The 57,671-nt window shown below is 72.8% G+C and carries 51 protein-coding genes, 2 pseudogenes and 1 riboswitch (1 of these 54 cut by a window edge); of the genes and pseudogenes, 38 read left to right on the top strand and 15 right to left on the bottom strand.

Annotated features, from left to right (window positions below; genetic code table 11):
* Positions 1-73: 73 nt before the first annotated feature.
* Positions 74-1,069, bottom strand: a pseudogene (locus tag AC6JBM_RS06360) (chorismate-binding protein); the annotation flags it as partial.
* A gap of 664 nt (positions 1,070-1,733) precedes the next feature.
* Here AC6JBM_RS06360 and AC6JBM_RS06355 point away from each other — a divergent pair.
* Positions 1,734-1,949, top strand: coding sequence for a DUF5999 family protein (locus AC6JBM_RS06355; protein WP_433076258.1), 216 nt, complete (start codon positions 1,734-1,736; stop codon positions 1,947-1,949).
* 21 nt (positions 1,950-1,970) lie between these two features.
* Here the strand turns inward: AC6JBM_RS06355 and gcvP are convergent, their stop codons facing one another.
* Positions 1,971-4,796 carry an aminomethyl-transferring glycine dehydrogenase gene (gcvP, locus tag AC6JBM_RS06350; RefSeq protein ID WP_497982664.1) on the bottom strand — a complete coding sequence of 942 codons (2,826 nt, stop codon included), beginning with the start codon at positions 4,794-4,796 and terminating at the stop codon, positions 1,971-1,973.
* Between the two features lie 79 nt (positions 4,797-4,875).
* Positions 4,876-4,970, bottom strand: a riboswitch (glycine riboswitch).
* Between the two features lie 33 nt (positions 4,971-5,003).
* Here gcvP and AC6JBM_RS06345 point away from each other — a divergent pair.
* The 3 genes and pseudogenes from AC6JBM_RS06345 to AC6JBM_RS06335 form a co-directional block, all read left to right on the top strand.
* Positions 5,004-5,657: pseudogene (locus AC6JBM_RS06345) on the top strand (nucleotidyltransferase domain-containing protein); the annotation flags it as partial.
* Positions 5,658-5,717: 60 nt separating this feature from the next.
* Positions 5,718-6,452, top strand: coding sequence for a nucleotidyltransferase domain-containing protein (locus tag AC6JBM_RS06340; RefSeq protein WP_497986425.1), 735 nt, complete (start codon positions 5,718-5,720; stop codon positions 6,450-6,452).
* A complete protein-coding gene (locus tag AC6JBM_RS06335) occupies positions 6,449-7,105 on the top strand; it encodes a methyltransferase domain-containing protein (protein ID WP_497982663.1) in 657 nt (218 codons plus the stop codon). The genes AC6JBM_RS06340 and AC6JBM_RS06335 overlap by 4 nt, the downstream gene beginning before the upstream one ends.
* A 14-nt stretch (positions 7,106-7,119) precedes the next feature.
* On the opposite strand, the gene AC6JBM_RS06330 is transcribed toward AC6JBM_RS06335, so the two are convergent.
* Positions 7,120-8,139, bottom strand: a complete 1,020-nt coding sequence (locus AC6JBM_RS06330) for a hypothetical protein (RefSeq protein ID WP_497982662.1) — start codon at positions 8,137-8,139, stop codon at positions 7,120-7,122.
* A gap of 63 nt (positions 8,140-8,202) precedes the next feature.
* Between AC6JBM_RS06330 and clsA the strand changes: the two genes are divergently transcribed.
* From clsA to AC6JBM_RS06270, 12 genes are all read left to right on the top strand, one after another.
* A complete protein-coding gene (clsA, locus tag AC6JBM_RS06325) occupies positions 8,203-8,817 on the top strand; it encodes a cardiolipin synthase ClsA (protein ID WP_497986424.1) in 615 nt (204 codons plus the stop codon).
* Positions 8,814-9,662, top strand: coding sequence for a DUF881 domain-containing protein (locus AC6JBM_RS06320; RefSeq protein WP_497982661.1), 849 nt, complete (start codon positions 8,814-8,816; stop codon positions 9,660-9,662). The genes clsA and AC6JBM_RS06320 overlap by 4 nt, the downstream gene beginning before the upstream one ends.
* Complete coding sequence (locus tag AC6JBM_RS06315) at positions 9,659-9,991, top strand: small basic family protein (protein ID WP_350613529.1); 333 nt, start codon at positions 9,659-9,661, stop codon at positions 9,989-9,991. The genes AC6JBM_RS06320 and AC6JBM_RS06315 overlap by 4 nt, the downstream gene beginning before the upstream one ends.
* Before the next feature lie 2 nt (positions 9,992-9,993).
* A complete protein-coding gene (locus tag AC6JBM_RS06310; RefSeq protein WP_497982660.1) occupies positions 9,994-10,689 on the top strand; it encodes a DUF881 domain-containing protein in 696 nt (231 codons plus the stop codon).
* A gap of 29 nt (positions 10,690-10,718) precedes the next feature.
* Positions 10,719-11,099, top strand: a complete 381-nt coding sequence (gene gcvH, locus AC6JBM_RS06305) for a glycine cleavage system protein GcvH (RefSeq protein WP_497982659.1) — start codon at positions 10,719-10,721, stop codon at positions 11,097-11,099.
* A gap of 157 nt (positions 11,100-11,256) precedes the next feature.
* A complete protein-coding gene (gene odhI / locus AC6JBM_RS06300; RefSeq protein WP_350613525.1) occupies positions 11,257-11,697 on the top strand; it encodes an oxoglutarate dehydrogenase inhibitor Odhl in 441 nt (146 codons plus the stop codon).
* Positions 11,698-11,770: 73 nt separating this feature from the next.
* On the top strand, positions 11,771-12,418 hold the full coding sequence (ftsR, locus tag AC6JBM_RS06295; protein WP_497986423.1) for a transcriptional regulator FtsR: 648 nt from the start codon (positions 11,771-11,773) through the stop codon (positions 12,416-12,418).
* 228 nt (positions 12,419-12,646) lie between these two features.
* Positions 12,647-13,111, top strand: coding sequence for a bifunctional nuclease family protein (locus AC6JBM_RS06290; RefSeq protein ID WP_223093836.1), 465 nt, complete (start codon positions 12,647-12,649; stop codon positions 13,109-13,111).
* A gap of 1,315 nt (positions 13,112-14,426) precedes the next feature.
* Entirely contained in the window at positions 14,427-14,981 is a 555-nt protein-coding gene (locus AC6JBM_RS06285; protein ID WP_497986422.1) for a MerR family transcriptional regulator, read from the top strand.
* A gap of 144 nt (positions 14,982-15,125) precedes the next feature.
* Positions 15,126-15,515 (top strand): helix-turn-helix domain-containing protein, encoded by a 390-nt coding sequence (locus AC6JBM_RS06280; protein ID WP_497982658.1) that lies wholly within the window; start codon positions 15,126-15,128, stop codon positions 15,513-15,515.
* On the top strand, positions 15,516-16,154 hold the full coding sequence (locus tag AC6JBM_RS06275) for a DJ-1/PfpI family protein (protein WP_497982657.1): 639 nt from the start codon (positions 15,516-15,518) through the stop codon (positions 16,152-16,154). It begins immediately after the preceding gene.
* Between the two features lie 10 nt (positions 16,155-16,164).
* Positions 16,165-16,782, top strand: coding sequence for a DUF2461 domain-containing protein (locus AC6JBM_RS06270; protein ID WP_497982656.1), 618 nt, complete (start codon positions 16,165-16,167; stop codon positions 16,780-16,782).
* 93 nt (positions 16,783-16,875) lie between these two features.
* Here AC6JBM_RS06270 and AC6JBM_RS06265 read toward each other — a convergent pair whose 3' ends face one another.
* The gene (locus tag AC6JBM_RS06265) at positions 16,876-18,339 is read right to left on the bottom strand and encodes a glycosyltransferase family 4 protein (RefSeq protein WP_497982655.1); all 1,464 of its coding nucleotides are present in this window, start codon (positions 18,337-18,339) and stop codon (positions 16,876-16,878) included.
* Positions 18,340-18,364: 25 nt separating this feature from the next.
* Positions 18,365-20,362, bottom strand: coding sequence for an amylo-alpha-1,6-glucosidase (locus tag AC6JBM_RS06260; protein WP_497982654.1), 1,998 nt, complete (start codon positions 20,360-20,362; stop codon positions 18,365-18,367).
* A gap of 242 nt (positions 20,363-20,604) precedes the next feature.
* Between AC6JBM_RS06260 and glgX the strand changes: the two genes are divergently transcribed.
* The 5 genes from glgX (at position 20,605) to AC6JBM_RS06235 (ending at position 27,845) form a co-directional block, all read left to right on the top strand.
* The gene (glgX, locus tag AC6JBM_RS06255; RefSeq protein ID WP_497982653.1) at positions 20,605-22,710 is read left to right on the top strand and encodes a glycogen debranching protein GlgX; all 2,106 of its coding nucleotides are present in this window, start codon (positions 20,605-20,607) and stop codon (positions 22,708-22,710) included.
* Positions 22,707-24,896, top strand: a complete 2,190-nt coding sequence (locus tag AC6JBM_RS06250) for a malto-oligosyltrehalose synthase (protein ID WP_497982652.1) — start codon at positions 22,707-22,709, stop codon at positions 24,894-24,896. Before glgX ends, AC6JBM_RS06250 begins: the two co-directional genes overlap by 4 nt.
* Positions 24,897-24,900: 4 nt before the next feature.
* Positions 24,901-26,601, top strand: a complete 1,701-nt coding sequence (gene treZ / locus AC6JBM_RS06245) for a malto-oligosyltrehalose trehalohydrolase (protein ID WP_497982651.1) — start codon at positions 24,901-24,903, stop codon at positions 26,599-26,601.
* Between the two features lie 87 nt (positions 26,602-26,688).
* The gene (locus AC6JBM_RS06240) at positions 26,689-27,162 is read left to right on the top strand and encodes a hypothetical protein (protein WP_497982650.1); all 474 of its coding nucleotides are present in this window, start codon (positions 26,689-26,691) and stop codon (positions 27,160-27,162) included.
* Positions 27,163-27,233: 71 nt separating this feature from the next.
* Positions 27,234-27,845 carry a hypothetical protein gene (locus tag AC6JBM_RS06235; protein WP_497982649.1) on the top strand — a complete coding sequence of 204 codons (612 nt, stop codon included), beginning with the start codon at positions 27,234-27,236 and terminating at the stop codon, positions 27,843-27,845.
* On the opposite strand, the gene AC6JBM_RS06230 is transcribed toward AC6JBM_RS06235, so the two are convergent.
* A complete protein-coding gene (locus tag AC6JBM_RS06230) occupies positions 27,830-28,738 on the bottom strand; it encodes a WD40 repeat domain-containing protein (RefSeq protein ID WP_497982648.1) in 909 nt (302 codons plus the stop codon). The genes AC6JBM_RS06235 and AC6JBM_RS06230 overlap by 16 nt on opposite strands.
* Positions 28,739-28,817: 79 nt before the next feature.
* On the opposite strand from AC6JBM_RS06230, the gene AC6JBM_RS06225 reads away from it, so the two are divergent.
* Together AC6JBM_RS06225 and AC6JBM_RS06220 are read left to right on the top strand one after the other, a co-directional pair.
* Positions 28,818-29,168, top strand: a complete 351-nt coding sequence (locus AC6JBM_RS06225) for an ArsR/SmtB family transcription factor (protein WP_350613505.1) — start codon at positions 28,818-28,820, stop codon at positions 29,166-29,168.
* Entirely contained in the window at positions 29,158-30,060 is a 903-nt protein-coding gene (locus AC6JBM_RS06220; protein WP_497982647.1) for an SRPBCC domain-containing protein, read from the top strand. The genes AC6JBM_RS06225 and AC6JBM_RS06220 overlap by 11 nt, the downstream gene beginning before the upstream one ends.
* Here the strand turns inward: AC6JBM_RS06220 and AC6JBM_RS06215 are convergent.
* Positions 29,958-32,303, bottom strand: coding sequence for a GH116 family glycosyl hydrolase (locus tag AC6JBM_RS06215; RefSeq protein ID WP_497982646.1), 2,346 nt, complete (start codon positions 32,301-32,303; stop codon positions 29,958-29,960). The genes AC6JBM_RS06220 and AC6JBM_RS06215 overlap by 103 nt on opposite strands.
* Positions 32,304-32,438: 135 nt before the next feature.
* On the opposite strand from AC6JBM_RS06215, the gene AC6JBM_RS06210 reads away from it, so the two are divergent.
* From AC6JBM_RS06210 to AC6JBM_RS06170, 9 genes are all read left to right on the top strand, one after another.
* Positions 32,439-33,404, top strand: a complete 966-nt coding sequence (locus AC6JBM_RS06210; protein ID WP_497982645.1) for a LacI family DNA-binding transcriptional regulator — start codon at positions 32,439-32,441, stop codon at positions 33,402-33,404.
* A gap of 149 nt (positions 33,405-33,553) precedes the next feature.
* Positions 33,554-34,873, top strand: coding sequence for an ABC transporter substrate-binding protein (locus AC6JBM_RS06205; protein ID WP_350613499.1), 1,320 nt, complete (start codon positions 33,554-33,556; stop codon positions 34,871-34,873).
* 13 nt (positions 34,874-34,886) lie between these two features.
* Complete coding sequence (locus AC6JBM_RS06200) at positions 34,887-35,825, top strand: carbohydrate ABC transporter permease (RefSeq protein ID WP_497982644.1); 939 nt, start codon at positions 34,887-34,889, stop codon at positions 35,823-35,825.
* Positions 35,822-36,649, top strand: coding sequence for a carbohydrate ABC transporter permease (locus tag AC6JBM_RS06195; RefSeq protein ID WP_350613496.1), 828 nt, complete (start codon positions 35,822-35,824; stop codon positions 36,647-36,649). The genes AC6JBM_RS06200 and AC6JBM_RS06195 overlap by 4 nt, the downstream gene beginning before the upstream one ends.
* Positions 36,649-37,239, top strand: coding sequence for a hypothetical protein (locus AC6JBM_RS06190; RefSeq protein ID WP_497982643.1), 591 nt, complete (start codon positions 36,649-36,651; stop codon positions 37,237-37,239). The genes AC6JBM_RS06195 and AC6JBM_RS06190 overlap by 1 nt, the downstream gene beginning before the upstream one ends.
* Positions 37,236-38,087 carry an alpha/beta hydrolase gene (locus tag AC6JBM_RS06185; RefSeq protein WP_497982642.1) on the top strand — a complete coding sequence of 284 codons (852 nt, stop codon included), beginning with the start codon at positions 37,236-37,238 and terminating at the stop codon, positions 38,085-38,087. Before AC6JBM_RS06190 ends, AC6JBM_RS06185 begins: the two co-directional genes overlap by 4 nt.
* A complete protein-coding gene (locus AC6JBM_RS06180; protein ID WP_497982641.1) occupies positions 38,081-39,052 on the top strand; it encodes a LacI family DNA-binding transcriptional regulator in 972 nt (323 codons plus the stop codon). Before AC6JBM_RS06185 ends, AC6JBM_RS06180 begins: the two co-directional genes overlap by 7 nt.
* Positions 39,049-40,506 (top strand): FGGY-family carbohydrate kinase, encoded by a 1,458-nt coding sequence (locus AC6JBM_RS06175; protein ID WP_497982640.1) that lies wholly within the window; start codon positions 39,049-39,051, stop codon positions 40,504-40,506. The genes AC6JBM_RS06180 and AC6JBM_RS06175 overlap by 4 nt, the downstream gene beginning before the upstream one ends.
* Positions 40,507-40,525: 19 nt before the next feature.
* Positions 40,526-42,163: a fucose isomerase gene (locus tag AC6JBM_RS06170; RefSeq protein ID WP_497982639.1), complete on the top strand. Its 1,638-nt coding sequence runs from the start codon at positions 40,526-40,528 to the stop codon at positions 42,161-42,163.
* 35 nt (positions 42,164-42,198) lie between these two features.
* Here the strand turns inward: AC6JBM_RS06170 and AC6JBM_RS06165 are convergent, their stop codons facing one another.
* From AC6JBM_RS06165 to AC6JBM_RS06155, 3 genes are all read right to left on the bottom strand, one after another.
* Positions 42,199-42,429 carry a hypothetical protein gene (locus AC6JBM_RS06165; RefSeq protein ID WP_497982638.1) on the bottom strand — a complete coding sequence of 77 codons (231 nt, stop codon included), beginning with the start codon at positions 42,427-42,429 and terminating at the stop codon, positions 42,199-42,201.
* Positions 42,430-42,682: 253 nt separating this feature from the next.
* Positions 42,683-43,111, bottom strand: coding sequence for a hypothetical protein (locus AC6JBM_RS06160; RefSeq protein WP_497982637.1), 429 nt, complete (start codon positions 43,109-43,111; stop codon positions 42,683-42,685).
* A 237-nt stretch (positions 43,112-43,348) separates the two neighbouring features.
* Positions 43,349-44,992, bottom strand: a complete 1,644-nt coding sequence (locus tag AC6JBM_RS06155) for a hypothetical protein (RefSeq protein ID WP_497982636.1) — start codon at positions 44,990-44,992, stop codon at positions 43,349-43,351.
* A 230-nt stretch (positions 44,993-45,222) separates the two neighbouring features.
* Here AC6JBM_RS06155 and AC6JBM_RS06150 point away from each other — a divergent pair, with 230 nt between their 5' ends.
* The 5 genes from AC6JBM_RS06150 (at position 45,223) to malQ (ending at position 51,688) form a co-directional block, all read left to right on the top strand.
* Positions 45,223-46,278 carry a hypothetical protein gene (locus AC6JBM_RS06150; RefSeq protein WP_497982635.1) on the top strand — a complete coding sequence of 352 codons (1,056 nt, stop codon included), beginning with the start codon at positions 45,223-45,225 and terminating at the stop codon, positions 46,276-46,278.
* A 62-nt stretch (positions 46,279-46,340) separates the two neighbouring features.
* On the top strand, positions 46,341-47,948 hold the full coding sequence (locus AC6JBM_RS06145) for a vWA domain-containing protein (protein WP_497982634.1): 1,608 nt from the start codon (positions 46,341-46,343) through the stop codon (positions 47,946-47,948).
* Positions 47,949-48,017: 69 nt separating this feature from the next.
* Positions 48,018-48,905, top strand: a complete 888-nt coding sequence (gene ppk2, locus AC6JBM_RS06140; protein WP_497982633.1) for a polyphosphate kinase 2 — start codon at positions 48,018-48,020, stop codon at positions 48,903-48,905.
* Between the two features lie 149 nt (positions 48,906-49,054).
* Complete coding sequence (locus AC6JBM_RS06135) at positions 49,055-49,873, top strand: MEDS domain-containing protein (protein ID WP_497982632.1); 819 nt, start codon at positions 49,055-49,057, stop codon at positions 49,871-49,873.
* A 99-nt stretch (positions 49,874-49,972) separates the two neighbouring features.
* Positions 49,973-51,688, top strand: a complete 1,716-nt coding sequence (gene malQ, locus AC6JBM_RS06130) for a 4-alpha-glucanotransferase (protein WP_497982631.1) — start codon at positions 49,973-49,975, stop codon at positions 51,686-51,688.
* A gap of 10 nt (positions 51,689-51,698) precedes the next feature.
* On the opposite strand, the gene AC6JBM_RS06125 is transcribed toward malQ, so the two are convergent.
* The 5 genes from AC6JBM_RS06125 to AC6JBM_RS06105 all read right to left on the bottom strand — a co-directional run bounded on the left by AC6JBM_RS06125 (position 51,699) and on the right by AC6JBM_RS06105 (position 57,530).
* Positions 51,699-53,138 carry a M1 family metallopeptidase gene (locus tag AC6JBM_RS06125; protein WP_497982630.1) on the bottom strand — a complete coding sequence of 480 codons (1,440 nt, stop codon included), beginning with the start codon at positions 53,136-53,138 and terminating at the stop codon, positions 51,699-51,701.
* 10 nt (positions 53,139-53,148) lie between these two features.
* A complete protein-coding gene (locus AC6JBM_RS06120) occupies positions 53,149-54,003 on the bottom strand; it encodes a metal ABC transporter substrate-binding protein (protein ID WP_497982629.1) in 855 nt (284 codons plus the stop codon).
* A gap of 629 nt (positions 54,004-54,632) precedes the next feature.
* A complete protein-coding gene (locus AC6JBM_RS06115) occupies positions 54,633-55,220 on the bottom strand; it encodes a TMEM165/GDT1 family protein (protein ID WP_497982628.1) in 588 nt (195 codons plus the stop codon).
* Between the two features lie 267 nt (positions 55,221-55,487).
* Positions 55,488-56,780 (bottom strand): serine--tRNA ligase, encoded by a 1,293-nt coding sequence (serS, locus tag AC6JBM_RS06110; RefSeq protein WP_350613472.1) that lies wholly within the window; start codon positions 56,778-56,780, stop codon positions 55,488-55,490.
* A 45-nt stretch (positions 56,781-56,825) separates the two neighbouring features.
* On the bottom strand, positions 56,826-57,530 hold the full coding sequence (locus AC6JBM_RS06105) for a TetR/AcrR family transcriptional regulator (protein WP_497982627.1): 705 nt from the start codon (positions 57,528-57,530) through the stop codon (positions 56,826-56,828).
* Positions 57,531-57,614: 84 nt separating this feature from the next.
* Here AC6JBM_RS06105 and AC6JBM_RS06100 point away from each other — a divergent pair, with 84 nt between their 5' ends.
* A protein-coding gene (locus AC6JBM_RS06100) for a DHA2 family efflux MFS transporter permease subunit (protein ID WP_497982626.1) crosses the window boundary here: on the top strand, positions 57,615-57,671 show its start. 1,362 nt of this gene lie beyond the right edge of the window; only the first 57 of its 1,419 coding nucleotides appear in the window; its start codon is at positions 57,615-57,617; the stop codon falls past the right edge of the window.

Raw genomic sequence — 57,671 nt, 5'->3', positions numbered from 1 at the left:
CGGAGGGTAAGATTAGGTTTAGAAAGATGAGCCCGGCCGACCGACCCGTGCGCATTCGCGAGGCCGCGGCTCACTAACCACGCAGCGCCCGCTTGATCGGGGCCGTCTTCGCCGCGGCCTCGGCCACCTCGGCCGCCGGGTCGCTGTCCCAGACGATCCCGCCGCCGGCCCACAGGTGCGCCCGGCCGTCCGCGACCGCCACCGTGCGAATCGTGAGGCCGAGGTCGATTTCGACGCGGCCGTGCGGCGCCCCGGGGCCCGGCGCCCCGTGCCCGATCCACCCGCAGGCGCCCATGCTCGGGCCGCGGCCGACGGGCTCGAGGCGCGTGGCCACGTCGATCGCGGCGAGCTTCGGCGCGCCCGTCACCGAGCCGCCCGGCCAGACCGCGGCGAGCAGCTCGGCCAGGCCCACGCCCGGCGCGAGCCGCGCGCTGACCGTCGACTCGGCCTGCCACAGCCCGGACCACCGGCGCAGCGCGAACAGCTCGTCGACGCGCACCGAGCCGACCTCGGCCACCCGGCCCAGGTCGTTGCGCTCGAGGTCGACGATCATCACGTGCTCGGCGCGCTCCTTCGCCGAGGCCAGCAGCTCGGCGCGGCCCTGCGCCGTCGCCGGGCGGGTGCCCTTGATCGGGCGGGTGACGGCCCGGCCGCCGGCCACCGCCACCAGGGTCTCCGGCGACGCCGAGGCGACCCACCAGCGCTCGCCGCGCAGCACGCCGCCGTAGCGGGCGCCCGGGAGGGCCGCGACGCGCGCGAGTGCGGGCCCGGGGCCGAGGCCGAGGCCCGAGCCGGAGGCGGGGCCGGAGCCCGAGCCGAGGCCGGAGCCCGAGCCGAGGCCAGAGCCCGAGCCAAGGCCAGAGCCCGAGCCAAGGCCAGAGCCCGAGCCGGAGCCGGGGCCGGAGCTAGAGACGGAGCCGGGGCCGGAGCCGGAGACGGAGCCGAACGGGGCGCTGGCGTGCCCGACGAGGTTGACGACGTACACGTCGCCGCGCGCGATCGCCGCCCGCACGCCGTCGACCGCCGCCGCGTGCTCGGCCTCGGTCCAGCTCGGCGTCCACGGGCCGACAGCGGACACACCCCCCGGTGAACCAGCCGAAAAATCGGATATTTCCGAAATGCTCGGGGAATCGGCAGCACGGGGCGAGGCCGATTCGCGCCATGTGAGTGAAGAGGCAAATCGCCCCGAATCCGGAGAATCCGCAACCGGTGCCGGTGCAACGTTCACGGTTCCGGGTGACGAATAGGCGACAGTTGTCCCGGGCGCGGGTGACCGGCGCGGGCCGTGCGAGTACGCCACCGCCACCAGATCCGGCACGGAGGGTGCCGGCGACGGAGTCACGGAGGGTGGCGCCAGGAGGACCGAAATCCCACAGGTGAACGCGTCAGTGACGGTGGGTGACGCCGAGATGTCCGCGAGATGCACGCCCTGCGACGCGGCGAACTCGATCAGTAATTGAAGAGGGTCTCCGCCGTCCCGGGAATACCATTCGAAGCGGGAGCGCTCCCAGATGCGGGCTCTACACGCGCCGGGTAACCCGGGCGGGTGAAGATCCACAGTCCCGGGCCCGTACCCGACAACCGGTCCTAGTGTGCTCATACGAAGGGTGGATTATCCCTAAGTTGTGCCGTCACATGTTCGGAATAGTGTCGTTGGCCGTAGTAGCGTGCATCACTGGTCATGTGAAGAACCCCACAGACCTCAATTGAATCTCTCAAATCGGAGACCCCCGATGCTCTGCCAGCACCAGCCCCCCTGTCCCACCGCCGAAGACACCGACCGCGAAGCCGCCCGCGTTTCCGCGAGCCACCCCGAGCAGGGGTGGAGCCTGCTCTGCAACGGCGTGATCGTCTTCGAGGACACCGGCGAGCTTCTGCCCGATTGCTCCGTGATCGAGCCTCACCGCGGGTGGGCGCCGCACACGCTGGTGGGCGCCGCACCGCGGTAACACTCCGTAGCTACGGGGAAGTCACTCTTCGTAAGCGGAGGCCGGAGGACACGAGCACACCAGGTTCCGGTCTCCGTAGCTGTCATCGATGCGGCGCACCGGCGGCCAGTACTTCGCCTCGCGCGAGGCCGCCGACGGGAAGGCCGCCACCGACCGCGGGTAGGCGTGCTCCCACGAGTCGGCCGTCACCACCGCCGCCGTGTGCGGCGCGTTCACGAGCGGGTTGTCGCCGGCCGGCCATGCACCCGACGCCACCCGATCGATCTCCGCCTTGATCGCGATCATGGCGTCGCAGAAGCGGTCCAGCTCGCCCAGGTCCTCACTCTCGGTCGGCTCGACCATGAGCGTCCCGGACACCGGGAACGACATCGTCGGGGCGTGGAAGCCGTAGTCGATGAGCCGCTTCGCCACGTCGGCGACGGTCACGCCGCTGGCCTTGGTGATCCCCCGCAGGTCCAGGATGCACTCGTGCGCGACGAGGTGCTCCGCGCCGCTGTAGAGCACCGGGTAGTGCTCACGCAGCCGGGCCGCCACGTAGTTGGCCGCCAGCACCGCGGTCGCCGTCGCCTTCGCGAGGCCGTCGGGGCCCATCAGCCGCAGGTACGCCCACGGGATCGGCAGGATGCCGGCCGAGCCGAACGGCGCCGCCGAGACCGGGCCGACCGGCGCGTCCGCGGCGAGGAACGGGTGCGAGGGCAGGAAGCGCGCGAGGTGGGCGCGGACCGCGACCGGCCCGACGCCGGGGCCGCCGCCGCCGTGCGGGATGCAGAAGGTCTTGTGCAGGTTGAGGTGCGACACGTCGGCGCCGAACTGCCCGGGCTTGGCGAAGCCGAGCAGCGCGTTGAGGTTGGCCCCGTCGACGTAGACCTGCCCGCCGGCGTCGTGGACCTTCCCGCACAGCTCGGCGATGCCGGTCTCGTACACCCCGTGCGTCGACGGATACGTGACCATGATGGCCGCGAGCCGGTCGCGGTGCTGCTCGATCTTCCGGTCGAGGTCGGCGAGGTCGACGTTGCCGAGCTCGTCGCAGGCGACGACGGCGACCCGCATCCCGGCCATGACGGCGCTGGCCGCGTTGGTGCCGTGCGCGCTGGACGGGATCAGGCACAGGTCGCGCTCGGTGTCGCCGCGGTCGTGGTGGTAGGCCCGGATCGCCAGCAGCCCCGCGAGCTCGCCCTGCGATCCCGCGTTGGGCTGCAGGCTCACGGCGTCGTAGCCGGTGACCTCGGCGAGCCAGCGCTCGAGATCGGCGATGAGGCGGCGGTACCCCTGGGTCTGCGCGTCGGGCGCGAACGGGTGGACGTTCGCGAACTCGGGCCAGGTGATCGGCTCCATCTCGGTGGTCGCGTTGAGCTTCATGGTGCAGGAGCCCAGCGGGATCATGCCGCGGTCGAGCGCGTAGTCCTTGTCGGAGAGCCGGCGCAGGTACCGCAGCATCGCCGTCTCGGATCGATGACTGCTGAACACCGGGTGCGTGAGGTAGTCCGACGCGCGGCGCAGCTGCGCCGGGACCGTGTCGGCCGTGTCGAGCCCGGTGACGTCGGCGTGGGCGAGGCCGAAGGCGGCGAGCACGTCGCGCAGGTGCCCGAACGTCGTGGTCTCGTCGCAGGCGATGCCGACCCGGTCGGCGTCGACGCGGCGCAGGTTGATCCCGCGCTCCGCGGCGGCCTCGACGATCTCGCCGGCCCGCCCTGGTACGACCGCCGTCACCGTGTCGAAGAAGGCCCGGTGCTCGACGGTGACCCCGCCCGCGCTGAGCCCGGCGGCGAGGCGCACGGCCATGTCGTGGGTCCGCGCGGCGATCTCCCGCAGCCCGTCGGGGCCGTGGTAGACCGCGTACATGCTCGCGACGACGGCGAGCAGCACCTGCGCGGTGCAGATGTTGCTGGTCGCCTTCTCGCGGCGGATGTGCTGCTCGCGGGTCTGCAGCGCGAGGCGGTAGGCGGGGGCGCCGCCAGCGTCCTTGGACACGCCGACGAGCCGGCCGGGCAGGGTGCGCTCGAGGCCCTGGCGGACCGCGATGTATCCGGCGTGCGGGCCGCCGAAGCCCATCGGCACGCCGAAGCGCTGGGCGCTGCCGACGGCGACGTCGGCCCCGATCGCGCCGGGCTCGCGCAGCACGCACAGGGCGAGCAGGTCGGCGGCGACGGTGGCGATCGCGCCCCGCTCATGGGCCAGGGCGATGAGGGCCTCGTGGTCGCGCACGGCCCCGGAGGCGCCCGGATACTGCAGGTGCACCCCGAAGAACGCCTCGGGCAGCTCCTCGACGGCGAGGTCGAGGACGCGCACCTCGATGCCGAGCGGTTCGGCGCGGGTCCGGATGACGGCGAGGGTCTGCGGGAGCACGTCGGCGTCGACGACGTACACCTCGGACTTCACCTTCGACGAGCGCCGGGCGAGGGTCATCGCCTCCGCGGCCGCGGTCGCCTCGTCCAGCAGCGACGCCCCGGAGACCGGCAGCCCGGTGAGGTCGGCGACGACGGTCTGGAAGTTCAGCAGCGCCTCGAGCCGGCCCTGGGAGATCTCCGGCTGGTACGGCGTGTAGGCCGTGTACCACGACGGGTCCTCGAGCACGTTGCGCAGGATCACCGGCGGGGTGTGGGTGCCGTGGTACCCGAGGCCGATCATCGACACCAGGGTCCGGTTCGCCGCGGCGAGGGCACGCAGCTCGGCCAGCACCTCGGCCTCGGACGCGGCGAGCGGCAGGTCCAGCGGCTTGTGCCAGCGGATCGAGCCGGGGATCGCGGCGGTCATGAGGTCCTCGACCGTCTCGTACCCGACGGTCTTGAGCATCCGGGCCTGTTCGTCGGCGCTCGGGCCGATGTGCCGCGCGGCAAAACTGGTCATGGGCCACAACTCTCTGGGCGGATCGCGGGACAGGGGCGAACGTGCGCTCCTCCCCCTCTGTCGCAGACTCCAGAGGTGCCAACCCGCCGCGGTCCTTTTGCCTGAGAGGTTCCGGGGAGGATTTGCCCCTTCGGCGTCGCTGCTCTGCACAGCGATCTCTCCCGCGCGGGTATTGCCGGCAGGACTACCCTACCAACAGTGCAGGACTTGACCATCGTGGCGAAGCACACGATCTACTCCGCGGTCGTCGGCTCCCGCGCCTACGGGCTGGACGGCCCGGACTCCGACACCGACCGCCGGGGCGTGTTCCAGACGCCGAGCGACGCCTTCTGGTCGCTGGACAAGCCGCCCACCCACGTCGAGGGGCCGCTGCCGGAGCAGTTCTCGTGGGAGGTCGAGCGGGCCTGCACCCTGGCCCTCGCGGCGAACCCGACGGTGTGGGAGTGCCTGTCGGCGCCGCTGGTCGAGCACGTCACGGACGCCGGCCGCGCGCTGCTGGAGCTGCGCCCGGCGTTCCTGTCCCGCCGCGCCGCCCGCACCTACGGCGACTACGCCCGCGACCAGCTCGGCAAGCTCACCTCGGTGCGCGCCCGCACGGGCGAGGTCCGCTGGAAGCAGGCGATGCACATGGCCCGCCTGCTGCGCGCCGGCGCCCACGTCCTGCGCACCGGCGAGGTTCTGGTGGACGTGACCCCCTGGCGCGACGAGCTCCTGGCGATCCGCCGTGGCGAGCTGAGCTGGGAGGACTTCCAGTCCCTGGCCGGCGCCCTGACCGCCGGCCTGGCCGCCGCCGAGTCGGCGTCGAAGCTCCGGGAGGAGCCCGATCGGGCCGCGGTGGAGCGCTTCCTGTTCGCCCTGCGAACCACGGCACCTGTACCGCCCGTGCGAGCGACCACCGCCCAGCCCCCGGCCCCGGAGGGCATCCCGGCCTGGGCCGGTGCGGTGGCCGACGAGCACCCGTACCCCCTCGCCTTCGCCACGGTCAGCGGCGCCCACCTCTACGGCTTCGCCTCCGTCGACTCGGACCTGGACCTGCGCGCCTGCCACCTCCTGCCCCTGGACGAGGTGGTGGGCCTGGACACCGGCCCGGACACGGTGGAGGTGGGCGGCGAGCGCGAGGGCATGGAGCTGGACATCGTCAGCCAGGAGCTGGCGAAGTTCGTCCGCCTCCTCCTGCGCCCGAACGGGTACGTCCTGGAGCAGCTGCTCTCCCCGCTGGTGGTGCGCACCGGCCCCCTGCACGACGAGCTCAAGGCCCTGGCCCCGCACTGCCTGACCCCGGAGCACGCCCGGCACTACCTGGGCTTCGCCTCGGGCCAGTGGCTGCTGCACGCGAAGACCGGCGAGCTGAAGCCCGCCCTCTACACCCTGCGGGTGCTGCACACCGGCATCCACCTGATGCGCACCGGCGAGATCGAGTCGGACCTGCGCGTGCTCAACACCCTCCCCTACGTCCCGGACCTGATCGAGGCCAAGAAGGCCGGCGAACACCGCGCCCTGCCCCCGTCGCTGGTCGCACCGGAGGTCCTGGCCGCGGACGTGGCACGGCTGACGGCGGAGCTGGAGTCGGCGCGGGACACCTCACGGCTGCCCGCGACCCCGTCGGCCGCCCCGGCGCTGAACGACCTGCTGATCCGCACCCGGCTGTCCCGATGACCGAGCCGTTGCACGGGCCTTCGCACGAGCCCGTGAACGAGCCTCCGCACGGGCCGCCGGGCCGGGCCGGGACCATCGCCGCCTTCCACGCCGGGCTCGGGCTGGACGGCCCCACGTGGCGGGCGGCCGGCTGGGGCAGCGAGGACCTGCAGCGCATCCGCTTCGAGGCCCTGACCCGCGCCGCCGGCTACGCGGGCGGCACGGTGCTCGACTGGGGCTGCGGCCCCGGCGACCTGTACTTCCACCTCCGCGCCATGCGCCTCCCCCTGCACTACACCGGCGTCGACCTGAACCCGGCCATGGTCGAGCTGGCCACGTCCCGCGGCGTCCCCGGCGTCTCGCTCCTGCCGGTGACCGAGACCCCGGCGGGCCGCCACGACTACGTGTTCCTCAGCGGCGTCTTCCAGTTCGCCGACCCGGACGACCCGCTCTACTACCTCAGCACTTTAGAACACGCGTACGACATTTCCGGGCGAGCCGTGGCCGCGAACTTCCTCAGCGCGAACCGCCCGGCGGCCGCCCGCGCGCACGACGAGCTCTACGCCGACCCGTCGGTCCTGATGCGGTTCGCGGCCGCCCTGACCGACCGGTGGCGCATCGACCACGCCTACCACCCGCAGGGCGCGGACTTCACGATCGCCCTGCTGCGCTAGGCCCCCGGACCCGTTCAGCCGGCGCGGCAGCGGGCGGAGTTGGGGTCGACCATCAGCAGCGAGGAGTCGACGGCCTCGAAGTCGGAGCCCTTCAGCGCCTTGAGCGCGTCGAGCTGGGTGTTGCTCCACTTCGCGTCCTCGGCGCCGGTGAAGTACCACGGGGAGCCGTTGTCGGCCAGGATCGCGCCGTACGTCTTCAGCGCCTGCGCCACCGCCCGCGCCTGCGGCGGGTACTTCGCGATGTCCACCGACGCCTTGAGCCGGAACCGGGCGCCCATCGGCGGCAGCGCGGCGTCGGTGGCATCGGACGCGGCGTGGCGGGCCGGCCAGACGAAGGCTTTGCGGGTCTTCGGCGCGGTGAAGCGGATCGCGTGGTCGATCCGGCCCGCCGCGGCCTCCTCGGCGCGGGGCAGGCCGGGCAGGATCGGCAGGCCCGCGGCGTCGGCCGAGGTCCAGCCGCTCTTGCGCAGGGCGTTGCCGCGCAGGTCGTAGACGGCGCCGGAGCCCGCCTTCCAGGAGCCGTCCGGCTGCGCCGACGCGGCGTAGAGCTCGTACGCCTTGCAGGCCGCGGTGTCCTGGACGATCACGTGCCGGTCGCCGCCGGCGTTCGCGCCGCCCTCGACGCGCGCGTCGCGCGGGATCGGGTACGGGCCGGGGTCGCTCTCCCCGGCGTACTCGAAGGTGACCTTGACCTTGGCCTGACCGGCCGGGACGTTCGTGACCGGGATGCCGAACGTGGTGCCGAAGTCGGGGTGGGCGTGCGCGGCGGCGCCGATGCTCGCCACCCAGGCCGCGGAGTCGCGGCTCACGGGCAGTTTGGACACGTCGGCGTGCCAGACGTTGTCGGCCGGGAAGATCGTGCAGGGACCGGCGGTGGAGGGTGCCGGGGAGGCGGTCCCGAGCCCGCCCTCGGCCCCGGGGATCGCGGGCGACGCGGCCAGGGCCGGCTGCGGCGTGGCCGGGGGCGGCGTCGCGGACGGCGAGCAGCCCTGCAGCAGTACCAATGCCAGCACCACGGCCGTCGTCCGCCTCATGCCGCGCGACGCTACCCGGCGGGCCGCGGCGCCTCCACCAGGTCACCCGTGCGGGCTGTTAGCATTCCCCGCGTGGCAGACCGGCAGGGTCTCGGGCCGGTGCTCACCGTCCCGAACCTCATCAGCTTCATGCGCCTGCTCGGCGTGCCATTGTTCCTGTACCTGTTCCTCGCCACCGACGCCACCGGCTGGGCGGTCGCCGTGCTCGTCATCGGCGGGCTCAGCGACTGGGTCGACGGGTTCGCGGCGCGCCGGCTCAAGCAGGTCAGCCGCCTCGGCGAGCTGCTGGACCCGCTCGCCGACCGGCTGTACATCCTGGCCACCCTGTTCGCGCTGACGTTCAAGGACGTCGTGCCCTGGTGGTTCACGATCGCGCTGCTGGCCCGCGAGGCCGTGATGGTGCTGGTCCTCGTGGTGCTGCGGATCCTCGGCCACGGCCCGCCGCCGGTGCACTACGTGGGCAAGACCGCCACCGCGATCCTGCTCATGGGCTTCCCGATGATGCTGCTGGCGCACTTCGCCGAGTCCGCGCGCTCGTGGGCGCAGCCCAGCGGCTGGGCGCTGCTGTGGTGGGGCATCGTCCTGTACTGGGTCGCGGCCGTGTTCTACGTGATCCAGGCCACCGTGCACGTCCGCGCGGGGCGGGCGGTGCAGTTGAAGGCCTCCAGCTCCTCGTGACCTCGCCCCGCCGCGACGACCTGCTCGGCGAGCTGTTCCGCAACCCGCTCGACCCCGGCTACGCGGCCGCGGCCGCGCGCCGTGGCGGCGCTCCCGCGCCGCGGTCCGGCCGGTGGCTGACCGTCGTGGCGATGCTGGCCATCGGGTTCCTGCTGGCGGTGGCGTACCACCAGGTGGTGCAGGCCGCCCCGGGCACCTCGAAGGCCCGCGACGATCTCGTGGCCGACGTGCGCGCCCGCCAGAAGACCGCCGACGACCTGCAGCGGCGCGCCGCCGAGCTGCGCGCGCAGGTCGACCAGGCCCGCGACGACGCGCTCGCCGACGGCGACAGCGCCGCCCGGCTGCGCGACCTGGCCGCCGGCACCGGCACCGGGAAGGTCACCGGGGACGGGGTGGCGGTCCGCATCGCCGACGCGCCGCCGCAGGTCGATCCGGTCACCGGCCGTACGCAGGACGAGAACCTCGGCGTCGTGCTCGACCGGGACCTGCAGGACATCGCCAACGGGCTGTGGCAGTCCGGCGCCGAGGCGATCGCGGTCAACGGCCAGCGGCTCACCGCGACCGGCACGATCCGGGCCGCCGGCGGGGTCATCCTCGTCGACTTCCGGCCCGTGACCAGCCCCTACGAGGTGACCGCGATCGGGCCGCCGGACCTCGCCGACCGGTTCAACGCCTCCGCGACGGCGAAGCGGTTCAAGCGGTACGTCGACGAGTACCGCATGCAGTTCGGCGTGAAGAAGCGCACGAACCTCGCCCTCGCCGGGGCCGCCGAGCCGCCGCTGCAGTACGCCCGGACTCCCGCCCCGACCCCTTCGTCGACTCCCTCTGGAGGTCCCACGCGATGATCGCCGTGATCGCCCTGGCCATCGGCGTTGCGGCCGGTGTCTTCCTCGAGCCGTCGGTGCCGCTCGGGCTGCAGCCGTACCTGCCGATCGCCGTCGTCGCCGCGCTCGACGCGGTGTTCGGCGCCCTGCGGGCCAAGCTCGACGGCATCTTCGACGACAAGCAGTTCGTCGTCTCGTTCGTGTCGAACGTGCTGGTCGCGGCGCTGATCGTGTACCTCGGGGACAAGCTCGGCGTCGGCGGGCAGCTGTCCACCGGCGTCGTCGTGGTCCTCGGGGTGCGGATCTTCGGCAACGTGGCCGCCATCCGCCGGCACCTGTTCCGGGCGTAGCCGTGGGCAAGCCCGCCAACCTCGTCATCGCCCTGCTGCTGGCCCTGCTCGGCTTCGCCGTCGCGGTCCAGTTCAAGGCCGGCGGTACCGATGCCGAGCTCTCCTCCGCCCGGCCCGAGGACCTCGTGCGAATCCTGTCCGACCTCGACGCCCAGCAGGACCGCCTGCGCGGCGAGATCAGCGACCTCGAGGACACCCAGCGGCAGCTGGACTCGGGCGCGCAGGGGCGCGACGCGGCCCTGGCCGAGGCCCGCAAACGCGCCGACGAGCTGGGGATCCTCGCCGGGACGCTCCCCGCCGAGGGGCCGGGTCTGCAGATCGACCTCACGCAGGGCTCCGAGGCCATAAAATCCGAAACCGTGCTCGACGCCATCGAAGAACTGCGCGGGGCCGGGGCCGAGGCCATGCAGATCGCCGGGGCCGGCGGGCCCGCGGTGCGCATCGTGGCCTCGACGTACTTCGTGGACGCCCCGGACGCGGGACGGCTCGTGGTCGACGGGACGATGATCGCCGCGCCCTATACGATCACGGTCATCGGAGGTCCGGACACCATGCGGACGGCGCTGAACATCCCGGGAGGGGTCGTGGACAGCGTCCGCCAGCACGGCGGTACGGTTTCCGTGCGCGAATTGGATCCCGTGCGCGTCAACGCGTTGCACAATGCCGGTGCGCTGCAGTACGCCAAGCCCGCACAGTAGTACCCCAGCCGAGCGAAGAAGGACTTGACGTGATTCCCGACGATCTGCGGTACACCGCCGAACACGAATGGCTCGCCCCCGCCGGGGAGGGCACGTTCAGGGTCGGCATCACGCACTACGCGCAGGACTCGCTGGGCGACATCGTCTTCGTCCAGCTGCCCGAGGCGGGTGCCGCGTTCGAGACCGGCGGGTCGCTCGGCGAGGTCGAGTCGACCAAGAGCGTCTCGGAGATCTACGCTCCGGTCGCCGGCGAGGTGGTCGCGGTGAACCCGGCCCTGGAGAGCGCGCCGGAGCTCATCAACTCCGATCCGTACGGCGAGGGCTGGCTCGTCGAGCTCAAGGTGAACGACCCGGCGGCCGTCGACGCGCTGCTCGACGCGAAGGCGTACGCCGACCTGACCGCCGGCTGATCTCCCGGGAATTCGCCCGGTATTTCACCGACGCCCTTGCCGCGCGTCCGGTTGACCCGTGATTTCGCGCGTGACTAGGCTCGCTCAGTCAACCGTATGCGTTCCGAGGCTTCCCATGCATCCGGCTGACCCCGACATACGACCGTGAGGTGGTTCGATGACGCGCCCAGACGACGAGTTTCCCCCGCTCGACGTCACGTCCACGCTCAACCTTGGCGCCATTGAGGATGCCATCGAGGGGCCGGACAACGACATGGTGCCCACCCGCATGTCGGGTTCCCTGCCGCCGGGCACGGCGCTGCTCGCCGTCCGCCGCGGCCCGAACGCCGGCGCGCGCTTCCTGCTCGACCACGACGTGACCACGAGCGGCCGGCACCCCGACAGCGACATCTTCCTCGACGACGTGACGGTCTCGCGCCGCCACGCCGAGTTCCACCGCGAGGGCGGCACCTTCACCGTGCGCGACGTCGGCAGCCTCAACGGCACCTACGTCAACCGGGAACGCGTCGAGGCGGCGACGCTGAGCAACGGCGACGAGGTCCAGATCGGCAAATTCCGCCTCGTGTTCGTCGCAGGACCGCGCCCCGACGAGAGCTGAGGCGATGACGGCGTCGGCGGCCGCCTGGAACAATCCCACCCCGGGTGAGGACCTCACCCGGGGCGAGCGTCTCATGAGCATCGGCGAGGTCCTCGCGCACCTGCGCGGCGACTTCCCCGACGTGACCATCTCCAAGCTGCGCTTCCTGGAGACCGAGGGGCTCGTCGAGCCGCGGCGCACCCCGGCCGGGTACCGCAAGTACACGTGGATGGACGTGTCGCGGCTGCGCTACGTGCTCACCGCGCAGCGGGACCAGTACCTCCCCCTGCGCGTGATCCGCGAGCACCTCGCCACCATGCGTGAGCCGCTGACCGAGGTCACGGATTCGGTACCGGCCGAGGCCCCCACCGAGCTCCGCCTCACCCGCGAGGAGCTGCTGAGCAAGGCCGGGCTCACCGAGGCGGCTCTCAAGGCCCTCGAGGACCACGGGCTGCTCAAGTCCCGCCCCGGGGCCGGCTACGACGCCGACGCCCTCGAGGTGGCCACGGCCGCGGCCCGCCTCGGCGAGTTCGGCGTGGAGCCGCGGCACCTGCGCGCCTACCGGGCCGCCGCCGACCGCGAGATCGGGCTGTTCAGCCAGCTCGTGACGCCACTGACCAGGCAGAACGGCCCGGCCGGCCGCGCCCGGGCGGCCGACACGGTCCACGAGCTCGCGGCGCTCACCCAGCGCGTGCACGCCGCCCTGGTGCGCGCCGGCCTGCGCGAGATCCTCGGCAAGTAGCCCCCCGCCACCCGGTCCGTGTCCGGCCCGCGCCCGGCCTTCAGAGGCCGGACGTTCTCCACCTTCCGGGCAAAAACTGGGTGAACGGGACGTTTCGCATCGCGCTCGATCGGCTCCATCCGCAGGCGATCTTCACCACTCGGCACATCAGACGGGCATCGCGAGTGGCACGACTGCGGTGGAGTCCGTGTAACGTGCAGGGAGAGGCAAGTCGACACGGAGGCGGCAGTGCGAGAGCTGAATGTGGTCGGAGTTCGCGTGGAGCTGCCTACCAATCAGCCCATCGTGTTGCTCAAGGAGGTCGACGGAGACCGCTACCTGCCGATCTGGATCGGTGCGGTAGAGGCCACCGCGATCGCTTACGAGCAGCAGGGGGTGAAGCCGGCCCGACCCCTGACCCACGATCTGATGCGCGACATGCTCGCGGCCCTGAAGGCCCCGCTGCACGCCGTCGAGATCGTGGAGATGCGCGACAACATCTTCTACGCCGAGCTCGTCATCGGCGACAACGTCCGCGTGTCGGCCCGCCCGAGCGACTCGATCGCCCTGGCCCTTCGCGTGGGCGCCCCGATCCGCTGCGCCGACCAGGTCCTGACCGAGGCCGCCATCGTCATCCCCGACGAGCAGGAGGACGAGGTCGAGAAGTTCCGGGAGTTCCTGGAGCAGGTTCGCCCGGAGGACTTCGCCGGCTGACCGCCCGGCACATCCGGGGCGCGCCCGATCCGGCCGCCGTGGACTGACAGCAGCTCCCTCCGCAGCGACTCACCCAGTCTCGGGCGACTCCATCACGCCCCGGGCTCCCACCGACCGATCTCACCCCCGGTACCGCCCGGCCGAGGCACGCCGCGCGCTGCAACGGGCGAGCGGCGGGGCGGCGGACCGAAGACGCGGACGGCGGACCGAAGACACGGACGCCAGGCCGCGGCAACGCGGCGCGGCGAGGCCCAAGCGGACAGCGGGCCAGCCGACGGCGCACGACACGCGACGACAACGCGGGCGGCAGGGCGGCGGGCGAGGACCCGGACGGCAGGCGGCGGCAACGCGAGCAGCGATGCGCAGGCGGACAGCGGGCCAGCCGACGGCGGACGACAGGCGGCGGCAACTCGGGCGGCGGGACGAGGCGGGCGGCAGGGCGCAGGCGCGGACCGCGGGCCAGCCGGCGGCAGGCGACAGGCGGCGACCAGGCGGGCGCGGCGAGGCGGGCGCGGCAAGGCGGGCGACAGTGAGCCGGCAGACGGCGGCGACGCGGATGGTGGGACGGCCAAGGGCCAGGCGCGCGGCGTCGCGAACGCGTGGGGACGGTTGCGGCGGCCGAGGTTGGGCGCGGGTGGGTGATCCCGGGCGGGCCCAGGGTGGCGAGCGTGCGACGCGGTTGATAACAAATCGGGCACACGCCCGTGTGACAGGGGCGGAAACGCCTGCGCAGTTCGGTGAAGACGCTTGCCTTCCGGAACACGACAGGTAGCGTCGGTGGTGGGTCAACCGCAGCGTCGGGGTGCCGTCGCCGACGGTCAACCAGCGTCGCGGGTGGACGCGCGCAAGGTTTCACGCACCGGCACGCGGCGTGTCGCGGCGTTACCTCCCCGCAGACCCTCAAGGTGCGCTATAGGGTTGCGGGTGTTGACGCTGGAGGTGGGTCGCAATGCAACAGCCCCCGGATCCCGGGATACCCGGCCATGCCGCTGAGGCCGCTGAGTACGCCCAGGTGAACCCGGCCACGCAGCCCCGCACGGCGGCAGGCGCGCCGAACGGTCACGCACCAGTTGCCGGGCCCGGTACCCAGATCGACCACCGTTCACACATCGGCCCCGGCTCCCCCGCCGGCTTCGCGATGACCGCCGATGCCATGGACACCAGCGACATCGGAGGCGACGTGGACGCCTTTGGGGCGAGTGCAACCGCCGGGGCCGGCTCGAGCCCCGCGAACAGCACCGGATCCGCGAACACCGCGGCGGCCAGCGTCGCCGCCGGGCCGAGCGTCGCCGGGCCGAGCGCCACCGGGCCGAGCATCACCGGGCCGAGCATCGCCGACGCCGACGACGTCGGCTACCGCGGCCCGACCGCCTGCCACGCCGCCGGGATCAGCTACCGCCAGCTCGACTACTGGGCCCGCACCGGGCTCGTCGTGCCCTCCGTGCGCGACGCCAGCGGCTCCGGCAGCCAGCGCCTCTACTCCTTCCGCGACATCGTCGTGCTCAAGGTCGTCAAGCGCCTCCTCGACGCCGGCGTCTCGCTGCAGAACATCCGCAAGGCCATCGACACGCTGCGCTCGCGCGGGGTCGGGGACCTCGCCGGGATCACCCTGATCTCGGACGGGACCACCGTCTACGAGTGCCGCTCGCCCGAGGAGGTCGTCGACCTGCTCCAGGGCGGCCAGGGCGTCTTCGGCATCGCGATCTCCGGGGCGTTCAAGGAGATCGAGGGCACGCTGTCGCACCTGCCGGCCGAGGCGGCCACACCGGGCGAGGAAGTCCCCGCGCCGCCGGCCACCGGCAGCGCCGAGGACACCTACACCGGGGGCGACGAGCTCGCGATGCGCCGCGCCCGCCGTCGCGCCGGCTGACCGAACCCACCACCGCACCTCGCGACCTCCGTTCACCGAGCCGTGCCCCCAGTTTAGAACAGGGGTACGACACAAAAGGGCGTGTCACGAAAGGTGGGCTGCACGTCGTTGCCGACACGCCGGCCCGGCACCAAGATCAGACGCATGCCCCCGCAGCGAGTCGTGATCGTGGTCTTCGACGGCGTCCAGAGCCTCGACGTCACCGGCCCGCTCGAAGTCTTCACAGGAGCCGGCAAGGCGAGCGCCAGGCCGTACGAGCACCCCGGCGCCGACCTGTCCGTCCCGGCGCTGGCCCGGCGCGCGAACCTGTCGCCGCGGCAGTTCAGCCGCGCGTTCGCGGCGGAGGTCGGCACGCCGCCGGGGCGCTACGTCGGCCAGGTGCGCCTCGAGGCCGCCCGGCGGCTGCTCGAGGAGGGCCGCGACGGCGTCGAGGAAGTGGCCCGGACCTGCGGCTACGGCACACCGGAGGCGATGCGCCGCGCCTTCGTCCGCGAGCTGGGCGTGGCCCCGGCCGGCTATCGGGAGCGTTGCTAGATGCGCATTGCCATGGTGTTGTACCGCCGGATGACCGCCCTGGACGTCGTCGGGCCCTACGAGGTGCTGTCGCGCCTGCCCGGCGCGTCGATCACGTTCGTCGGCTCGGGCCCGGGACCGGTGCCGGCGGACACCGGACTGCTGCACCTCGGCGACCGGTCCGGCTTCGCGGAGGCGCCGGAGCCCGACGTGGTCGTCGTCCCGGGCGGGCCCGACGTCGCCGCGCAGGTCGCCGACGCGGAGCTGGGCGAGTGGCTGCGCCGCGTCGACGCGGGCGCGACCTGGATGACGTCGGTGTGCACCGGCTCGCTGATCCTCGCCGCCGCCGGCCTGCTGCGCGGGCGCGCCGCGACCTCCCACTGGCTCGTGACCGAGCGGCTGCGGGAGTACGGCGCGCTGCCGTCCCCCGGACGGGTGGTCATCGACGGGAAGTACGCGACCGCGGCCGGCGTCTCCGCGGGCATCGACCTCGCGCTCACGCTCGCCGGGCGGATCGCCGGGCCGCAGGTCGCGCAGGCCATCCAGCTCGCGATCGAGTACGACCCGCACCCGCCCTTCGCCGCCGGATCCCCCGCGTCGGCCCCGCCGGAGGTCGTCGCGTTCCTGCGCGCCAACCGCCATCTCGTGGTGTCGTCGTAAGCTCCAGGGCGTGACGTTCCGTGGCTGGCCCGCCGAGGCGCTCGAGTTCTACGACGGACTCGAGGCGGACAACTCGAAGACGTACTGGACCGCGCACAAAAGCACCTATGAGGAGCAGGTGCGCGGCCCCATGAGCGAGCTGCTCGCGGAGCTGGAGCCGGAGTTCGGCCCGGCGAAGATCTTCCGCCCCTACCGCGACGTGCGCTTCAGCGCCGACAAGTCGCCGTACAAGACCTCGTGCGCGGCCTCGTTCGAGCGCGGCGGCTACGTCCAGCTGACCGCCGAGGGCCTCGCCGCCGGGGCCGGGGCGTACATGATGGACTCGCCCCGCCTGGCGCGCTACCGCCAGGCGGTCGCCGCCGACGCGTCGGGCCGCGAGCTCGCCGCCATCGTCGCGGACCTGGCCGCCCGCGGCTGGTCGGTGACGTCGCACGAGCAGCTCAAGACCGTGCCGCGCGGCTTCGACAAGGAGCACCCGCGGGCCGGCCTGCTGCGCCACAAGGGCCTCATCGCCTGGCACCAGTTCCCGCTGAAGCCCTGGCTCGGCACCCCCAAGGCACGCGGGCACGTCGAGACGTTCCTGCGCGGCTGCCAGCCCCTCCAGGAGTGGCTCGCCGCACACACCTGAGTCAGCAGCCCGGACCGGCACCGCCAAAAAGCGCACCGGCACCCGAGTCAGCAGCCCGGACCGGCACCGCCAAAAAGCGCACGGACACCTGAGTCAGCGGCGCTCGACCGCCGCCATCAGCACGTCGAACGGTGCCGCCGCCGCGCGTGCCGCCGCGTCGCGGTCCGCGGCCTCGCGCGCCGCCGGCTCCGCCCACAGGCCGCCCTCCAGCGCGAGCGCCGCCCGGGCCGCGTCGGCCCCCGCCTGCCAGGCGGCCTCCTCGGCCGCCGCGCGGACCAGGCTCGCCGGCCGCTCGCCGACCGGCACCTGCGGCGGGTCGGCCAGCAGGTTGCCCGGCGGCACGAACACGACCGGCAGGCCGCTGCCGAGGACGGCGGCCTGGCGCCGGGCCTCGAAGGCCGGCGAGTCGTCGATCGCCGCGCCGTAGACGGCCGCGGTGCGGGCCGCGATCGCGTGCCACGAGTGCCGCTCGCGGGCCATGGCGCGGGCGCGGGTCGCGAGGGTCTGGGCGAACATCGGGTCCTGCAGCAGCGCCGCGACGGCGTCGGCGAGGCCGTCCGGGTCGCCGGCCGGGAAGCGGATGCCCGTGACGCCGTGCTCGACGATCGAGGCCAGGCCGCCGGTCGAGGCCACGACGAGGGCCGCGCCCGAGGCGGCGGCCTCGAGGGCCACGGTGCCGGTCGGCTCGTATCGGCTCGGCATCACGAACGCGTCCGCGGCGGCCAGGACCGCGGCCAGGGTCGGCTGGTCCAGGGTGCCGGGGAAGGAGACGGCGCGGTGCAGCTTGAGGCGGCGGGCCTCCTCGATCAGGGTGCCGCGGTAGGGGCCGTCGCCGGCGACGACCGCGCGGGTGCCGGGGTGGCGCTCGCGGATGGCGGGCATCGCGGCGAGGAGGTCCTGCACGCCCTTCTCGCTGACGAGGCGGCCGGCGTAGGCGATCAGCGGGCCCTCGCCGGCGAAGCGGAGGCGGGCCTGGAGCACGGCGCGGGGCTCGGCGGTCCACACGTCGGGGTCGATGCCGCTGGGGACGACGTCGACGCGCTCGGCGGGGACGTCGAAGAGGTGCTGGACCTCCCAGCGCAGGTATTCGGTCGGCACGATGACGCGGCAGGCCTCGGAGCCCAGCCACCACTCGACGGAGTGCACCGAGCGGCTGGTCTCCCCCTCGAGGTAGCCCTGGCGGCGGCCCGCCTCGGTGGCCTGCAGCGAGGCCACGAACGGGATGCCGAAGTGCTCCTTGAGGGTCACCGCGGCGTGGGTGACGAGCCAGCCGTGGGCGTGGATCACCTCGTAGCCGGCGGCCGGCGCGGTGCGGATGGCGGTCTCGGCCAGCATGTGGTTGACGGCCATGGTGTGGCCGAGGTCGGTGTCGTCGGTGGACGGCACCGCGGCGGCCCGGACCACCCGGACGTCGCCGAGCATCGATGTCGCCGGGGTGCCGGACTCGTGCCGGGTGACGACGGTGACGTCGTGGCCGGCGGTGCCCAGCGCGGCCGCGAGCGCGGCCGTTCGTGCATCACTCGAAGGGAAGTCCCAGGCGATCATCAAGACGCGCATAGCGGATACCTCTCGTCGCCGACTGTCACCGTAGCGCGTTCCGACGCTTCCGCGGACCGGCTTCGCGGGTCAATTTCACTTTTCCCGATGTTGCGGGACGTGCACCTTGCAGCTTGCAGTTTTGCCTGATGACGGTGCGTGCGTGCAGCAGGGCGGCGACCGATCGGGCGGAGAACGGCGCCCCGGTCGGGCGGTACGGCGCGTCACCCTCCGCGATCTCGCTGACCGAGCCGAGTCCGCACTCGCCCAAATGTCCCTCAACGGCGACGGGCAGCGCGTCCACCGGCCGGCCGGCGGCACACATCGCGTCGACGTACGGCCCGAGCCACCACGGCCACACCGTTCCCTGGTGATATGCCGTGTCCCGGGCGACGACTCCGCCCCGGTGCGCACCAAGGTACCCGTATTCACCCGGGCCAAGCGTGCGCAGGCCCAGCGGCGTGAGCAGGCTCTCGCCGACGGCCCGCAGCACGTCGTCGCGCAGGCGGGGCTCGTCGGCGCCGGGGGCGTACGGCAGGCTGAACGCGAGGAGCTGGTTGGGGCGCAGCACCGAGTCGTCGTGGACGCCGGAGCCGCCCTTCGGGTAGGGCGCGGGGCCGGCGTCGACGACGTCGTAGAGCCAGCCGTCGGGCGCGCGGAAGCGCTTCACGAACTGGGCCCGCACGGCGTCGCGGCGGCCGTGCACGACGGAGGCGTCGCGGCCGCAGCGCTCCCGCAGCGCGGCGACGGCGCCGAGCGCGTTCGCCCACAGCGCGTTGAGCTCGACCGGCTTGCCGTCGCGCGGGGTCACCGGGCCGCGCGGCAGGCGGGCGTTCATCCAGGTGAGGCCGGCGTGGTCGGCGTCGAGGACGAGCAGCCCGTCGAGGGGGTCGACGCTCACGCCGTCGCGGGTGCCCTTCGTGTACGCCGCGATGACCCCCTCCACCGCGGGCAGCAGCTCCGCGGCGAGGTCGGCGTCGCCGGTGCGCGCGATGTGCCGGTCGACCGCGTGGACGTACCACAGCGCCCCGTCGGCGTCGCCGAGCTCCTCGGCCCGCAGGCGCGCGCCGAGGCCGGCGTGGGCCCGCAGCAGCTCGCGGCCCTCGGCGGCGCGGCCGGTGTGCAGGAAGAGCCCCTCATAGGCGGTCATGGTGTCGCGCAGGTAGCTGCCGAACCACGGGTACCCGGCGATCACCTCGGGCACGCCGTCGCGGTCGATGATGAAGGCGTCCGCGGCGAGCGTGAGCAGGCGCTCGGCGGCGGTGCGCACGCCGGCCTGGCGCACGAGCCGGCGGGCGCGGCGGCGGGCGGCCTCGACCACGGCGGGGCCGTCGGGCAGCGGCGCGGCGTTGCCGAGGTCGGAGCGGGCGGTGACGGTGAGGGTCTCGCCGGCGCCCAGGTCGGCCGCGAACGTCCCGGCGGCCCAGAGGTCCTCGACCGGGTTGAGGCCGCGGGCGGTCTCCTCGCGGTGGTAGGCGTCGAGGTACCACTCGCCGAGCGGCGTCCAGCCCGGCCCGTCGAGCGCGTACGCGTCCTCGATGTCCAGCGGGCCGTCGGCGCAGAAGCGCTCGCCGTCGGCGTCGCGCCACGTGCACAGGGCGGTGAGGCCGAGGTGGACCCGGGCGCCGGGCGGGGCCGCGACCAGGCGGTGCACCACGGCGACGGCGTTGCGGCCGCGGACCATCGCGACCTCGCGCTCGAGGACGTATTCGCCGAACCGCCAGCGCCAGCGCGGTACACCGTCGAGGATCTCGAAGGATTCGAGGTGGTGGTGGCCCTGGGGGTCGATCGCGCCGGAGCCCCACTCGTGCACCGCCAGGCGGTGCTCGGCGCCGCCGGGCAGCCGCAGCACCGGGTCCAGCGCGGCGAGCGCGACGCGGCGCTGCGGGGTGACGAGCAGCGCGTGGTACCGGCGCGTGCGCAGACCGGCGACCGTGCCGGTCGCGTATCCCCCGAGGCCGTCGGTGACCAGCCATTCCGCTTCGAATCCCGCCGGGGTGGCGCAGGCATGCGGGCCGAAGGTCATCACCGATCCGGGGGGCATGTGCCCAACTATGATCCGAACCCCCTCGTTTCAAACGCGCGCCACGGCTGAATTCGCCGGAGATTCATCCTGGAACCGTGTCGGGAATCCGACGCACCGCCGATCACGATTCATTATTGAAGGAGTGGGGCATATGGCAGCCAGCTTCGCGCGTACCCGCGCGTGAACTTTCGACGCACGTAACACTGTGGCAACGGGGGCACCGTTGGACAGCGGTGCCGAGCAATGGAGCGGGAGCGAACATGCAGGTCTGGCCGGGCAACCGGTACCCGTTGGGCGCGACCTACGACGGGCAGGGCACCAACTTCGCGATTTTCAGCGAGGTGGCCGAGTCCGTCGAGCTGTGCCTCTTCGACGACCACGACGCCGAGGAGCGCATCAAGCTGGTCGAGGTCGACGCGTTCGTCTGGCACGCCTACCTGCCGGGGGTCGAGCCGGGGCAGCGGTACGGCTTCCGCGTCAGCGGCCCCTACGAGCCGCAGCGGGGCCTGCGCTGCAACCCGCACAAGCTGCTGCTGGACCCGTACGCGAAGGCCATCGACGGCGACATCGCCTGGGATCCGGCGGTGTACGGCTACGACTTCAACGACCCCGAGCGGATGTCGGAGGCCGACTCGGCCCCGTTCATGCCCAAGGCGGTCGTGGTGAACCCGTACTTCGACTGGGGCAACGACTCGGCCCCGCGGGTGCCGTACCACCACACGGTCGTCTACGAGGCGCACGTCCGCGGCCTGACCATGCGCCACCCGGACGTGCCCAAGGAGCTGCGCGGCACCTACGCCGGCATCGGCCACCCCGCGGTCGTCGAGCACCTCAAGCGGCTGGGCATCACCGCCGTCGAGCTGCTGCCCGTGCACCACTTCGTGCACGACCAGCGCCTCGTCGAGCTGGGCCTGTCCAATTACTGGGGCTACAACACGATCGGCTTCTTCGCCCCGTACCACGGCTACGCCCACCGGCACCGCGGCCAGCAGGTCCAGGAGTTCCGCGGGATGGTCAAGGCGCTGCACGCGGCCGGCATCGAGGTCATCCTCGACGTCGTCTACAACCACACCGCCGAGGGCAACCACCTCGGCCCGACGCTGAGCTTCCGCGGCATCGACAACGGGCACTACTACAAGCTCGAGGACGAGGACAACCGGTACTACACCGACTACACGGGCACCGGCAACAGCTTCAACGTGCGCAACCCGCACTCGCTGCAGCTCGTGATGGACTCCCTGCGCTACTGGGTGACGGAGATGCGCGTCGACGGCTTCCGCTTCGATCTCGCCTCGACCCTGGCCCGCGAGTTCTACGACGTCGACCGCCTCTCGACGTTCTTCGAAGTCGTGCAGCAGGACCCGGTGGTCAACCAGGTGAAGCTCATCGCCGAGCCGTGGGACGTCGGGCCGGGCGGCTACCAGGTCGGCAACTTCCCGCCGCTGTGGACGGAGTGGAACGGCCGGTTCCGTGACACCGTGCGCGACTTCTGGCGCGGCGAGCCGGCGACGCTGGGTGAGTTCGCGTCGCGGATCACCGGCTCGGCCGACCTCTACCAGGACGACGGGCGGCGGCCCTTCGCCAGCATCAACTTCGTCACCTGCCACGACGGCTTCACGCTCAACGACCTCGTCTCCTACAACGAGAAGCACAACGAGGCCAACACCGAGGACAACCGCGACGGCGAGAGCCACAACCGCTCGTGGAACTGCGGCGTCGAGGGCCCGACCGACGACCCGGCGGTCGCCGCGCTGCGGGCCAAGCAGCGCCGCAACTTCCTCACCACGCTCATGCTCAGCCAGGGCGTGCCGATGATCTGCGCGGGCGACGAGCTCGGGCGCACCCAGGGCGGCAACAACAACGCGTACTGCCAGGACAACGAGATCAGCTGGGTCGACTGGGAGAACGTCGACGAGCAGCTGCTGGCGTTCACGCGCGGCCTGGCGCTGTTCCGGGAGCGCCACCGGGTGTTCCGCCGCCGCCGCTTCTTCACCGGCCGGCCGGTCGCCCGCGCCGAGGGCACCCCGATCGCGGACGTCGCCTGGTTCGCCACGGACGGGCGGGCGATGACCGAGGAGGACTGGGACAACCACTTCGGCAAGGCGCTCATGCTCTTCGTCAACGGCGAGAGCATCACCGAGCGCGGCTCGCACGGGGAGCGGCACGTCGACGACTCGTTCCTGCTGTGCTTCAACGCACACTACGAGCCGCTCGACTTCGTCATACCGACGCAGGAGTACGGCAAGGAGTGGGAGCTGGTGATCGCGACAGCGACCGGGCCGGCCCGCGACGGCGTCAGCTACACCGCGGGCGGCACGATCACGGTGCCGGACCGCTCCCTCGTCGTGCTGGACCGCACGGTATGAGGGTGCCGACGGGGACGTACCGCGTGCAGGTGCGCCCGGACTTCGGGCTGGACGCGACCGCCGGCCTCGCCGGGTACCTCCGCGCGCTCGGGGCCTCCCACCTGTACTCCGCGCCGCTGCTCACCGCGACCCCGGGCTCGCCGCACGGGTACGACGTCGTCGACCCGCGCACGGTGAACCCGCAGCTCGGCGGGGCGCCCGCCCTGGACCGGCTGGTGGCGGCGCTGCGGCAGCAGGGGCTCGGGCTCGTGGTCGACATCGTGCCCAACCACATGGGCCTGTTCCAGCCCGCGGCCAACCCGATGTGGTGGGACGTCCTGGCGAGGGGGCGGGCCAGCGTGTACGCGGACTGGTTCGACATCGACTGGGACGCCGGCCCGGTCGTGGTGCCGGTGCTCGGCTCGCCGGCCCTGGACGACCTGCGCGTCGAGGACGGCGAGCTGCGCTACTACGAGCACCGCTTCCCGATCGCCGCCGGCACCGGGGACGGGACCGCGCAGGAGGTGCACGCGCGGCAGCACTACCGGCTCGTGTACTGGCGCGAGGGCAACGAGCGGCTCAACTACCGCCGGTTCTTCGCCGTCACCGAGCTCGCCGGGGTGCGCGTCGAGGACCCCGCGGTGTTCGAGGCCACGCACGCGGAGATCCTGCGCTGGGTCCGCGAGGGCCTCGCCGACGGCATCCGCGTCGACCACCCCGACGGCCTGCGCGACCCCGGCGAGTACCTGACCCGTCTGCGCGAGCGGGCCCCGGACACGTGGCTGCTCGTCGAGAAGATCCTCGAACGCGGCGAGCCGATGCCCCCGTGGCCCGTCGACGGCACCACGGGCTACGACGCCCTGGCCGAGGTCTGCGGCCTCTTCATCGATCCCGGTTGTCCGGAACCGTCCGGCAAGAGCTGGAAGCAGGAGTCGTACGAGCAGAAGCTGGACGTCACCCGGCGCCTGTTCACCGCGGAGCTCAACCGCCTGGAGCGCCTGGGCGGCGACCGGGCGCGCCTGGCCGAGATCGCCGCGAACTTCGACGTGTACCGGACCTACCTGCCCTACGGCGTCGAGCACCTGGAGCAGGCCGCCAAGGGCAACGTGCCCGAGCGGCTCAAGGACCCCGGCGACGAGCTGGCGGTCAGGTTCCAGCAGTTCACCGGCGCGGTCATGGCCAAGGGCGTCGAGGACACGGCGATGTACCGCTGGAACCACCTCATCGCCCTGAACGAGGTCGGCGGCGACCCCAGCCGCGTCGGCGTCGAGCCGGACGAGTTCCACGAGGCCCAGGCGCGCCGGCACCGCGAGTGGCCGAACGGCATGACGACCCTGTCCACGCACGACACCAAGCGCGGCGAGGACGTGCGGGCCCGCCTCGCCGTGCTCAGCGAGGTGCCGGACGAGTGGCGGGCCGCCGTCGCCGGCTGGCGCGAGGCCGCCCCGCTGGACGACCCGTCGTTCGAGGCCCTCTTCTGGCAGACGATCGTCGGCGCCTGGCCGATCTCGCAGGAGCGGCTGCGGCTGTACCTGCGGAAGGCCGCCCGCGAGGCGAACCGCTCGACCTCGTGGGACGAGCCGGACCAGGCCTTCGAGGACGCCGTCGAGTCGAACCTGGCCCGGGTCTTCCACGACCCTGATCTGCACCGCTCGGTGCAGGACTTCGCGTCCCGGATCACCCCCTACGGCTGGAGCAACGCGCTGGGCCAGAAGCTCGTGCAGCTGACGATGCCGGGCGTGCCGGACGTGTACCAGGGCACCGAGCTGTGGGAGAACTCCCTCGTCGACCCCGACAACCGCCGCCCGGTCGACTTCGCCGAGCGCCTCGACCTGCTCGCCGCGCTCGACGCCGCCGCGGCGGCCGGCCAGCCGCTGCCGCCGGTCGACGTGTCCGGTGCGGCGAAGCTGCTCGTGGTCAGCCGCGCGCTGCGGCTGCGCCGCGACCGGCCCGAGCTGTTCGGCGACTACCGGCCCGTCGAGGCCACCGGCGCGGCGCAGCGGCACGTCGTCGCGTTCGACCGGGGCGGCGCGCTCACGGTCGCCACCCGGCTCCCGGCCGGCCTCGAGGCCGCCGGCGGCTGGCGCGACACCGAGCTCAAGCTCCCGGCCGGCGACTGGGTCGACGCGCTCACCGGGCGCGGGGCCGCACCGCGCCTCGCCGACCTGCTCGCCTCCTACCCCGTCGCGTTGCTGGTGAAGGGCTGACCGCATGGAGTTCCGGGTCTGGGCGCCGTCCGCGCGCCGTGTCGTGCTGCACAGCGGGGACGCCGCCGTTCCCATGACCGCCGACGGGCAGTGGTGGACGGCGCAGGACCCGTCGGCCGGCCACGGCACCGACTACGGCTTCGCGCTCGACGACGCCGGGACGGTGCTGCCCGACCCGCGCTCCCGCTGGCAGCCGGGCGGGGTGCACGAGCGCAGCCGGGTCTACGACCACGCCCGGTTCGCCTGGAACGACGCGGGCTGGACCGGGCGCCAGCTCGCCGGGAGCGTCGTCTACGAGCTGCACGTGGGCACCTTCACGCCGTCGGGGACGTTCGACGGGGCGATCGAGCGGCTGCCGTACCTGCGCGAGCTGGGCGTCGACCTGGTCGAGCTGCTGCCGGTGAACGCCTTCAACGGCGAGTACAACTGGGGCTACGACGGCGTCGGCTGGCACGCGGTGCAGGAGAGCTACGGCGGCCCCGACGGGCTCAAGCGGTTCGTCGACGCCGCCCACCGGGCCGGGATCGGCGTGCTCATCGACGCCGTCTACAACCACTTCGGCCCGTCCGGGGCCTACGCACCGCAGTTCGGCCCGTACCTCTCCGCCGGCGCGAACACCTGGGGCCGCTCGCTCAACCTCGACGAGGCCGACTGCGGCGAGGTGCGCCGGTTCATCATCGACAGCGCGCTGCAGTGGCTGCGCGACTACCACGCCGACGGCCTGCGCCTCGACGCCGTGCACGCGCTCGTCGACCGCGGCGCGACCCACCTGCTCGAGGAGCTCGCGGCCGAGGTCGACGCGCTGTCCGCGGCGCTCGGCCGCCCGCTGACCCTCATCGCCGAGTCCGACCTCAACGACCCGAAGCTCGTCACGGCCCGGGAGGGTGCCGGCTACGGCCTGCACGCCCAGTGGGACGACGACGTCCACCACGCCCTGCACGCCCTGCTGACCGGGGAGCGGCAGGGGTACTACGGCGACTTCGGCAGCCCCGAGTGCTTCAAGACGGTGTGGGAGTCGGCGTTCTTCCACGCGGGCACCTGGTCCTCGTTCCGCCGCCGCGTGCACGGGCGCGCCGTGGACCGGGCGCGCATCCCCGGGTACCGCTTCGTCGTCTGCCTGCAGAACCACGACCAGATCGGCAACCGCGCGACCGGGGACCGGCTCACCGCGACCCTCTCCCCCGGCCTGCTGCGCGTGGGCGCCACGCTGCTGCTGACCTCCCCGTTCACGCCGATGCTGTTCATGGGCGAGGAGTTCGCGGCCCGCACCCCGTGGCAGTTCTTCACGAGCCACCCGGAGCCGGCCCTGGCCGCGGCCGTGGCCGACGGGCGCCGCGAGGAGTTCGCCGCGCACGGCTGGCCCCCGGGCGACGTGCCCGACCCGCAGGACCCGGAGACGTTCGCGCGCTCCCAGCTCGACTGGGCGGGCATGGACATGGAGATGCTCGAGCTGTACCGCCGGCTGATCGCGCTGCGCAAGTCCCGGCCGGGCCTGTCGGACCCGCGCCTGGACCGCGTCCACGTCGTCCACGACGACGGGGTCCTGCTGATCCGCCGCGGCGAGCAGACGGTGGTGGCCAACCTGACGGCCGACCCCCGGACGGTCCCGCTGCGCGCCGAGTGCGTGCTCCTCGCGACCGACGAGGCCGTCGTGCTCCAGTCCGGCCTGCTGACCCTCCCCGCCGAGTCGGCCGCGATCCTCTGACGGCCCCGCGCCGCCTCCCGGCCGTCGTCGTGCGGCACGGCCGGGCCGGGTTGACTCCGGGTTGACTCCGGTCGATACGGTGCGCTGATGGCGATCGGATCGGCGTCGGCGGCCCTCGCGTGGGCGCTCGTGGGCGCGGTCGTGGCCGTGGGCGCCGGCGTGGCCGTGGGCCTCGGGGTGTACCGGCGGCATCGGCGCATCCTGCGGCGCGGCGCGCGGATGAGCGCCGAGATCGCCGCGGCCGAGATCGCCCCGCCGCCGGGCCCGTACGAGTCGCGGCGGCGCACCGTGCGGCTGCGGCTGCGCTTCGAGGGCATCGAGGAGCACGCGCTGGAGTTCATCGGGTACCGCCTGCGCCGCGAGGACGCCGAGGCGCTCACGCCGGGCGCGACGGTGCGGGTCTGGGTGCTGCCCGAGGACCTGTCCGAGGTCCGGGTCGCCCGGCCCGGCGATGGGGGCAGGGAGCGGATCCTGCCGTTCCAGGCCGCCCCGGCGGTGTCCGGCCGCTACCCCGAGGGCGGCATGGACGGCCTCGCCAGCCTGCTGGACCCGACGGTCTGAATCGCCGCCATCCGCGCGAAACGACCGATAGGCGACAGCCCCGGCGGGGGTGCCGGCACCACAATGCGATCATGACGAGGTTCATGCCGGTGGGCAGCCGGCGCCACGCCGCGCTGCTGGTCGCCGCCACCGCCGTGGTCTGGCTGATCGCCGGCGTGGCGGTCGCGCTGGGCGGCCGGATGTGGTGGGCGGTGGCGGCGTTGCCGCTCGCGGCCCTGCTCGTCCCGCCGATCCTGCTGTTCCGGCTCAGCGGCGAGCGGACCTGGCCGACCTGGGTGGCGTTCGGCTTCGTGTTCGTGCTGCTGCTGACGGCGTACGCCGGGCCGGGCGACTGGTACCTGCGCGCCGCGGGCACCCGCACCACCGCGACGGTCCGCGAGGTGTCCTGCCCGGCCCCGACCCGCGATGCCCGCACCAACCGGTGCCTGTACACCTACAAGCTCTACGACGCGTCCGGCGCCCAGCTGCCGGGCGAGTTCCGCGACACGGTCGAGTACGAGTACGGCAGCCCGGTCGACGTGGTCGTCGATCCGCACGGCCTGCTCGGCCCCCGCCTCGCCGCCGACCTCGACACCCGGGTGTTCGACGTCCTGGCCCTGGCCGGTTTCGCCGGCTTCGCCGCGACCGTCGCCGCCGCGGCCGCCGCCGGCCGCCGCGCCAGGAGGCCTCAGGCCGGGCCGTAGAGCGGCTCGGCGGTCAGCTGCCCGCCGGGGTGCACGAGCACCGCCAGGGTCACCCCGTCCAGGCCGAACACCGCGCGGGTCCGGGCCGGCACCGCGACGCGCTCGCCGCGCTCCAGGTCCACGGCGACCGCGGTGTCGTAGCGGTCCCCGGCGGTCAGCAGCAGCGCGCACGGGCGGTCGAGCCGGCCCGCGAAGCAGCCGGCCAGCCGCGCCGGGGCCGGCACCGGAATCGGCTCGCCGATCACGTGGCCGGTGTGCGGGTCCCAGCGGTGCACCGAGCCGTCCCAGTCGCAGCCCACCAGCATCTCCCGGCCGGTCGGGGCCAGGGCGAGTCCCTGCAGCGCCGGGGCGGCCGTCGGCTGGGGCGGCCGCAGGGGCTCCCCCGTCGCCGCGTCCGCGCGGTACAGCGTCCCGTCCTCGCCGCCGCCGACCAGCGTCACGCCCCCGGGCCGCAGCGCGGGCACCACGGCGCGCAGTGGCGGGCCGAGCAGCGGTGGCGGGCCGAGCAGCGGGGGCCGGCCGAGGCGCGCGCCGGTCGCGGCGTCCCAGCGGTGCAGGCCGCCCGGGCCGGCGCCCGCGAGCACGACCCGGCCGTCCGGCAGCGGGGCCACGGCCACGTCCCACACCTCGGCCGGGTCGGCGACCGGGGGCAGCTCGGCGCCCGCGGCCAGGTCGAAGCGGCGCGGCCCGGCGACCCCGGCGGCCAGCAGCAGGGTCCGGCCGGGCAGCGAAGCCGCGGCGAGGGGGAGCGCGGGCCAGGTGCCGCGGGCGGCCTTCGTGCGCGCGTCGAACAGCCGCGTCCCGCCGTCGCCGTGCGGCGCGAGCAGCGGGCCGTCGGGCGTCGCCAGCACGGCCACCCAGGCGGCCATCGGACGGGCGGCGTCGATTCGCACGGGGGACTCCTCTTGACCACACACGGGCCGGCCTGGTTAAGTAACCAACAGGTTAGATAACCACTTGGTTAGGTACGCGATGAGCACTGATCGGCTGAGTATGACCTTCGCGGCCCTCGCGGACCCGACGCGGCGGGCGATCCTCGCCCGGCTCAGCGCGGGCGAGGCGACCGTGAAGGAGCTGTCGGCGCCGTTCGCGATGAGCGGGCCCGCGATCTCCAAGCACCTGCGGGTGCTGGAGCAGGCGGGGCTGATCTCGCGCGGGCGGGAGGCGCAGTGGCGGCCCTGCCGGCTGGAGGCCGGGCCGCTGCGGGAGGTCGCCGCGTTCGCCGAGGAGTACCGGCGTTTCTGGGACGAGAGCTACTCGCGCCTGGACGCTTATCTGCAGTTTCTTCAGGACGACATCAAGGAGCCGGACGATGAGCACTGACACGCTGGGCGTGACCGGGTTCGAGCTGGACGGCGAGCAGGGGGTGCGGATCACCCGGGTCGTGGCCGCGCCGGCCAGGCTCGTGTTCGACGTGCACACCAGCCCGGAGCACCTGCCGCACTGGATGGTCGGGCCGCCCGGCTGGACCATGGGCGTGTGCGAGATCGACCTGCGGCCGGGCGGCGCCTTCCGGTACGTCTGGAGCACCGCGAGCGGCGAGGAGCTGACGATCTCGGGCGCCTTCGAGGAGATCGAGCGGCCGCAGCGGCTGGTGAGCACCGAGGCCTGGGCGGGCTGGCCCGCGACCCGCAACACCCTGACCTTCACCGATCTCGGCGGCCGGACCCGGATCACGACCCACATCACGTACCCGTCGGCCGAGGCCCGCGACAACGCCCTGCAGAGCGGGATGCGCGAGGGCATGGACGCCACCTACGCGAATCTGGAGTCGTACCTGAACACGAGCACTGCCGGACAGTTCACCATGCGGCTGGAGCTGGTGCCGATCCCGGTCGCCGACATCGACGCGGCCCGGGGCTTCTACGCCGACCGGCTCGGCTTCCACGTGGACCACGACATCGAGCCCGGCAACGGCGCCCGGATCATCCAGCTGACCCCGCCGGGCTCGGCCTGCTCGATGCTGCTCTCCAAGGGCCTGCCCGGCATGGACCAGGCGCCCGGCGTCGTGCACGGCCTGCACCTCGTCGTCGACGACGTCCGCACGGCCCGGGAGGCGCTGCTCAAGCGGGGCGTCGACGTCGGCGAGGTGCAGGACATGGGCGGCATCCTCTACGCCGGGTTCGCCGACCCCGACGGGAACTCGTGGCTGCTGCAGGAGATCCCGCCGTCGGCGGCGACCTCGAGCGAGCCCCAGGACGTGCCGGCCACGTAGGGGTAGCGGCCGGGGCGCCGGCCACGCGTCCAGGCCGTCAGCAGCGACCAGCCCGCCATGGCGCGCACGTAGTGGTCGCCGCACTCGATCTCGTTGAACGGGTTGCGGCGCGTGCCGTCGTAGCGGGCCCGCACGCCGCGGACGATCGCCAGGCCCTCCTCGTCGAGGCCCTCGTACAGGCAGTGGGCCGCCACCTGGTACTCCACGCCGGTCCAGACCTCGTCGCAGTAGCGCAGCGGGACCGCCGGGCGCCCCCCGTGGGGCCAGGTGCAGACCACCAGCCCGGTCTCGTCGCCGTCGGCGAACTCCCGATAGCCGTGTTTCGCAAAGCCACTGCGGAGGTTGTACCGCACGATCGACCGCAGCGCCGAACGCACCCGGTCGACCGGCAGGAGGTGGCCGAGCCCGAGCTCGTGCGCCCACCACTGCCCGAGCAGCTGATCCGACAGGCACCCGCCGCCGAAGGCGTAGAACTCGCCGTTCCACAGCAGCTCGTCGTACGCCTTCGAGGCGCGCTCGAAGCGCTCCCCGTACGCCGGGTCGTCCCCCATCTCGTGCATCGCCCGCAGCGCGGCCAGCCACAGCCCGCCGACGAACATGTTGGGCTCGTGCAGCGAGATGTCGTACGTCACCGGCTGATCCCCGCGCAGGACGCCGTCGCCCCCCGTATCCCAATTGTTCGAAACATACGACATGAGCGACACCAGGGCCGGCCACTGCGCGCGCAGCCAGTCGGAGCCCGCCCCGTCCTGGACCGAGCGGTAGGTCTTCAGCACCGCGCCCAGCATGCCGTCCAGCGCCGGGCGCTCCGGCCCGCCGATCGGCACCCCGTGCAGCTGCGGGAGGTACAGCGGCAGCACGACCCGGTGCGGGATCGAGCCGTCCGGGGCCTGGACGGCGAACTCGGTCTCGCGCATGTCCCGCCCGACGGACGGGAACAGCCGGGCCAGGGCCTGCTCGTAGTTGAGCACGTGGTTGCAGTTGAGCGGGCACGAGCCGCCCGCGTCGCCGTTCCAGTTGCGGGTGGAGGCGCCCAGGGCGCCCTCGAACGCGTAGGTGCGGCCGTCCGCGGTGCGGAACACGCTCGGCGAGCGCACCAGGGCCGGCTGGGCCGCGATCGTCTCCCGCAGCGGCTCGGGCAGGTCGCTGCCCGCCACCGCGTCGGCCCACGCGCGCGACGCGGCGTCGAGCCGGTCGCGATCGGCGAGGTAGGCGTCGAGCACGTCGAGGGCGCCGCCGAACCGGGTCGCGTAGTGGTTGCCGACCCAGAAGCGGGCCGGGCCGTACGGGTGCTGGGGGCCGAAGCGGTCGAAGTCGGCGTACCGGTTCGGGAACCACCACGCGTGCACGATGTCGATGGTCGTGGACTCCCCGGGCGCCAGGGCGAACGCGGCCGCGACGGCGGCGTCCCAGGTGTGCCCGGCCGGGCTCGGCCCGCTCGGCGCGCGCATCGGCGACGCCCCGGAGGCCAGGGCCGCGCGCAGGGCGGCGTCGGAGTAGTCGCCGAGCTGGGTCGGGGCGACGAGGCGGACGGTCTCGGCGAAGCGCAGCAGCGCGTCGGCGTCGTGGGCGCGCGGCAGGACGGCGGCGGGCGAGTCTGTCCAGAGCAGCAGCTCACCGGCGGCCGGGTCGTCCTCGGCCAGGCCCGGGTGGTCCATGAGCACGCCCGACTGGCCCGGCCGGCGCAGCAGCCGGTTGACGTTGCCGCCGTAGCCCGCGCCGCGGGTGCCCCGGATCGGGGTCACGCCGTCCCAGCCGGCCGCGTTCTGCAGCGCGCCCAGCAGGAACCCGTGGCGGAACTCGGCGCTGTCGTTGCGGATCGTGAAGCGGAAGCGGACCAGCGGCAGCGCGCTCGCGTCGGCGTCGAGCGGCACGAAGGGCGTGTGCGCCTCGAGCGCGACGGCGACGGGCAGCGCCGGGTCGCGGTAGGTGACGGTCGCGAACGGGTAGGCCGCCTCGAACGTCGTGTCGGCCACGAACGGCCAGCGCCAGGGCTCGCCCGCGTCCGGCACGTCGGCGTCGGAGACGTTCGCGGCCGGGCGCGGGTGCGGCGCGATCGGCGCGGCGCGCAGCAGGCGCACGACGTCGTCCGGCGGTTCGAGGGAGGAGACCCGCAGCGCGAAGAACGAGTCCGGCAGCAGGCCCGTGTGGTTCGGCGGCCCGTTGAGCTGCCACTGCCGCAGCGCTCCGTCCCCGCACAGCGCCATGTGCCCGGTGCCGAGCCCGCCGAGCGGGAACGCCACCGCGCGCCGAGCGTCTCCGACGTACACAAGATCCTCCGCCTGTGAAGCAACTGTGTGAACCAAGCCTGTGAAATCGATTTCACGGAAGGTAGATCCTGGCTCCCCGTCTGTCAAGACGCCCTAGAGTGTGGCTCCATGGCCACGATCTACGAGGTAGCGGCGCTGGCAGGGGTCTCGCCCGCGACCGTCTCGCGCGTCTTCAACGGCAACACCGTCTCGCCCGAGAAGCAGCGAGCCGTGCGCGACGCCGCCGCCAAGCTGGCCTTCACGCCCAACAAGACCGCCCGCCGGCTGCGCAAGCAGAGCTCCGAGGTGGTCGCCCTGCTCATCCCCGACATCGAGAACCCGTTCTTCACCGCGCTCGCCCGCGGCGTGGAGGACCGGGCCCAGGAGTCGGGCTTCTCCGTGGTGCTGTGCAACACCGACGACGACCCCGCCAAGGAGCTGCGCTACCTGCAGATCGCCGCGTCCGAGCAGATGGCGGGGGTGATCCTGGCGCCCGCCTCGGACGAGGCCGACCTCGGCGCGATCGCCTCGCTCGGCCGCCCGGTCGTGGCCGTGGACCGCACCACGCCCTACCCGGTCGACGCGGTCAAGGTCGACAACCGGGCCGCCGGCATCGCGGCCACGACGGCGCTGTTCGACGCCGGCTACCGCCGCATCGCCTGCATCGCCGGGCCGGTCGGCATCGAGGCGACCGAGGACCGGTTCCTGGGCTGGCGGCAGGTCATGACCGCGCGGCGGGCCGCGGTGCCGGACGGCTTCCTGCGCCACGCCAACTTCCGCGCCGACGGCGGGCACGCGGCGATGCGGCAGCTCCTGGCCCTGCCGGAGCCGCCCGACGCGGTGCTGACCACCAACAACCTCATGGGCGTCGGCGCGCTGCAGGCGATCCTCGAGGCGGGCGTCGATCCGGCGAAGTTCGGGCTCGCGGTCGTCGGCGAGCTGCCGTTCATGTTCCTGACCCCGCCCGCCGTGGTGCAGGTCCGGCTGCCCGCCCGCCACCTGGGCACGACCGCCGCCACGATGCTGCTGGAGCGCCTCGGCGGGGACGCCCAGCCGCCCCGCACGATCGTCCTGCGCGCCGATCTCGCCCCGTGACTGCAATCGATACCAGCAGAGAAGTTCCCTGATCAGGGGCATCATGACGAGTCTGTGGAGGGGTCCTTGACGAAATCGATTTCTTGGACTTCACTGTGCCCACCGCACCGCCTCCCAACCGCCTCCCAATCCGAGAGGGACGCAGGCTCATGAACACCCCGTTACGCAAGTTCGCGCTGCTGTGCGCGACCGCCGCGCTCGCGGTCTCACCCTTGGCGGGCTGCTCGAACGACGACCCCGGGGCCTCCGGCGGCGACAAGTCGCTCGAGATCGTCTACTGGAACTACGGGCCGGCCGCGGAGTCCGGCAACAAGGCCACGGCCGACGCCTTCATGGCCGCCCACGCCGGCACCAAGGTGACGCTCACCCCCGTCACCGGTGAGAACTGGGGCACCTACTACGCGAACGTCGCCACGCTCATCGCCTCCGGCAAGCGCCCCGACGTCATGGTCATCTCGGGCGAGGGCGCCCAGTTCGTGCACGCCAACAAGCTCGTGCAGCCGATCAACAAGTACCTGGAATCCGACGCCGAGGCCAAGACGCTCACGGGCGACATCGCCAAGGGGCTCATCGACGGCTTCACGGTCAAGGGCGACGTCGTCACGCTGACGTACGGCTGGAACGACATGGTCGTCTACTACAACACCGACGTGTTCAAGCAGGCCGGCGTCGAGCCGCCGAAGGCCGACTGGACGTGGGCCGACTTCGAGGCGACCGCCAAGAAGCTCACCGCGGACACCAACGGCGACGGCAAGCCCGACCGGTACGGCTTCACGTGGGCCAGCAACGAGATCTTCCCCGGCATCATGCCCTGGGTCGCCAACGCCGGCGGCAACCTCACCAGCGACGACGTGTGCAAGGCGACCGCGGACTCGCCCCAGGTCAACAAGGCCGTGTCGTTCCTGCGCAACCTCATCACCGAGGGCGTCGCCCCCGCCCCGATGCCGATGAGCGACGTGTTCACCCGCTTCCAGAACGGTCAGGTGGCCATGTTCGGCGCCGGCCGCTGGCCCATCGCGACCTTCCTGCCCGCCGGGTTCAAGGCGTTCGACATCCAGCTGTACCCCAAGGGCGACACCTACAAGACGGTCTTCGGCGGGGCCGGGTACCCGATCCTGAAGTCGTCCAAGAACCCCGACCTGGCCTGGGAGTACCAGAAGTTCACGGTCAGCGAGGAGATCGAGAAGCAGTACGTCGGCACGCCCGACAAGCCCGGCGACTCCATCCCGTCGCGGCGCTCGCTCGCCCAGACGATCTCGAAGGTCGGCGTGCCGCCCGCGAACTCCGACCTCTACTACGACAGCATCGACAAGTACCCGACGCTCGTGCCGTACCCGGCGCCGGCGAAGTACAGCGCCTTCGAGTCGACCGTCCTGCGCCACCTGCAGCTCATCTTCGCGGGCGAGGCGAGCGTCGCCGACGGTCTCAAGAACATGCAGGGCGAACTGAGCAGCATCGTCACCTGCTGAAATGGCTGACCTCATGACAACTGGCACCATCCCTCCGGCCGCGGTCGTCACCGACCCCGGCCGGGGGGTCCCCCGCCGCAAGCGCCGGGACGGGCTCGCCGCCCTGGGGTTCCTGTCCCCGTCGATCGTGACGTTCCTCGTCTTCGTGTTCGCCCCGACCGCGGGCGTGCTGTACCTGAGCTTCTACGACTGGAACCTGCTCAGCGACGGCGAGTTCGTGGGCCTGGCCAACTTCGACCGGCTGGTGCACGACGAGCGGCTGCTCGGCGTGTACGGCTCCACGACCTACATGGCCCTGGCGATCCTCGCCGTGAACGTCGTCTTCGGCCTGCTCCTCGCGGTGCTGCTGGAGACGCGGATGCCCCGCTGGCTGCGCGGCTTCTTCCGGCTGTCGTTCCTGTTCCCGTTCGTCGTGTCGGCCTCGGCGGTCGCGCTGATCTGGCGGTTCCTGCTCAACAAGGACCTCGGCCTGGTCAACTACCTGCTCGGGCTGGCAGGCGTCGACCGCATCGACTGGCTCGGCTCCTCGGCCTTCGCGCCGGTGTCGGTGATCGTGGTGAACTCGTGGAAGACGATCGGGTTCTCGATCCTCGTCTACATCGCCGGGCTCCAGGCCATCCCCGACGCGCTCAAGGAGGCCGCGATCGTCGACGGGGCCAACGCCTGGACCCGCTTCTGGCGCATCACGTTCCCGATGCTCTCGCCGACGATCTTCTTCCTGGTCGTCATCAACACCATCAACTCGTTCCAGATCTTCGCCGAGCCGCGGGTGCTGACCCAGGGCGGGCCGGGCGACGCCAGCCGGACGATCGTGGAGTACCTCTACGACCGCGCGTTCGGCGACTTCGACCTCGGCTACGCCTCCGCCATCGGCATCACCTTCATGCTGGTGCTCATCGTGCTCACCGCGATCCAGTTCCGGCTCTCCAGAAGATGGACCTTTTACGAGTGAGCCGCATCCTGTCCCGCGTGGCGACGTTCACGATCCTCGTCATCGCCGCGCTCGCGATCACCGCGCCGTTCCTGTGGATCTTCCGGGGCGCGTTCTCGGGCTCGGACGCGGAGCTGTACCGGCTCCCGCCCACGTTCGACCCGGACAACCTCACCACGGCGAACTTCGGCAAGGTCACCGACCAGGTGCCGTACTTCCGCTTCTTCCTCAACTCGATCATCGTGTCGACGACGATCACGCTGGCGCAGCTCGTCACCTGCTCGACCGCCGGCTACGCGTTCGCCCGGCTGCGCTTCCGCGGCAAGGGCGTGCTGTTCGCGGTCGTCATCGGCTCGCTCATGATCCCGATCCAGGTGACGATCGTGCCGCTGTTCCTGGTCATGTCGAAGCTCCAGCTGACCAACACGCTGTGGGCGCTGATCCTGCCGGGCATCTTCAGCGCGTTCGGCATCTTCCTGCTGCGCCAGCACTTCCTCGCATTGCCGTTCGAGCTGGAGGAGGCGGCGAAGCTCGACGGCGCCGGGCACCTGCGCACCTTCCTGCGGGTGATCCTGCCGCTGTCCGGCCCGTCGATCGCCACGCTGGGCATCCTGTGCTTCACGTACTGGTGGAACGACCTCCTGCTGCCGCTGGTCATGATCAGCGACACCGAGCGGCAGACCCTCCCGGTGGGCCTGGTGCTGCTGGCCGGGCGGTTCTCCACCGGCTCGCTGGGCACCATCGCGGCCGGCATCGCGATGGCGATCGTCCCGGTCCTGGTCGTGTTCATCGTGGCCCAGCGCTACATCGTGCAGTCGATCGCATCGAGCGGATTGAAACTCTGATGGACAACACCACCCTCCCCGCGCTCGCCTGGTCCGGCGCCACCGCCTTCTGGCACGAGCTGCCCCGCAACCTCGGCGCCGGGCTGCTGCTCGGGCTCAGCGCGGTGCCGCTCGGCGCCGCCCTGCTCACCGGCGCGCCCGGCTGGGTCGCGGCCGCGGCGACGCTGCCGGTGACCCTCGCGCTGACCGGGCTCGCCGCGCTCACCGCCGGCGAGGACCCGCGGCTGGCGGCGCTGCTGCGGGTCGACCCGGTGCTCGCGCTGCTCCTCTCGGTCGCCGGCCTGGCGCTGCTCGCCCCCTGGGGCGTGGTGCCGGCCGCGGCCGTCCTGATCGTCGGGCCCTACGCGCTCGCCTACGGTGCGGTTCGGGGCAAGCGCGGCCTGGCGGCGCTGCGCGGCGGGGTCATCCTCGCCGCGTACCGCCCCGCCTGGGCCCTCACCCTGACCGGCCTGACCGTGCTGGGCGCGTTCGCCGCCGCGGCCTCGGCCGGCGTGCTCGCCCTCGTCGCCGCCCCGCTGCTGCTGACGATCGCGGCCCGCCAGACCGCCGCGCTGCTGGACGAGATCGACGCGCTGCAGGCGACCCGATGATCCCGCTCACCGCGCACCTGCCCGGCGGGCCGCTCTCGGTGGCCGCGGTACGGGCCGTCGACGACCGCCTGCGCGCGCTCGTCGCGCCCGCCGTCGCACCGCGGGTCGTCGTCGCGGACGGCGTGGCGCTGCGCGTGCACGGCACCGGGCCCGCCTGCGTGCTGTGGATCCACGGCGGCGGGATGTTCCTCGGCGCCGCCGAGTACGACGACGCGTTCTGCTGCGACCTCGCCGCCGCGCTCGGTGCCACGGTCGTGGCCGTGGACTACCGGCTCGCCCCCGAGCATCCGCACCCGGCCCCGCTGCACGACTGCCGCACGGCCCTGGCCTGGTGCGCGGCCCACCACGAGCGGGTCGTCGTGGCCGGGGGCAGCGCCGGCGGCGGCCTGGCCGCGGCCCTGTGCCTGCTGACCCGCGACGAGGGCGGCCCCGCGATCGCCGCCGCCCACCTCTACTACCCGATGCTCGACGACCGCCACGAGACCCCGAGCGCCGCCGAGAACGCCGACGCCCCCGTGTGGAACCGGCGCCTCGCCGACGTGGCCTGGGAGGCGTACCTCGGCGGCCGGCCCGCCGACGCCTACGCCGCCCCCGCGCGCGTCGGCGACCTGCGCGGGCTGCCGCCGACCTACCTCGACACCGGCGGGCTCGACCTGTTCCGCGACGAGGACGCCGGCTACGCGCGCCGGCTCGCCGAGGCCGGGGTGCCGACGGTGTTCGAGCTGGTGCCGGGCGGGGTCCACGCGTTCGAGGTCTACGACCCGGACGCCGAGGCCAGCATCGCCACCCGCGAGCGCCGCCTCGCCGCGCTGCGCCGCAGCCTGCGCGAGGACTTCCGCACGTGGTGACGATCTACGAGGTGGCGGCCCGGGCCGGCGTCTCCCCCGCGACCGTCAGCCGGGTGCTCAACGGGGCCAAGGTCTCCGCCGAGTCCGAGCGGCTCGTGCGGGCGGCCGCCGCGGAGCTCGACTTCACCCCCAACCGCACCGCCCGGCGCCTGCGCGGGCAGCACTCCGCGGTGATCGGCCTGATCATCCCCGACATCGAGAACCCGTTCTTCACGGCGCTCGCCCGCGGGGTCGAGAACCGGGCCCGGGCGGCCGGCTTCTCCGTGGTGCTGTGCAACACCGACGAGGACCCGGACCGCGAGGCGACCTACATCGGCATCGCGCTCGCCGAGCACATGGCCGGCGTGATCCTGGCCCCGGCCGACGACGCCAGCGACGTGAGCCGGCTCGTCGCGCACCGCCGGCCCGTCGTCGCCGTCGACCGCAGCCTGGCCCGCGCCGACGTGGACGCGGTCACCGTGGACAACCGGGCCGGCGGGCGCTCCGCGGCCGAGTCGCTGTTCGCGGCCGGCTTCACCCGGGTCGCCTGCATCACCGGGCCGAGCTCGGTGGAGACCGCGCAGCTGCGGATGGCGGGCTGGCGGCAGGCGGCGGCCCGGCACGCGGGCGAGGACTACCTCGAGGACCTGCTGCGCTACGCCGACTACCGCGTCGACGGCGGCCGGGCGGCGATGGCCGAGCTGCTCGCGCTGCCCGAGCCGCCGGACGCCGCGGTGGTGGCGAACAACCTCATGGCCGCGGGGGCGCTCGACGCGCTGCACGACGCCGGGCTCGCCCCGCCGGGGTTCGGCCTCGCAGTCTTCGGCGACCTGCCGTTCGCGTCGTTCGGCCGCCGCGGCATCCGGGTCGTGGACGTGCCGGCGCGCGAGCTCGGCGAGGCCGCGGCGGCCCTGCTGCTGGAGCGCATCGGCGGCGACGCCGGCCCCGCGAAGACCGTCGTCCTGCGCACCCGGGAGCAGAAGTGAGCCTTTTCCTCGGCGTCGACATCGGTACCTCCAGCAGCAAGGGCGTCCTCGTCGACGCCGGCGGCGCCGTGGTGCGCACCGCGGTGCGCGAGCACGACGTGGACCGCCCGCACCCGGGCCACGTCGAGATGGACGGCGCGGTGTGGTGGGACGAGTTCGTCTCCCTCGCCGAGGAGCTGACCGCGGGCGTCACCGTCGCCGCCGTCGGGGTCAGCGGCATGGGGCCGTGCGTCCTGCTCACGGACGCGGCGGGCACCCCGGTGCGCCCGGCGGTGCTGTACGGCATCGACACCCGCGCCACCGCCGAGATCGCGTCGCTCACCGAGCGGCTGGGCGGCGCCGACGCGATCCTGGAGCGCTGCGGCTCGGTGCTGTCCACGCAGGCGGTCGGCCCGAAGCTGGCCTGGCTCGCCGCGCACGAGCCCGCGGTGTCCGCCCGCGCGCGCCGGCTCTTCATGCCGGCGTCGTGGCTGGCGTACCGGCTGACGGGCTCCTATGTGCTGGACTTCCACTCCGCCAGCCAGTGCACGCCGCTGTTCGACACGCACGCGCTGGACTGGCACCGGCCCTGGTCCGAGCTGATCGCCCCGGGCCTGCAGCTGCCGCCGCTGGCCTGGCCCGGCGACGTGGCCGGCACCACCGCGCGCGCCGTCGCCGGCATCCCCGCGGGCACCCCGGTGATCACCGGCACCATCGACGCGTGGACCGAGGCGGTCAGCGTCGGCGCCCAGCGCCCGGGCGACCTCATGCTCATGTACGGCACCACGATGTTCCTCGTCGCGACCGTCGACCGGCCCGTGACCAGCCCGCTGATGTGGGGTACCGTCGGCGCCTTCCCCGGCACCCGCAACCTGGCCGGCGGGATGGCCACGTCGGGCGCCGTGACGTCGTGGCTGCGCTCCATCACCGATGCCTCGTTCGAGGCGCTGCTGGCCGAGGCCTCCGCGTCCGGCCCGGGCGCGCGGGGGCTGCTGATGCTGCCGTACTTCGCCGGGGAGCGCACCCCGATCCAGGACCCGGACGCGCGCGGGGTGATCGCCGGGCTGACCCTGTCCCACACGCGCGGCGACCTGTACCGGGCGGCGCTGGAGGCCACCGCGTTCGGCGTGCGGCACAACGTCGAGGCGCTGCGCGCGGCCGGCGCGGGCATCTCGCGCGTGGTGGCGGTCGGCGGCGGCACGCGGGGCGGGCTCTGGACGCAGATCGTCTCGTCGGTGACCGGCCTGCCCCAGGTGGTGCCCCAGGTGACCGTGGGCGCCTCCTACGGCGCCGCCTTCCTGGCCGCCTCCACGCTTTCCGAGGTCGACATTGACGCATGGAATCCGCCGGCTTCCGTCGTCGAGCCCTCCTCGCAGGCGGAGTACGACGAGCTCTACGCGCTCTACCTCGACCTCTACCCGGCCACCCGCACCATCGCCCACACGCTCGCGGCCCGCCAGCGGCTGCTCGCGTGACATCTCCCGGAGGACCCCGATGAGCACCTACACCCTCCCCGCCGCACCGTCCCGCCCGGCCGCCGAGCCGAACACCGCGTACCTCATCGCCAGCGGCGACCTGCGCCCCGCCGCGAACCGTGCCGGCTGGCCGACCCAGGAGCGCATGGAGGCCGCCGTGGCCGCCGCGCTCGCCGAGCTCGGCTGGACCGTGCGGCGGGCCCACGACTACGACCCCGAGGCCGGGCACGGGTTCATCTCCAGCCAGCGCATGGGGCTGGAGGTGTTCAAGTCGATCCCGCCGGACGCGCCGCTGATCGTGGCGGAGGCGGTGTGGCAGTACAGCCACCACGTCCTCGCGGGCCTGCGGACCCACCGCGGCCCGATCCTCACCGTGGCGAACTTCGCCGGCGACTGGCCGGGCCTGGTCGGCCTGCTGGGCGTGAATGCCGGGATGGCGAAGATGGGCGTGGCCTACTCCACGCTGTGGTCGGTCGACTTCACCGACGAGTGGTTCCGGTCCGGCCTGCGCTCGTGGGTCACGACCGGCTCGGTGCCGCACGACGCCTCCCACGTGCGCGACCTTCCCGCGCTCGCGGACGGCCCCGAGGTCGCGCTGGGCCGGGCGCTGGCCGGGCAGCTCCTCGCCGACAAGGCCATCATCGGCGTCTTCGACGAGGGCTGCATGGGCATGTACAACGCCATCATCGACGACGAGCTGCTGAACCCGATCGGCATCTACAAGGAGCGGCTCTCGCAGTCCGCGCTGTGGGCCGAGATGCAGCGGGTTCCCGACTCGGAGGCCGACGCCGTGGGCGCGTGGCTCTCGGCGGCGGGCATGACGTTCCGGCTCGGCACCGACGAGGCCACCGAGCTGACGGCTTCGCAGCTGCGGTGGCAGTACAAGATGTACGTCGCCGCCCTGCGCATCAGCGACGACTTCGGCCTCGACGCGGTCGGCATCCAGTACCAGCAGGGTCTGAAGGACATCTGCCCCGCCTCGGACCTCGCCGAGGGCCTGCTGAACAACGTCTCCCGCCCGCCGGTGACCTCCCGCGACGGCTCCCGCGTGCTGTGGGACGGCGCCCCGCTGCCCCACTTCAACGAGGCGGACGAGGGGGTGGCGGTCGACGCCCTGGTCACGAACCGCATCTGGACCGCCATGGGCCTCGACCCGGCGACGACCCTGCACGACGTCCGGTGGGGCGAGGACTACGAGGGCCGCTTCGTGTGGGTGTGGGAGATCTCGGGCTCGGTCCCGGCGTCACACTTCGCGACGGGCTACGCGGAGGCGGTGGGCTGGCGGCAGGACCCGGTGTACTTCCCGCTCGGCGGCTCGACCATCAAGGGCATCTGCAAGCCGGGCGAGGTGGTCTGGAGCCGCGTCTTCGTCCAGGGCGGCGCGCTGCACGCCGACCTGGGCCGCGCCTCGGCCGTGTCCCTGCCGGACGAGGAGTCCCGGCGCCGCTCGGAGGCCACGACCCCGGCGTGGCCCATCATGCACGCGGTGCTGCACGGGGTGAGCCGGGACCAGTTCATGGCCCGGCACAAGGCCAACCACCTGAACGTGGCCTACGCCCCGGACGCCGCGACCGCGGACAAGGCCCTGCTGGCCAAGGCCGCCCTGCTGTCCACACTGGGCGTAGAGGTCCACCTCTGCGGCGACGTGAACCTCTAGCCCCCGCGTAGGGCCGGCCCGCCGCCGGGCCGGCCCTATCGCGAAACCGCACGAATGAGCGCGGTCATGATGGACACGAACCCCTTGATGATGGCGATCGTCAGGCTGAACATGCCCGAGATGAGCGAGATGACGATGCCCACTGCGACTCCCAAACCGTCGGCGCAACCGTAGAAAGGCATCGTCGCGGCGTCCGGCGCGCCTGACCATCGCCCGAAACGATCGCCACCGGCCTCGCACGACGGACGCATTCCGGCACTGTCCACGCACCGCCTCTGCTCTGTGACGTCCGGCCGCCGCGGACTCGCATCGGCTCGCGCCCGCACGGCCGGCTCCGCGACCACGGCAGCGGACCCGGCTGCCGGAGGATGCACGCGTCCACCAGATCCGTCAGGGCCTTCGGATCGAGCCGTCCCACCACGTTGAGCGGGGTGGTCCACCGCCCGAGTGCCAGCGCAGCCGCGCTCAACGATCGGGCGATACCCGGCTCGCTTTCGGCGACGGCCTGGGCCAGCTGAATCAGGGCCTGCGGCTGCAAGTTCGGGTCGGCGATGGTGTGGGCGATCTGTTCGATGTCGGCGCCCAGCCTGCGGGCCCGGTCGTGCTCGCCGGCGTCGGTGGCGGCCCGCACCAGCCCGGCCAGGGCCGCACCTGCTGGCTCGGGTCGGTGATCGAGCGGGCGAGGGCTTCGCCGCGGATCGGTTGTCCGCGCAGCAGGTAGGCGGGAGTGCCGGGTGGCCAGTGCTGTTGCTGGTAGCCGGCGGCCCAGGCGTGCAGGCGTTCGGCGAACGCGGCCACGGTGCGCGGGCCGAGACGGTCGATGGCCTGCATGCGCAGCGTTTCGTGGGTGAACAGGAACACCCGCTGCGAAGCGTGCGGGTCACTGCGGCCGGCGGCCTCCCCGAACAGCTGACGGCGCAGCCGGTCGCGTTCCCTCGCCGAGGTCACCGTCGGCTCCCAGCACGAACAGCACCATGGTGGCCAGGACCCCGACGGGCGATAGTCCAGCCGCGCGGGATCGAGGCCCGGGCGGGCGGTGGCCCGCGGCGCGCCCCCGTTGCCGGTGAATGCTCACCGGCGCGCGCCGCGGGGCCCCTCCCGCGTCGCGAGCGGCGCCGCCGGTCTCCAGGGCGGCACGCTCGCCGACGTTGCCCCTTCCTATCAAAGGGCGTCAACGTGGCCGGGCTATTCGTGCAGGCCGCCCGCCACGACGTGAATGAACGCCGCCTGGACGTCGTCGACCTGCTGGGCGTTGTCGACGTACGCGCCCAGCGGCTGTAGCGCGGTCTTCAGACGGTCCGCGGCGTCCTTCTTGCCGAGCACGACCACGCTGATCGTGACCGGGCGCTCGGGGTCCTGGAGTCCTTTGAGCTTCTCGACCATCGCCGACACCGCGGCCGCGTTCGCGCTGTCCTTGTTCGCGTCGTCGGTCAGGATGAAGACCTGGTTGAACATGTCGTCGTGCCAGTCGTCGCGCACGGACTGGTACGCCGCGACGATCGTGTCCAGCAGGCCCGGGCCGGCCTTGTGCGTGGTCAGGGTGTTCACGGAGCGGGTGAAGGCGGCCTTCGACGTGTCGTCCAGGCGGTCCGACGGCAGCAGCTTGCGGTAGCCGCCGGGCTGGCCGGGGCTGATCTCCCACAGGCCCAGGCGGGAGCCGACCGGCATGAGGTCGCCGACCACGCGGCAGCCGGCCTTGAGCACGTCGATCGGGGCCTGCTTGCCCGGCGGGGAGCCGGCCGGGCTCGCGCCGTTGCCCGAGCCGGCCATGTCCACGGCGATGAGCAGGTTGCTGCGGCGGTCCTCGGGGTCCCAGGTCGCGAAGACGTGCTGCACGTGGTGGGCGGCGAGCACGTCGAACGGCGGCGCGGTCGGCTCGGGCAGGGCGGAGCCGCCCTCGAAGGGCGGGCGGACCTGGCCGGGGCCGCGCAGGCCCGCGGCGTTGACGGCCTGGCGCACGTCGGTGCTGCCGAAGCTGTCGAGGAGGCGCTTGAGGGCCGCGGCGCGCTTCGGGTCACGGGCCGCGGCGGCGGTGGGCAGCCAGGTGTACCGCATGAGCGCCGTATGGTCCGCCCCGGCCAGGTAGGTGCGGGTCTGCGCGAGGTTCATGATGGGCAGCAGCGCGTACTCCGGAACCAGCCCGACCTCGCCCGCCTCGTCCGGGGTCGCGGCCAGGTCGTGGGTCACGGTGCGGGTCACCGCCAGGGTGGTGTTCAGCGCGAGCGAGGAGGCGTCCATGCCCTCCTTGAGCCAGACCGCCTCGCCCACGGCCCCGGCCGCGACCAGGCCGTCGCCGGACAGCGACGGGTCGCGCACGACCAGGCGCACGCCGGACGACTTCGCGTCGAGCAGCTCGGCGAGGGCCAGCCAGCCGCCGTCCTGCCCGCCCTTGATCTTCGCCGCGGTGGCCTCGTCGGTGACCATGAAGATCGGCGAGGTCGCGAGCGTCGGCGCGGGGCTGTCCTTGGCCGTGGCGGCGAGGAGCCCGGGCGCCGCGATCGTGGCCCAGCTGGCGTCGTCCGGGATCCACACGTCGGCGTTGACCTGGGCGAGCTGGCCGGCCGCGGGGCGCCCGTCGGCGGTGGTGACGTCGAGCTGGATGCAGTCCTTGCCGGCGCGCAGGGTCCGGCCGGCCGCGGAGACGACGGTGGAGAACGAGGACGCGGTCACGACCCGCAGCGTGGTCGGGCACTGGCTGCCGTCGTCACCGGCGGACTTGTCGTGCAGCACGTACCAGCCGGCGCCGCCAAGGAGCCCGACGGCGAGCAGCAGCACCAGCCCGCGCAGGACCACGCCGAACGGGCCGCCCGTCGTCTGATGCCTTCCCATCCGCGCCACCCTCCCCCTGACCGACGGGCAGTATGACATCGAGCAAGGCGGATTCAGGCCCTGGCCAGCCGGTTGGCGGCGAGGCTCGGCCGTTCGGATGAAGCATTCCACGCACTTCGCGACGCAGGGTGATGCGGCCGACACGGTGGCGCTCCACTGTGGACGAAATGAACGCCGTCTGAACAGGACATTGACGGACGAAGCTTGACCGAATAGGGCAGGATCGGGGCGTGAAACGGACCGGACCCCTGATCGTCCTGGCGCTCGTGCTGGTCGTCGTCGGCGCCGTCGCCGGGCACCTGCTCGGCCGCGGCGAGGGGCCCGGCGGGGGCGACGTCAAGCAGCTCACCGCGATCGTCGGCTCCGAGAAGAAGCCGTTCTTCGACGACCCCGCGGTGAAGGCGGCCCTGGCCCGGCACGGCTGGGCGGTGCGCGCCGACGCGTCCGGGTCTCGGCAGATGGTCACGCGCACGACGGGGTACGACTTCGCCTTCCCCAGCAGCAGGGCCGCCGCCGAGGAGGTGCGCCGGCACGCCGACCCCAAGGGCGAGAACGTCGTGGTGTTCTCCTCCCCGCTGGCCGTCGCGACCTTCCAGCCGATCGTGGACCTGCTGGGCAGCGCCAAGCTGGCCCAGCGCGACAGCGCCCAGGTCTGGCGGCTGGACCTCAAGGCGCTGGTCGACGCGAACCGCCGCAACCTGAAGTGGACCGACATCCCCGGCAACACCACGCGGCCCGTCGCGCAGAACGTGCTCGTGGCCACCACCCGGCCGGAGGACTCCAACTCCGCGGCGATGTTCGCCGCGCTGCTCGACAAGGTCACCGGCGGGGACCTCGGCGCCGTCGCGAAGCTCTTCACCGACCAGGGCGCCGTGGACACCACGAGCGAGGAGCCGTTCGAGAGCTACCTGCGCCGCGGGACCGACTTCGCGCCGATGGTGCTCATCTACGAGGCCCAGTTCGTCGACCACGCGGTCAACCAGGGGCTCGCCAACGGGCAGACGGTGCTGTACCCCACGCCGACCCTCATGTGCGAGCACACGATCGTGCCGCTGAGCGCGGACGGCGTCACCGTGGCCAAGCTCCTGGCGAGCGACCAGGAGCTGCAGCGCCTGGCCGCCAAGCACGGCTTCCGGACCGCGGACAGCACGCTGACCGCGCCGGTCTTCGCCAAGGTACGGCCCGGAGACGCCGCCCTGCCGGACTCCATCGCCGGCGCCGTGCCCGACCCCGACTACGACACCCAGCACAGCCTGCTGGCTCGGCTTGAGGAGAAGATGGCATGAGCGGTGCGCAGCGAAGCGGAGGCGGCGGCATGAGGCGGCTCGGCGTCGCGGCGCTGGTAAGTGTGCTCCTGCTCGGCGCGTGCACCAGCAAGCCGAAGGGGTCCGAACCGGCGGCCAGCGAGGGCCCGTTCCTCAAGGGCTCCGGCACCCTGCGCGTCCTCGCCGGCAGCGAGCTCGCCGACCTCCAGCCGATCCTCGACAAGGCCCGCCAGGCCACCGGGGTCGAGGTGAAGCTGCAGGCCACCGGCACCCTCGACGGCGTCGAGAACGTGGTGTCGGGCAACGCCGCCAAGAGCTACGACGCGATCTGGTTCGCCAGCAACCGGTACCTCCAGCTGCACCCCGGCGCCGGGGACAAGATCGGCACCGCCACCAAGGTCGCGACCTCGCCGGTCGTGCTCGGCCTGCGCGAGTCCGTCGCCAAGCGGCTGGGCTGGGCCGAGCACCGCCCGACCTGGTCGGAGATCGCGGTCGCCGCGGGCGAGCACAAGTTCACCTACGGCATGACGAACCCGGCCAGCTCGAACTCGGGCTTCTCCGCGCTCGTCGGGGTCGCCGCGGCCCTGTCCGGCACCGGCGCGGCCCTGAGCACCGAGCAGATCGCCCCGCTCACCCCGCGCCTGCGGGCCTTCTTCGCCGGCCAGAACCTCACCGCGGGCTCGTCGGGCTGGCTGGCCGACGCGTTCACCAAGAACGCCGTGGAGAAGAACGACCATGCCGTCGACGGGCTCGTCAACTACGAGTCGGTGATCCTGTCGCTCAACGCCTCCGGCAAGCTTCCCGAGAAGCTTTCCGTGGTGTACCCGTCCGACGGCGCCGTCACCGCCGACTACCCGCTGACGCTGCTGGCGGGAGTATCCGGCCAAGTCTCCGAGCAGACGAAGACGAACTACGCGGCGATCGCCGACTACCTGCGCCGGCCGAGCGTGCAGCAGGAGATCATGGCGCGCACGTGGCGGCGGCCCGCCGTACCGAATCTGGCGCTGGCTCCCGAGTTCGGCCCCAAGGGCGGCGGAAGCCTGCCCGAGCTGCCCTTCCCCGGCAAGCTGGAGGCGGCCGACGCGCTCATCGGGGCGTTCGGCGACGACCTGCGCAAGCCCGCGCGCACGATCTACGTGCTGGACCTGTCCGGCTCGATGAAGGGCGAGCGCATCGAGGGCCTCAAGAACGCGCTCATCGGCCTCACCGGCGCCGACACCAGCCTGTCCGGGCAGTTCAGCCGGTTCAACGGCCGCGAGCAGGTGCTCATGATCCCGTTCAGCACGAAGCCCGGCCAGGTGAGCCGGTTCGACGTGCCCGAGGACAACTTCCAGCCGACGCTGGAGCAGATCCGCGGCTACGCCGCCGGGCTGAAGGTGTCCGGGGACACCGCGATCTACGACACCCTGTTCACCGCCTACGACCAGGCGGCGGCCCTCGCCAAGGACGACCCGGACCGGTTCACGTCGATCGTGCTGCTCACCGACGGCGAGGTCACCGCGGGTTCGCGCCTGGACGCGTTCAGGTCGCGGGTGCCGCAGCTGGCCAAGGTGCCGGTGTTCACGATCCTCTTCGGCGAGGGCAACGTCGCCGAGATGCAGCAGATCGCCGACCTCACCGGTGGGCGCACCTTCGACGCCCGCACGGGCTCGCTGCCGGCGGCGTTCAAGGAGATCCGCGGGTACCAGTGATCTTGTTCGTTGCCCGCTGTTCAGACCCCGGCAGTGGTCAAATCCCGGGGCTTGGGGTACATCGAAAGTATGACGCAACTCTCGCTCGACGACTACCTCGTCGAGGACGACGACGATGACGATCCGGTGCTGCTGCGCAAGGACGGTCAGCCGGTCGACACGTGGCGGGAGGACTACCCCTACGGCGAGCGGATGACGCGCGCGGAGTACGACCGCACCAAGCGTCTCCTGCAGATCGAGCTGCTGAAGCTGCAGAACTCGATCAAGGACCGGGGCGACCGGCTCGTGATCCTGTTCGAGGGGCGCGACGCGGCCGGCAAGGGCGGCACGATCAAGCGGTTCATGGAGCACCTGAACCCGCGCGGCGCCCGCGTGGTCGCGCTGGAGAAGCCCAGCGAGCGGGAGTCGACGCAGTGGTACTTCCAGCGCTACGTCCAGCACCTGCCCGCCGCCGGCGAGATCGCCCTCTTCGACCGGTCCTGGTATAACCGGGCCGGGGTCGAGCGGGTCATGGGGTTCTGCAACCGGGCCGAGTACCTCGAGTTCATGCGTCAGGCCCCCGAGCTCGAGCGGATGCTCGTGCGCTCCGGCATCAAGCTGGTCAAGTTCTGGTTCTCGGTGTCGCGCAACGAGCAGCGCACCCGGTTCCTGATCCGGCAGGTGGACCCGGTGCGGCAGTGGAAACTGTCGCCGATGGATCTCGCGTCGCTGGACAAGTGGGACGACTACACCGAGGCCAAGGAGGCGATGTTCTTCTACACCGACACCGCCGACGCGCCGTGGACGGTCGTGAAGAGCAACGACAAGAAGCGGGCGCGGCTCGAGGCGATGCGGCACGTGTTGAGCCGGTTCGACTACGCCAACAAGGACTCCGATCTCGTCGGGACGCCCGACCCGCTCATCCTGGGCCCGGCGGCGCTCGCCGACGACAAGGCGGACGACGCGCCGCGGCTCTGAGACATGGCCGTCTGCAGCTGAGTAGCGACACGCCGAGGGGTTGAGTAGAGCAAGTCGGGCATTCACGCCTGCGGCACTCACGGCACGGCAACGCACGTCGTACAGTGTTGCCCGTGCGGGAGCTTGGGACGGCGTTGTTCGGCAGGCACGTGACGCTGTCTTACTCAAGCGACCACGAGATCCGCGGGCTGCTGACCGACTTCGCGCAACGCGCCGTCACCGCCGGTCACCGCGTTGTGATCTTCCTCGACACCGACTCGGCCGACCTGGCCCGGGCGCTGGCCGCCGACGTGATCGGAGCCGCACCCGGGCAGCTCAGCACGGTGCGCTACGGCACCGGTCAGACCGGTGCCCCGCTCGGGAGCTTCGGCGGCCCGCTGTTCGGCGTGGCGGACATGCTCGACCTGATCGGCCGGCTCGTCGACGGCACGCTGCGGGGCGGGTGGCCGGCGCTCTGCGTGGGCGGCGAGATGACCTGGACCGACCGGCCCGCGTGGACGCCGACCGACCTGTTCGCCTACGAGCACCAGGTGAACCGCTTCTTCGGCGACCCGCGCGTGACGGGGCTGTGCCTCTACGACCGGCGGCGGTTCGGCAAGGAGCTGCTGGCGCGCATCGGGGCGGTACACCCCGGGCCGCTGCTGGCGTTCACGCTGGGCGGCTGGGGCGCGCACCTGCGGCTCACCGGGGAGCTGGACGCCTCGAACGCGGAGTCGCTGCCGTCGATTCTCGAGCTGGTGGCCGGGGCCGACTCCGTGGTCATGCTCGACGCGAGCGACCTCGACTTCGTGGACGCGGCCGGGGCCGCGCACATCGTCCGCTTCGCCGCGTCGCGCCCGCACCGGCACACGGTCGTGCGCTGCGGCCGCGGGGTGCGCCAGGCGTTACAGCTCGTGGGCGCCGAGTCGGTGCCGAGCCTGGTGCTGCGCGACCGCGTCGCCGCCGGTCCGGTCGCCACCGCTTCGTGATCACGGCCTTGCGCGCTTCGCCGCTTCGGCATCGCGGCCCTTGCGCGTTTCGCCGCTTCGGCATCGCGGCCTTGGGGTAAGACTGGCGACGTGTCGCCTATGTCTGATGAGTCCCTGGCCGCCGAGGCCGCGGCCCGGGGTGTCGCCACCTGGTACGAGACCGCTGGCCACCGGCGCGTCGACATCGATCCCGAGGTCGTGCGGTCCGTCATGGCCCTGCTCGAGCCGCGGGGCGCCGGGGTCGCGCCGGCCGCCGCACCCGTTGCGCTGCCCGAGGTGCCGCGCACGTGGGGATGGATGATCCAGCTGTACGGTGTGCGCTCCGCCGCCTCCTGGGGCGTGGGCGACTTCGCGGACCTGGCCGTGTTCGCGCGCTGGGCGGCCCTGACCGGCGCCGGCGCGATCCTGGTCAACCCCCTGCACGCCGTGGCGCCCGTCGACCCGATGCCGTCGTCGCCGTACTCGCCGTCCTCGCGCCGCTTCGTGAACGCCGTCTACCTGCGCGTCGAGGACCTGCCCGAGTACCGATCGGCGGGTGCCGAGCTGCGCTCGCGGGTCGACGCGCTGCGCCCGGCCTCGGCCGACCTGATCGACTACGACACCGTGTGGCGCGCCAAGCGCGCGGCGCTGGAGCTGCTCGCCGCTGACGGTTCGGATATTTCCGATTTTTCGGACATTGAGCCGGCACTTCGCGACTTCGCCACCTACACCGCGCTCGCCGAGGTCCACGGCGTCGACTGGCGCGAGTGGCCGCAGGAGCTGCGCCGCCCGGGCCCGGCCGCGTACGCCGCGGCCGACCCGAGGCGGGCCGCCTTCCACGTCTGGCTCCAGCGCCGCTGCGCCGACCAGCTCGCCGCCGCCAATGCGGCCGCGGCGGGCATGGCGGTCGGCATCGTCCACGACCTCGCGGTCGGCATCGACCCCGGCGGCGCGGACGCGTGGACCCTGCAGGACGTGATCGCCCCGGGCGCGAAGGTCGGCGCCCCGCCGGACGCGTTCAACCAGCAGGGCCAGGACTGGGGCCTGGCGACGTGGCGGCCGGATCGCCTGGCGGCGACGGGCTACGAGGCGTACCGAAACCTCCTGCGTGGCATCTTCGAGCACGCCGGAGGCCTGCGGGTCGACCACGTGGCCGGCCTGTGGCGCCTGTGGTGGATCCCGCCGGGCCACGGCGCGGCCCAGGGCGCCTACGTGCACTACGACGCCGAGTCCATGCTCGGCGTCCTGATCGAGGAGGCCGTCCGCGCGGGCGCCGTGGTGGTCGGCGAGGACCTGGGCACCGTGGAGCCGGTGGTCACGCAGACCCTCCAGGCGCGCAACATCCTGGGCTCGGCGGTCCTGTGGTTCACGCGGGACGACGACGGCGCCTTCATCCCGCCGGCCCAGTGGCCCGCGAACGCCATGGCGAGCATCTCGACCCACGACCTGCCGACGGCGACGGGCTTCCTGACCGGCGAGCACGTCCACGCCCGCGCCGCGGCCGGCGTGCTGACCCGCCCCGTGCCCGAGGAGCAGGCCGCGGCGGGCCAGGACCGGGCCGCGCTGCTGGCCCTGCTGAGCGCCGAGGGCCTGGCGGACGAGACGAGCACGGACGCCGAACTCGTGGTGGCGATGCACAAGCTGCTGACCCGCACGCCGTGCCGCATCCTGCTCGCGTCGCCGTACGACGTGCTGGGCGAACCGCGGCAGCCCAACCTGCCGGGGACTTCGCAGCAGTACCCGAACTGGCGCATTGCGCTGCCACTGAAGCTCGAGGACCTGACGGCGGACCCGCGCATGCTGCAGATCGCCGAGATCCTGGACGCCCGGGCCTGAGCATCAGGCTTCACGAGGGTGTGGTCGGGGAGTCCAGCCAGGCGTTGATCAGGGACGTGAAGTCGCGGCCGGTCTGGCGGTTCACGAACGCGATGAAGTCCGCGCGCGACTTCGCCGTGCCCGTGTTCGAGGACGCCCACGCCCGGCCCAGGGCGAAGAAGCGCTCGTCGCCGAGGGCCTTGTGCAGCTGCCGCAGCATCAGGGCCGGGCACACGTAGACGTTGCTCTCGGCGAAGCTGTCCGCTCGCGGGTGGCCCGGCGGGCCGATGCGCCCCCGCAGGTCGGCGTCGGCGGAGCGGGCCGCCTGTTCCCAGCGGGCCATCGCCGCCGGGTCGGACCGGGTGCGGTACAGCTGCTCGACGTAACTCGCCCAGCCCTCGTTCAGCCACACGTCCTGCCAGGTCGACGGGCCGACCGCGTCGCCGAACCACTGGTGGGCGAGCTCGTGGACCAGCACGTCGGGGGCGCCGCTGCCGTGGGCCACATCGGCGCCGACGGTCATCATCTGCTGGGTCTCCATCGCCGACTGCGACGGGACGAGGACCACGCCGGTCGACGGGAACGGGTACGGGCCGAAGCGGGTCTCGAGCCACTGGACGTACGCCGGGAGCTGCCGCAGCGCCTCGAGCTGGCCGGCGTTGTCGGAGGGGCGGGTCCACAGCGTGATCGGGAGGTTGTTCGGGCCCGTGAGCTCGGTCTTCGTGTACTGCCCGACCGCCAGCGTGGTCAGGTAGGAGGCGACCGGCGTGGCCGAGGTGTAGCGGAAGGTGGTGCCCGAGACCGGGCCGGGCGTGCCGCTCGCGACGGCCGACCAGCCCTGCGGGACCGTGACGGCGATGTCGTACAGCGCCTTGTCCGACGGCTGGTCGTTCGCCGGGTACCAGGTGCTGGCCCCGTACGGCTCCTGCATCGTCCACAGCTCGCCGCCCGGCGTCACCGTCAGGCCGAGCGGCTCCACGTCCCCGCGGTGCGAGGGCATCGCGACGGTCGTGGGGGTCCCGCTGTACCCCACCGCGAGCGTCGCCACCGCCCCCGCCGGCAGCGCCTTGTCGACGACGAGATCGCCGTCCGCGACCCGGCCCGTCGCGGTCGCTCCGTCGATGCTGATGGAGCTCAGGGTGTACGCGCTGGAGAAGTCGAGCCTGACCGAGTCCACGGCGTGCACGGCGCGGACGCGGATCGTCGCGGTGCCGGTGAGCGTGCGCGGCCCGGGTGCCCAGGTCAGGGCCAGGTCGTAGTGCAGGACGTCGAGCGCGGGGTTGCCGTAGGCCGGGTAGATCGGGTCGGCCACCGGCGACGAGGTGCCGTCGCGGTTGCTGAGGTCCTCATTGGTGGTGCTGCGGCTGGCGCTCGGGCTGGTGATGGGCAGGCCCTGGACGCGCGGCGGCTGGGGCGTGCAGCCGGAGACCAGCAGCACGGCCGCCGTCAGCACCCCAAGCGCGCGTCGCACCCGACGAAGACTAGCCGCAGCCGAGGGCGGTGCGGAGGGTCGCGAGGTTGGAGTGCATGGCCGTGAGATACGTCTCGCCGTCCTCGACGCCCTCGATCGGGTCGAGCACGGCCGCCCGGGCGCCGATCTCGCGGGCCACGGTCTCCGAGAGCTTCGGACTGACCAGCGACTCGAAGAAGATCGTGGTGACGCCGCGCTCCTTCGCCAGCCGGGCCACGTCCCGCACGCGCTGCGGTCCCGGCTCCTCGTCCGGGTTCAGGCCGGTGACGGGGACCTGGGTGAGCCCGTAGCGCGCGGTGAGATAGCCGAACGCCTCGTGACTGGTGACCACGTCGCGCCGGACGCAGTTCGCCAGTCCTCGGCTGTACTCCCCGTCAAGCTCCCGCAGCCTGCCCTCCAGCCCGGCGGCGCGCTCCTGGAACTCGCCGGCGTGGGCGGGGTCGGCCTCGGCGAGGCGGTCCGCGACCTTGCCGGCGATGGTGGCCAGCCGCACCGGGTCGAGCCACACGTGCGGGTCGGCGCCGCGCAGCGCGGCGACGGTGGACACGTCGAACGTCTTGGCCTTCTGCTGCAGGTCGGCGCCCTCGTCGACGGCGGGCTGGAAACCTCGCAGGTACAGCACCAGGTCCGCGTCCTCGAGCGCCGCGAGCTGGCTCGGCTGCAGCTCGAGGTCGTGCGGCTCGGCCCCGGCCCGGGTCAGGTTCTCCACGGCTACGCGGTCGCCGCCGATCTCCTCGGCGACGAACTGCAGCGGATAGAACCCGGCCACGACCCGCACGCGGCCGTCGTCGGGCTGCTCGTGCACGGCGCATCCGGCGAGCGAGACGAGGGCCGCGCAGAGCACTGCCGACGCCCTCCACCGCATGCCCTCAAGTCTCCCGGGGATGACAACCATTGTCAAAAACGCATGGATTCGGCCGCGTGTCCCGGCATGTCCCGGCTCGGTCGCGAGCCCAACGGCGGGCGATGCGCTTGCCGCCATGGGGCCGGCCGCGGGCCGTCGCGCGCCCGGGCCGGACGCCGGCCGGGCGGGCCGGACGCCCACACGGGCCGCCACAAGCCCAGCCACGGGCCGGGCATCCGCACGCAGGCCGCCGCGAACCCCGCCGCAAGCCAGGCGCCCGCCCGCAGAGCCACCGCGGGCCGGCCCCGGACCAGGCGCCCACACAGGCCGTCACAAGCCCAGCCACGCGCCGGGCACAAGCGCGCAGGCCGCCACGAACCCCCGCCGCAAGCCAGGCGCCCGCGCGCAAGGCGGCCAATCCCCCGCCGCCCCGAGTCGGCCGCCGGCAAGGCGCCCTCACGGAGGGCGGCATCGACGCCAAGAGGCCGCCCGCACCGCCCGCGCGAGGGCGGAGGGGCGGGCGGCCCGCAGACGGCCGATCACCAGACGGACGCCGCAGCAAATTACGCGGATGTCGGATTTATACCCTGACAGGTGATAAATCCGAGCATGTCGGGCGCGAAGCGCCCGACATGTCGGGAAAACCCGCCTCAGAGCAGCTCGCGCAGCGCCTCAACCAGCAGCCACACGCCGAAGATCGCGAACAGCGCCGCGGCCCCGTACTTGATGGCCTTCTCCGGCAGGTGCCGCCCCAGCTGCCGGCCGACCACGATCGCCAGCGCGTCCGCGGCGACCATGCCCACCGTCGAGCCGATCCAGGTGCCGAGCCAGCCGTGCTGGGTGGCGAGCGTGATCGTGGCCAGCATCGTCTTGTCGCCCAGCTCGGCCAGGAAGAAGGACACGCCCACGGCGATGATCGCGGAGCGGGTGGTGCGCTCGGCCTTGCCGCGTTCCTCGTCCGTCAGCTTGTCGCCGCGCAGGGTCCAGGCGCCGAAGGCGAAGAACGCCAGCGCGGCCACGAGCGAGATCCAGGCGGTCGGCAGTGCGGCCCCGAGGCCGTAGCCGACGGCGACGGAGACGAGGTGGACGATCGCCGTGGCGATGGTGATGCCGATGAGCACCGGCACGGTGCGGAAGCGGGTGGCGAACGTCAGCGCCATCAGCTGGGACTTGTCGCCGAGTTCGGCGACGAAGATGACGCCGAAGCTGATGGCGAGGGCGGAGAGGAACGCGCTCAAGGTGGAACCCTTCCCGGGACGGACCGGGAGGCGAGGGCGGACGACCTCGACCCGGCCGTCCGACTCGTGAAAAACACAGCCGACAGCGAGGCCGAAAGTCTCGTCCGCTTCCGAGAACGGAAGCCGCACGGCCGGGCCTGAAACTTCCAGCGCCAGTATGTCGACCGGGCAGTTGAGGACTACTCCCCTTCGTTCACCCTCACCTTAGCGGAAACGCCCGGCCCCGCACGACGTGATCACCGGCACGTCGTGCGGGGCCGTGGCGCGCTACTTGCGCTTCGAGGGCTTCGTGATGCGGTCGGTGCCCACCTTGTCGCGCAGGACCTCCGGGACCAGCACCGAGCCGTCGGGCTGCTGGAACTGCTCGAGGATCGCGGGGACGAGCCGGCTGGTCGCCAGCGCGGAGCCGTTGAGCGTGTGCACGAACTTGTTGTTCTTGGAGCCGGGCACGCGGTAGCGGATGCCCGCCCGGCGGGCCTGGTAGTCGCCGGCCCAGGAGACCGAGGAGATCTCCTTGTACTTGCCGGTGCTGGGCATCCAGACCTCGATGTCGATGGTCTTGCGCATCGAGGCGCTGGCGTCGCCGGCCGCCAGCAGGGAGCGGCGGAAGTGCAGGCCGAGGTCGCGGACCAGGCCCTCGGCGTAGTCGACCATCTCCTCGAGGGTCTTCTCGCCGTCCTCCTGGCTGGTGAACTGGAAGATCTCGACCTTGTTGAACTGGTGGCCGCGGACCGTGCCGCGCTCGTCGGAGTGCGAGCCGGCCTTCTCGCTGCGGTAGCAGGGGGTGTACGCGTACACCCGGTGCGGCAGGCTGTCGGTCTCGAAGATCTCGTTCTGGTAGGCGCCCAGGATCGCCGTCTCCGAGGTGGGCAGCAGGAACCGGCCCCGCTCGCCCTCCTCCCCGGCGATGTGGAAGACCTCGTCGTAGAACTTCGGGAACTGCCCGGCGGCGTAGCCGGCCGAGTCGAGCAGCAGATGCGGCGGGAGCATGAACTGGTAGCCGGCCGCGAAGTGCCGGTCGATGAACCAGTTCACCAGCGCGAACTCCAGCCGGGCGCCCCAGCCGGTGTAGATCCAGAAGCCGGAGCCGCCGAGCTTCACGCCGCGCTCGTAGTCCACGAGCCCGAGGTCGCTGGAGAGCTGGACGTGGTCGCGCAGGTTCTCGATCACCGGCGCCTCGCCGTAGACCTGCACGACCTGGTTGGCCTCCTTGCCGCCGGCCACCACGTCGTCGGCGGGGAGGTTCGGCAGCACGCTCATGGCGCTGTCGAGGTCGCGCTGGGTCTGGGCCAGGCGCTCCTCGAGCTCGGCGAGGGCGGCCTTGGCGTCGCGGGCGCCCGCCTCGATGGCCTGGCCGGCGGCCTTGGCCGCGGCGAACGCGCGCGCCTCCTCCTTGCGCCGGGCCCGCTCGGCGTCGATCTCGCCGATGAGCTCGCGCCGCTGCTTGTCGAGGTCGGCGATCGCACTCAGCGCGCGGGACACCTCGGACGGCTCGAGCCTCTTGGACAGTCCGGCCTCGACGGAGGCCCGGTCCTTGCGAATCAAGTCGATGTCGAGCATGCTGCCGCGCACCTTCGCTTCGATTTTGGGAGAAAACCCGGACGCTCAGGATGCTACCGGGCGGCCCGCAGCCATTTTCTCCACCGCGCCCATTACCAGGTCGATGCCGAAGGAGTAGTACCGCTCGAGGTCCGGCAGGGACCGGTAGCTGTCGGCGAGGCGGACCATGTGCGGGAACTGCTGCGGGGGCAGGCCCTCGAGGTGCAGCCGCTGCCGCCGGAGCCAGTCGTCGACCTGGTCCGGGGGCACCGCCAGGGGGCAGCCGGGCTGGGCCTGCACCAGGCCGATCGCCGCGTGCAGCAGGTAGGAGGCCACCCAGTACGCCTCCTCGAGGGTGAACCCGGCCCGCTCCAGCAGCCCGAGCGCGTCGTCGGTGGCCCGCGTGAAGCCCTCGACCTGCTGCTTGTCGGCCGCGTGCAGCAGGTCGGGCAGGCACGGGTGGGCCCGCATGGCGCGCACGAGCGCCTCGACCATCGCGCGCAGCTGGTCCGGCCAGGGGTCGGTGGCGTGGCGGTCGGCGCGCACCTCGGCCAGGACGTGGTCGATCAGGCCGAGCAGCAGCTCGTCCTTGTTCTTGAAGTGCCAGTACAGCGCCATCGGGGTGACGCCGAGCTCCTGGGCGAGCCGGCGGATGGTGATGGCCTCGAGCCCGTCGGTGTCGCCGATGCGCAGGGCGCGCTCGGCCACAGCGGACTTCGTGAGGCGCTCGGCGGACTTCGTGAGGCGCTCGGCGGAGGTCTTGGGCGGCACTTGACAACTGTACAACGTATGGGTTCTCCTCTACAACGTACATGTACGACGTACAGGTACACCGTATAGGGGGAGCACATCACCATGAGAAATCGCTGGCTGGCCCTGGTCGCCGTGGCCCTGGGCACCTTCATGACCTAC

Source organism: Dactylosporangium thailandense (assembly GCF_059739745.1).
Note: the sequence above shows the minus strand (reverse complement) of the source record. Positions and strands in the feature narration are given on the sequence as shown.

Coding starts and splice junctions, on each gene's coding strand:
- AC6JBM_RS06200 (WP_497982644.1), top strand. CDS start 34,887: ATGACAACTGGCACCATCCCTCCGGCCGCGGTCGTCACCGACCCCGGC.
- AC6JBM_RS06190 (WP_497982643.1), top strand. CDS start 36,649: ATGGACAACACCACCCTCCCCGCGCTCGCCTGGTCCGGCGCCACCGCC.
- AC6JBM_RS06235 (WP_497982649.1), top strand. CDS start 27,234: ATGACGAGGTTCATGCCGGTGGGCAGCCGGCGCCACGCCGCGCTGCTG.
- AC6JBM_RS06260 (WP_497982654.1), bottom strand. CDS start 20,362: ATGCCCCCCGGATCGGTGATGACCTTCGGCCCGCATGCCTGCGCCACC.
- AC6JBM_RS06120 (WP_497982629.1), bottom strand. CDS start 54,003: ATGCGGTGGAGGGCGTCGGCAGTGCTCTGCGCGGCCCTCGTCTCGCTC.
- serS (WP_350613472.1), bottom strand. CDS start 56,780: ATGCTCGACATCGACTTGATTCGCAAGGACCGGGCCTCCGTCGAGGCC.
- glgX (WP_497982653.1), top strand. CDS start 20,605: ATGCAGGTCTGGCCGGGCAACCGGTACCCGTTGGGCGCGACCTACGAC.
- AC6JBM_RS06355 (WP_433076258.1), top strand. CDS start 1,734: ATGCTCTGCCAGCACCAGCCCCCCTGTCCCACCGCCGAAGACACCGAC.
- AC6JBM_RS06220 (WP_497982647.1), top strand. CDS start 29,158: ATGAGCACTGACACGCTGGGCGTGACCGGGTTCGAGCTGGACGGCGAG.
- AC6JBM_RS06275 (WP_497982657.1), top strand. CDS start 15,516: ATGCGCATTGCCATGGTGTTGTACCGCCGGATGACCGCCCTGGACGTC.
- AC6JBM_RS06225 (WP_350613505.1), top strand. CDS start 28,818: ATGAGCACTGATCGGCTGAGTATGACCTTCGCGGCCCTCGCGGACCCG.
- AC6JBM_RS06240 (WP_497982650.1), top strand. CDS start 26,689: ATGGCGATCGGATCGGCGTCGGCGGCCCTCGCGTGGGCGCTCGTGGGC.
- ppk2 (WP_497982633.1), top strand. CDS start 48,018: ATGACGCAACTCTCGCTCGACGACTACCTCGTCGAGGACGACGACGAT.
- gcvP (WP_497982664.1), bottom strand. CDS start 4,796: ATGACCAGTTTTGCCGCGCGGCACATCGGCCCGAGCGCCGACGAACAG.
- AC6JBM_RS06280 (WP_497982658.1), top strand. CDS start 15,126: ATGCCCCCGCAGCGAGTCGTGATCGTGGTCTTCGACGGCGTCCAGAGC.
- AC6JBM_RS06250 (WP_497982652.1), top strand. CDS start 22,707: ATGAGGGTGCCGACGGGGACGTACCGCGTGCAGGTGCGCCCGGACTTC.
- AC6JBM_RS06155 (WP_497982636.1), bottom strand. CDS start 44,992: ATGGGAAGGCATCAGACGACGGGCGGCCCGTTCGGCGTGGTCCTGCGC.
- ftsR (WP_497986423.1), top strand. CDS start 11,771: ATGAGCATCGGCGAGGTCCTCGCGCACCTGCGCGGCGACTTCCCCGAC.
- AC6JBM_RS06210 (WP_497982645.1), top strand. CDS start 32,439: ATGGCCACGATCTACGAGGTAGCGGCGCTGGCAGGGGTCTCGCCCGCG.
- AC6JBM_RS06205 (WP_350613499.1), top strand. CDS start 33,554: ATGAACACCCCGTTACGCAAGTTCGCGCTGCTGTGCGCGACCGCCGCG.
- odhI (WP_350613525.1), top strand. CDS start 11,257: ATGACGCGCCCAGACGACGAGTTTCCCCCGCTCGACGTCACGTCCACG.
- AC6JBM_RS06330 (WP_497982662.1), bottom strand. CDS start 8,139: ATGAGGCGGACGACGGCCGTGGTGCTGGCATTGGTACTGCTGCAGGGC.
- AC6JBM_RS06265 (WP_497982655.1), bottom strand. CDS start 18,339: ATGCGCGTCTTGATGATCGCCTGGGACTTCCCTTCGAGTGATGCACGA.
- AC6JBM_RS06335 (WP_497982663.1), top strand. CDS start 6,449: ATGACCGAGCCGTTGCACGGGCCTTCGCACGAGCCCGTGAACGAGCCT.
- AC6JBM_RS06185 (WP_497982642.1), top strand. CDS start 37,236: ATGATCCCGCTCACCGCGCACCTGCCCGGCGGGCCGCTCTCGGTGGCC.
- malQ (WP_497982631.1), top strand. CDS start 49,973: ATGTCTGATGAGTCCCTGGCCGCCGAGGCCGCGGCCCGGGGTGTCGCC.
- AC6JBM_RS06315 (WP_350613529.1), top strand. CDS start 9,659: ATGATCGCCGTGATCGCCCTGGCCATCGGCGTTGCGGCCGGTGTCTTC.
- treZ (WP_497982651.1), top strand. CDS start 24,901: ATGGAGTTCCGGGTCTGGGCGCCGTCCGCGCGCCGTGTCGTGCTGCAC.
- AC6JBM_RS06170 (WP_497982639.1), top strand. CDS start 40,526: ATGAGCACCTACACCCTCCCCGCCGCACCGTCCCGCCCGGCCGCCGAG.